The organism is Salinivibrio sp. PR6 (assembly GCF_001995955.1).
GTDB classification, from domain to species: domain Bacteria; phylum Pseudomonadota; class Gammaproteobacteria; order Enterobacterales; family Vibrionaceae; genus Salinivibrio; species Salinivibrio siamensis.
On record NZ_MUFA01000004.1, the window covers coordinates 288357 to 338892 of the forward strand.

At 49.2% G+C, this 50536-nt stretch carries 37 protein-coding genes (1 of these 37 running past the window's edge); 21 read left to right on the forward strand and 16 right to left on the reverse strand.

Annotated elements, in window-relative coordinates; genetic code table 11:
* On the reverse strand, positions 1–2558 hold the 5' portion of the coding sequence (locus tag BZG72_RS04920; protein ID WP_158075448.1) for an ATP-binding protein. 586 nt of this gene lie to the left of the window's left edge; 2558 of the gene's 3144 nt are visible here — the first part of the coding sequence; the start codon lies at positions 2556–2558; its stop codon lies off the left edge, out of view.
* Between the two features lie 349 nt (positions 2559–2907).
* Here BZG72_RS04920 and BZG72_RS04925 point away from each other — a divergent pair, with 349 nt between their 5' ends.
* The 3 genes from BZG72_RS04925 to nagK all read left to right on the forward strand — a co-directional run bounded on the left by BZG72_RS04925 (position 2908) and on the right by nagK (position 5139).
* Positions 2908–3252 (forward strand): DUF3802 family protein, encoded by a 345-nt coding sequence (locus BZG72_RS04925; RefSeq protein ID WP_046073196.1) that lies wholly within the window; start codon positions 2908–2910, stop codon positions 3250–3252.
* 127 nt (positions 3253–3379) lie between these two features.
* On the forward strand, positions 3380–4129 hold the full coding sequence (locus BZG72_RS04930) for a tRNA-uridine aminocarboxypropyltransferase (RefSeq protein ID WP_077666240.1): 750 nt from the start codon (positions 3380–3382) through the stop codon (positions 4127–4129).
* Between the two features lie 107 nt (positions 4130–4236).
* Positions 4237–5139: an N-acetylglucosamine kinase gene (nagK, locus tag BZG72_RS04935; protein ID WP_046073198.1), complete on the forward strand. Its 903-nt coding sequence runs from the start codon at positions 4237–4239 to the stop codon at positions 5137–5139.
* Positions 5140–5184: 45 nt separating this feature from the next.
* Here nagK and BZG72_RS04940 read toward each other — a convergent pair whose 3' ends face one another.
* The 4 genes from BZG72_RS04940 to BZG72_RS04955 form a co-directional block, all read right to left on the reverse strand.
* Positions 5185–6273, reverse strand: a complete 1089-nt coding sequence (locus tag BZG72_RS04940; RefSeq protein WP_172969973.1) for a ketoacyl-ACP synthase III — start codon at positions 6271–6273, stop codon at positions 5185–5187.
* Between the two features lie 117 nt (positions 6274–6390).
* Positions 6391–7761, reverse strand: a complete 1371-nt coding sequence (locus BZG72_RS04945) for an SLC13 family permease (RefSeq protein WP_077666241.1) — start codon at positions 7759–7761, stop codon at positions 6391–6393.
* A gap of 229 nt (positions 7762–7990) precedes the next feature.
* Complete coding sequence (locus BZG72_RS04950; RefSeq protein WP_077606177.1) at positions 7991–8662, reverse strand: SanA/YdcF family protein; 672 nt, start codon at positions 8660–8662, stop codon at positions 7991–7993.
* Between the two features lie 119 nt (positions 8663–8781).
* Positions 8782–10473, reverse strand: coding sequence for an NAD-dependent malic enzyme (locus BZG72_RS04955; RefSeq protein ID WP_077577796.1), 1692 nt, complete (start codon positions 10471–10473; stop codon positions 8782–8784).
* Between the two features lie 480 nt (positions 10474–10953).
* On the opposite strand from BZG72_RS04955, the gene BZG72_RS04960 reads away from it, so the two are divergent.
* Entirely contained in the window at positions 10954–11691 is a 738-nt protein-coding gene (locus BZG72_RS04960; RefSeq protein WP_077577797.1) for a substrate-binding periplasmic protein, read from the forward strand.
* 116 nt (positions 11692–11807) lie between these two features.
* On the opposite strand, the gene BZG72_RS04965 is transcribed toward BZG72_RS04960, so the two are convergent.
* The 3 genes from BZG72_RS04965 to BZG72_RS04975 form a co-directional block, all read right to left on the reverse strand.
* On the reverse strand, positions 11808–12290 hold the full coding sequence (locus BZG72_RS04965; RefSeq protein ID WP_046073201.1) for a YajQ family cyclic di-GMP-binding protein: 483 nt from the start codon (positions 12288–12290) through the stop codon (positions 11808–11810).
* 52 nt (positions 12291–12342) lie between these two features.
* Positions 12343–13398 carry a 3-deoxy-7-phosphoheptulonate synthase gene (locus tag BZG72_RS04970; RefSeq protein WP_077577798.1) on the reverse strand — a complete coding sequence of 352 codons (1056 nt, stop codon included), beginning with the start codon at positions 13396–13398 and terminating at the stop codon, positions 12343–12345.
* Positions 13399–13583: 185 nt separating this feature from the next.
* On the reverse strand, positions 13584–15053 hold the full coding sequence (locus BZG72_RS04975; protein ID WP_077577799.1) for a protein adenylyltransferase SelO: 1470 nt from the start codon (positions 15051–15053) through the stop codon (positions 13584–13586).
* Positions 15054–15235: 182 nt separating this feature from the next.
* Here BZG72_RS04975 and BZG72_RS04980 point away from each other — a divergent pair, with 182 nt between their 5' ends.
* Positions 15236–16069 carry a CvfB family protein gene (locus BZG72_RS04980; RefSeq protein ID WP_046073204.1) on the forward strand — a complete coding sequence of 278 codons (834 nt, stop codon included), beginning with the start codon at positions 15236–15238 and terminating at the stop codon, positions 16067–16069.
* A 241-nt stretch (positions 16070–16310) separates the two neighbouring features.
* Here the strand turns inward: BZG72_RS04980 and BZG72_RS04985 are convergent, their stop codons facing one another.
* The 3 genes from BZG72_RS04985 to BZG72_RS04995 are packed head-to-tail and all read right to left on the reverse strand — an operon-like array spanning position 16311 to position 21966.
* Positions 16311–18947: a PqiB family protein gene (locus tag BZG72_RS04985; RefSeq protein WP_077666242.1), complete on the reverse strand. Its 2637-nt coding sequence runs from the start codon at positions 18945–18947 to the stop codon at positions 16311–16313.
* Complete coding sequence (locus BZG72_RS04990) at positions 18910–20163, reverse strand: paraquat-inducible protein A (RefSeq protein WP_077666243.1); 1254 nt, start codon at positions 20161–20163, stop codon at positions 18910–18912. Before BZG72_RS04990 ends, BZG72_RS04985 begins: the two co-directional genes overlap by 38 nt.
* Before the next feature lie 3 nt (positions 20164–20166).
* Complete coding sequence (locus BZG72_RS04995) at positions 20167–21966, reverse strand: ABC transporter ATP-binding protein (RefSeq protein ID WP_077666244.1); 1800 nt, start codon at positions 21964–21966, stop codon at positions 20167–20169.
* Between the two features lie 76 nt (positions 21967–22042).
* Here BZG72_RS04995 and BZG72_RS05000 point away from each other — a divergent pair, with 76 nt between their 5' ends.
* The 4 genes from BZG72_RS05000 to BZG72_RS05015 all read left to right on the forward strand — a co-directional run bounded on the left by BZG72_RS05000 (position 22043) and on the right by BZG72_RS05015 (position 26152).
* Positions 22043–22501, forward strand: coding sequence for a GAF domain-containing protein (locus BZG72_RS05000; RefSeq protein WP_077666245.1), 459 nt, complete (start codon positions 22043–22045; stop codon positions 22499–22501).
* Between the two features lie 114 nt (positions 22502–22615).
* On the forward strand, positions 22616–23272 hold the full coding sequence (gene proQ, locus BZG72_RS05005) for an RNA chaperone ProQ (protein WP_046073209.1): 657 nt from the start codon (positions 22616–22618) through the stop codon (positions 23270–23272).
* Positions 23273–23289: 17 nt separating this feature from the next.
* Positions 23290–25299, forward strand: coding sequence for a carboxy terminal-processing peptidase (prc, locus tag BZG72_RS05010; RefSeq protein ID WP_077666246.1), 2010 nt, complete (start codon positions 23290–23292; stop codon positions 25297–25299).
* A gap of 202 nt (positions 25300–25501) precedes the next feature.
* Entirely contained in the window at positions 25502–26152 is a 651-nt protein-coding gene (locus BZG72_RS05015; RefSeq protein WP_046073211.1) for a hypothetical protein, read from the forward strand.
* Positions 26153–26249: 97 nt separating this feature from the next.
* Here the strand turns inward: BZG72_RS05015 and pncB are convergent, their stop codons facing one another.
* Positions 26250–27422, reverse strand: a complete 1173-nt coding sequence (pncB, locus tag BZG72_RS05020; protein ID WP_077666247.1) for a nicotinate phosphoribosyltransferase — start codon at positions 27420–27422, stop codon at positions 26250–26252.
* A 278-nt stretch (positions 27423–27700) separates the two neighbouring features.
* Between pncB and pepN the strand changes: the two genes are divergently transcribed.
* The 9 genes from pepN to rmf all read left to right on the forward strand — a co-directional run bounded on the left by pepN (position 27701) and on the right by rmf (position 42736).
* Positions 27701–30310 (forward strand): aminopeptidase N, encoded by a 2610-nt coding sequence (gene pepN, locus BZG72_RS05025; RefSeq protein ID WP_077666248.1) that lies wholly within the window; start codon positions 27701–27703, stop codon positions 30308–30310.
* Positions 30311–30434: 124 nt separating this feature from the next.
* Positions 30435–30653 carry a DUF2835 domain-containing protein gene (locus tag BZG72_RS05030; protein ID WP_046073214.1) on the forward strand — a complete coding sequence of 73 codons (219 nt, stop codon included), beginning with the start codon at positions 30435–30437 and terminating at the stop codon, positions 30651–30653.
* Positions 30654–30856: 203 nt separating this feature from the next.
* Positions 30857–35677: an NAD-glutamate dehydrogenase gene (locus BZG72_RS05035; RefSeq protein WP_077666249.1), complete on the forward strand. Its 4821-nt coding sequence runs from the start codon at positions 30857–30859 to the stop codon at positions 35675–35677.
* 65 nt (positions 35678–35742) lie between these two features.
* Positions 35743–36756, forward strand: a complete 1014-nt coding sequence (gene pyrD / locus BZG72_RS05040) for a quinone-dependent dihydroorotate dehydrogenase (protein WP_046073216.1) — start codon at positions 35743–35745, stop codon at positions 36754–36756.
* Between the two features lie 139 nt (positions 36757–36895).
* Positions 36896–37450 (forward strand): cell division protein ZapC, encoded by a 555-nt coding sequence (locus tag BZG72_RS05045; RefSeq protein WP_046073217.1) that lies wholly within the window; start codon positions 36896–36898, stop codon positions 37448–37450.
* Positions 37451–38097: 647 nt separating this feature from the next.
* Complete coding sequence (gene rlmKL, locus BZG72_RS05050; protein ID WP_077666250.1) at positions 38098–40227, forward strand: bifunctional 23S rRNA (guanine(2069)-N(7))-methyltransferase RlmK/23S rRNA (guanine(2445)-N(2))-methyltransferase RlmL; 2130 nt, start codon at positions 38098–38100, stop codon at positions 40225–40227.
* Positions 40224–40478 (forward strand): glutaredoxin family protein, encoded by a 255-nt coding sequence (locus BZG72_RS05055; RefSeq protein ID WP_077606192.1) that lies wholly within the window; start codon positions 40224–40226, stop codon positions 40476–40478. The genes rlmKL and BZG72_RS05055 overlap by 4 nt, the downstream gene beginning before the upstream one ends.
* Positions 40465–42375, forward strand: a complete 1911-nt coding sequence (gene uup, locus BZG72_RS05060) for an ATP-binding cassette ATPase Uup (protein WP_077666251.1) — start codon at positions 40465–40467, stop codon at positions 42373–42375. Before BZG72_RS05055 ends, uup begins: the two co-directional genes overlap by 14 nt.
* 190 nt (positions 42376–42565) lie before the next feature.
* Complete coding sequence (gene rmf, locus BZG72_RS05065; protein WP_077458712.1) at positions 42566–42736, forward strand: ribosome modulation factor; 171 nt, start codon at positions 42566–42568, stop codon at positions 42734–42736.
* A 232-nt stretch (positions 42737–42968) separates the two neighbouring features.
* On the opposite strand, the gene fabA is transcribed toward rmf, so the two are convergent.
* Both fabA and BZG72_RS05075 read right to left on the reverse strand, forming a co-directional pair.
* A complete protein-coding gene (gene fabA / locus BZG72_RS05070) occupies positions 42969–43484 on the reverse strand; it encodes a bifunctional 3-hydroxydecanoyl-ACP dehydratase/trans-2-decenoyl-ACP isomerase (RefSeq protein ID WP_046073221.1) in 516 nt (171 codons plus the stop codon).
* Positions 43485–43552: 68 nt separating this feature from the next.
* A complete protein-coding gene (locus BZG72_RS05075) occupies positions 43553–45208 on the reverse strand; it encodes an AAA family ATPase (RefSeq protein WP_077666252.1) in 1656 nt (551 codons plus the stop codon).
* A gap of 183 nt (positions 45209–45391) precedes the next feature.
* On the opposite strand from BZG72_RS05075, the gene matP reads away from it, so the two are divergent.
* Together matP and BZG72_RS05085 are read left to right on the forward strand one after the other, a co-directional pair.
* Positions 45392–45841: a macrodomain Ter protein MatP gene (gene matP, locus BZG72_RS05080; protein WP_046073223.1), complete on the forward strand. Its 450-nt coding sequence runs from the start codon at positions 45392–45394 to the stop codon at positions 45839–45841.
* 31 nt (positions 45842–45872) lie between these two features.
* Positions 45873–46163 (forward strand): DUF3634 family protein, encoded by a 291-nt coding sequence (locus BZG72_RS05085; protein ID WP_046073224.1) that lies wholly within the window; start codon positions 45873–45875, stop codon positions 46161–46163.
* A gap of 269 nt (positions 46164–46432) precedes the next feature.
* Here BZG72_RS05085 and BZG72_RS05090 read toward each other — a convergent pair whose 3' ends face one another.
* Complete coding sequence (locus tag BZG72_RS05090; protein WP_077577811.1) at positions 46433–48553, reverse strand: ATP-binding protein; 2121 nt, start codon at positions 48551–48553, stop codon at positions 46433–46435.
* A gap of 2 nt (positions 48554–48555) precedes the next feature.
* On the reverse strand, positions 48556–49746 hold the full coding sequence (locus BZG72_RS05095) for an FIST signal transduction protein (RefSeq protein ID WP_077606195.1): 1191 nt from the start codon (positions 49744–49746) through the stop codon (positions 48556–48558).
* Between the two features lie 142 nt (positions 49747–49888).
* Between BZG72_RS05095 and BZG72_RS05100 the strand changes: the two genes are divergently transcribed.
* Complete coding sequence (locus BZG72_RS05100; protein WP_077666253.1) at positions 49889–50452, forward strand: hypothetical protein; 564 nt, start codon at positions 49889–49891, stop codon at positions 50450–50452.
* Positions 50453–50536: the final 84 nt, after the last annotated feature.

Sequence of the window (50536 nt, forward strand, 5' to 3'; positions counted from 1 at the left end):
TTGTTGGGCATATGGCAGTCGGTCAGGACAAGATCCACCTGATGGTGTTGATACGCTGTGAGTGCCTGGTCACCATCATCCGCCATCACCACCTCATAGCCAAGATAATGGAGTTGCTGGGTGAGTACCTGTTGGTTCGTGGGGTTATCCTCTGCGACTAAAATACACCCGCGAGTGCGTTCGGGATCGCGTGCTTTGGCTTCTGCCTCGTCGGGAAGAGGCAACATAGCGTCAGATTCCGCCAACATACTGATATCGGGACTTTCAAGCCCAAGGCATACACGTAGACCGTGGACCAGACGACGATAGGTTAATGGTGAGGCAAACAGCTCTACGATGCGTTTATCAGGGTGGGTTGCCAGCGATAAGGTATGTTTGAGCGCAATCACATGATCGACCGCGCGTTCAGCGATTAATGTACTTGGCTCGGCGTGGGTGGTAATCAATAACCGGTGTGTGGCCAGTTGCTTGTCCACTTTCGACGGCGATGAATCATGGTGATAAGCGATATGCAAGTGCTCCAGATAGCGGCACACCGCGTGATTGAGTGCGTCTTGAGGAATATCCACTGCAACCGATAATTGTTGCGCATGCTCGCGACTAATCGGTCGCTCTGCAGGTTCTGCCAATGGGTTTACCGTATAATCGATACGCACGGTAAATCGTGTGCCGTTTCCCTGCTCACTCTCAATGTCAATCTCACCGCCGAGGAGATCGATAATATTCTTACAAATGGCTAAGCCGAGCCCTGAGCCTCCAAACTCTCGGGTGGTAGACGACTCCGCTTGGCTGAATGGCTGGAAGATAGTGTCGAGTTTATCTGGTGCAATGCCGATCCCGTTATCGGTGATGGTAAACACCAGCTGTGCTTTTTGCGCCTGTGGGTTATCTATCGCGTCAATATTAACTGTTACAAAACCAGGCTGACGGTGCTGGCCACCAGAGAACTTAATCGCATTACCAACCAGATTAAACAGCACCTGTTTTAATCGGTTGGGATCGCCCACCAGTTGATCGGGGAGGTGAGGGTTAATAAATAGTGACAGTGTCACCTTTCGCTTGTTAGCTTGATGGCTGAGGGTGTCCATCACTTGCTCTACGGTATCGGACAAAGAAAAGGTGACACGTTCAAATTGCAGCTTTCCGGCCTCGGCGCGTGAAAAGTCGAGGATATCGTTAATGATGGAGAGCAAAGAAAGAGCGGATTCGCGTACCGTGCTAATCAGGCTTTGCTGAGAGGGCGTTAACGACGAGCGACGGAGCATATCGAGCATCCCAATCACACCATTCATTGGCGTGCGGATTTCATGACTCATGGTGGCGAGAAATTGCGCTTTGGCGCGAGAGGCACTTTCTGCGCGCTCTTTTTCGGCCATTAATTGCTCTCGAGCCTGATTACGAGAAATGATATGCGCACGAAATATCACTAGACCATGGGCGATCTTACCGACTTCATCCGTCCGATCTTGAAAATTACTGGCCGGTGGGGTCATATCGCCAGCCACCAGGCGCTGCATGGAATCGGCGAGTTTGGCAATCGGCTGAGTGAATGTGCGGTAAATATAAAAGTACATCGCGCCACTGACGAACAAGATAAAAATCAGCAAATAGCCAAGGTTGAGCTGATTTGAGTGGAGTATTGAACGCAAATCAACCATTGAGCGGGTAACCACTTTTCCTGTCTGTTGCGCGAACGTTGAGAGCGCATCCTCAAGCGCTTGGTATTCTTGATCACTCAAGGTTCGCACTGCGGTCATGGCGCCGACTTTGGCACTGGGCTGATAGTTATTAAAAATGGCGATACCACTGCGCTTTAAACTGGTGAAATGGTGGCGGATGTTGGACAGTTTTTTCAGTGAGGCAGGGTCGTTGAGCTCGAACTGCGCCAAGGAAAGATAGCGCTCGAATGTCGCCATATCTTCCATAAAGCGTTGTCGGCTACTTTCTCGCCCATCTAGATATTGGTTAAGCTCAGTCAGCATATCGCCATTTTCATCGACCAGCTCATCAAGGTATTGCAACACGGCAAGGTTATCGGGCTGTGTGAGCGATTGTGAGGCCTTTAATTCGGCAATCAAGTTATCAATCGGTCGCACCACATCAATGGATAGTCGCATTACCTGTTTACGTGCCCATTGCTCAGCGACCGGATCAAACTCTGTTAAGACTTTTTGATGAGCGATACGTTGAAAGCGCTCATAAAGCTGGCTGATCAATGAAAGTCGCTGCTCTGCGTCGGGTTTTACCTCACGTAGGCGAGCCAGTAATTGTTCAAAATCTTGCTGACTTTCTAGAAAAACCGCGAGCGATTCATGACGGCCCATGACATATTTGAGCATGCTGGCATTCATATCACTGGCGGCACGCTGCATGCGCATGGTGATAATTGCACTCGGGATTTCTTGATGAGTAGCGCGGCCAACATCGCGGTTGACGCGCTCCTGCATGATGTAGCTCGAGACTGACAGGCCCAGCACCATCAAGGTGATGAAGGTCATGATCAACCCAATCTTGCTGACGATACTCTTACCAAATGGGCGAGGGTGATTTACCTTCATGACGATTCCTACATCCTTGTCAACGATTGATTTGGGCGTGATCCGTGTTAAATTGCGCGTTGTGTTGTTTGCTTTCATCACAGTGAAGCCAGACTATACTGCAAGGAGACTGGCGTCAGTCGTTTGTATGATTTGACGTTGCCACTCGGCCCCTTTATTCGAGCCAGACTGAAAGGGAAGAGGACGATGTGAGCAGACACCATGTCATAGAACGATGATCAGTTTATAGTATACAGTGCGCTAAGCACTGCGAAGCGTGACTCGCTTTCTAATTTCGCCTTCAATAGGCGCAAATAGCCGACGGGCACGGTACAATAGCGATAGTTGAATAGTCTAAGGACAAGTAATCATGGTAGTAGACTCAGACGGGTATCAAGCACTGATCGAACATTTTGCGTTTAATCTCTCTGTGTTTGAAAAACCGGGTGAAGCCATTGGCGATGATACCATTGCCGATATTGTGCACGATCTGGTCGCCTCTAATATTATGACCATTTGCGAGCAAAATCCTGGGCTTTCGTCTGCATTGCGCTTCACCATATTACGAGAGGCTGACCGTGTGGTTGAAGATATGGAAGAAGTGCTGGCGGGTCGGTGGGAGCAACCAGTGACCGCAGAGCAGGTAGGCTTTCTCGAAGAGTACGTTGCCTTGGTAAAAAACCTTTTTGATGGTGCCATGGTCGAGCTGCGCTAGTGACAAGCCCTGGCGGTTACCGTTTAATGCCTGTCTTCCTCTGCTTTTGTGATCTTGGCCGCGCGATACTGACAGCAAACCTCAGTTCGGTATACTAGGCGGTCCATTTACAACCTCAGATTTTACCATGTGCCAATCCGCCCCGCGTCACGCTATTCATGCGCTTTATTCCGCCCGTTTGGCTCGTGCAACGCGTCCCTATCTCGCACGTGGCGCCGGTGTAGACCGCTGCCCATCATGCATGTTAGTTCGTCATTTCTGTGTGTGTGAGTACCGAGCAGCGTGCCAGACCCATGCCGCGTTCATGTTACTCATGTACGATGATGAGGTGCTAAAACCCAGTAATACAGGGCGTTTGATTGCTGACTGCGTCGCGGATACCTACGCGTTTATCTGGTCACGTACGCAACCTGATCCTGATATGTTGGCGTTGTTATCCCGCTCAGCGTTTCAACCCTATGTTGTCTTTCCTGCTCAGTACACAACCCCGACGCGTATGACGGCGCCAGCACGTATCCATGACAGCGCGAAGCGGCCGTTATTTATCATCATTGACGGCACTTGGCGGGAGGCGAAAAAAATCTTTCGTAAAAGCCCTTGGCTTGATCACTTTCCGGTTTTAAGTATTGAACCTCAGGCATTATCTCGGTATCGCGTGCGCGATGCTCACGGTGAAAACCAACTGGCGACAGCAGAAGTGGCTGCTGAGGTGCTTGCTGTCAATCAAGAGCACAAGGCGGCAGATTACTTAAACCAATGGTTCGATGTCTTTCGTGAGCGATACCTCGCAGGCAAACGACAAAAACACCTTGCGGAAGACAATGCGTTGACGCGCTTTCTTGATGACCGACCCTTTGTGAGTGATGCCGACACCTGAGTGAAAAGTCTGGTTGGAAAACAACGAAACTTGGGGCTAATCACGGACTTTTGCCTTGGTTTGCTGAATAATCTGGTTAAATAACGACAATTTAAGGTGGCTTAGCCATGTATTACGGCTTTGATGTGGGCGGCACAAAAATTGAATTTGGCGCCTTCGATAAACAACTCAATCGTGTTGCGACCGAGCGTCACCCAACACCAACGCAAGATTACCCCGCATTAATCGACACATTGGTGCGGTTGGTGGAAAAGTATGATGCGGAGTTAGGGCAAAAAGGAACCATTGGTATTGGTATTCCAGGCTCTCAAGCAGAAGATGGAACGGTGCTGACCGTCAATGTGCCCGCGGCAAATGGACAGTCGTTACGGGCTGATCTACAAGCACGCGTCGGGCGCGAAGTGCGTATTAGCAATGACGCCAATTGTTTTGCGTTGTCAGAAGCATGGGATGCGCAAGCGCAATCGGCGAAAACCGTGTTAGGGCTAATCTTGGGCACAGGCTTTGGTGGTGGCTTGGTGATCAATGGCAAAGTCATTAATGGCAAAAACCAAATGGCGGGCGAAGTCGGGCATATGCGTATGCCGATTGATGCCTGGCTAAGGTTGGGTGATAACCCGCCGATGTTTGCGTGTGGTTGTGGGAATAAAGGTTGCCTAGACAATTATTTATCTGGGCGTGGGTTTGAACAGCTTTATGCTCACTTTTATCAGCCGTTGTCAGCGATCGAAATCATCGAACAGTATCGCCAAGGTGAACCGGATGCGGTGGCATTTGTTGACTGCTTCTTTGATGTGTTAGCCATGGCTCTGGGGGGCGTATTAACCGCGTTTGATCCAGACATGGTCGTGCTTGGTGGCGGCCTATCTAACTTTGATGAGCTGTATCAAGCGATTCCTGAACGCTTACCGGCACACCTACTGTCTGCGGCTAACGCCCCTGATATTGTCAAAGCGCAGCACGGTGATGCGGGAGGGGTGCGTGGCGCTGCCTTCCTACACCTAACTTGATGCCAATAACAAAGCCGACGCAAGTCGGCTTTGTGGTGAGACATTTTATTCTGGTTTTTTATGCTGACAATGGCGGATGGCGTTGTCGAGTAATTCAAGTGCCGTTTTATCGGTTGGCGGTAACGCTGCGTCAGACTCAGCGATTGGCGTTGTACGCTCGCCCCAACGGATTAAGCCTGCGCCCCAAGTCAGGCCAGCGCCAAATGCCGCGGTGAGTAGCTGGCTATGTGGCTTGACCGCCCCTTGCTCAACTGCTTCGCACAAAGCGATGGGGATCGTGGCTGCTGAGGTATTGCCATAGCGCTGGATATTAATAAACGCCTTATCTAACTCGATGCCAGCGTGCTCACATAAGGTTTCGATAATCCGTTTGTTGGCTTGGTGTGGCACGACCAGATCAATACCGTCAGCATTGAGCTGATTCCGTGTTAACACCTGATTCGCCGCTGATCCCATGCCTTTAACCGCGCGTTTAAAAATGTCACGGCCGATAAAATCAAACGCAAAATAGCCATTGTCCGGGTCGAAGCGATCCATTGCGGTACCAAAGGCAGGGATCGCGAGTACATCACGGCCTGCTGGATCACAACCAAGTTGCGCGTCAAGTAGCCCCACTTCCTGTTCGCTTTTGCTCACCACGACCGCGCCGGCACCATCACCAAATAGCACGGCGGTATCGCGTTTGCTCCAATCCAAATACCAGGTTAAATGCTCTGCGCCGATAATGAGTGCATGCTGATAGTGGCCAGCTTGGAGCATCTTGGTTGCGGTTTCTAATCCGTATAAAAACCCGGTACAAGCGGCATTCATATCAAATGCAGCGGCACGAAGTGCACCTAAGTTGCCTTGCACTTTGGAGGCAATATTGGGGATCAGCGTGTCTGGTGAGCAGGTCGCTACAATCAACAGATCAAGCTGGCTTGCCTCAATGCCTGCCGCCGCTAATGCGCGTTGAGCGGCAACGGTGGCGAGCTCTGAGGTTTCTACATGACTCACTCGGCGCGCTTCAATACCTGTGCGTGAGCGAATCCATTCATCATTGGTCTCTAAAATTGTGCTGAGATCGTCATTGCTCAACACCGCGGGCGGAAGGCACTTCCCCCAGCCTGTAATTTCTGCAAATGCCATAGTTATTTACGGGTTGTTTAGCGTTGCGCTAGTGTAAACCTGAAACTCGGATGAAACAATTTTGATGGTTGATAAGGCGTGAAAAACACTACCTGGCGCAAACACCAGGTAGTGGGAGAGTGATTACCAGAACAGGCGAGTGAAAATCGCCAAGACAGCAATACAAACAATGTTGAGATATAAGCCAACACGCATCATATCACGTTGTTCGATATGGCCTGAACCAAACACAATGGCGTTTGGTGGCGTGGCGACCGGCAGCATAAAGGCACATGACGCGGCAATAGCGATCAGCGCAGAGAGTGCAACGGGTGACACACCCAATGCTTCGGCGATGGTAGCAAAAACCGGTACTAGGAGTGCAGCGCTGGCGGTATTACTCGCAAACTCAGTCAAGAAAATGACGAATGCCACCACGCCTAGCATAGTGAAAAACATCCCAGATCCTGTCAGTGCATTGCTCAGGTGGTTGGCGAGAAACAAACTCGTGCCGGTTGCTTTGAGGACATTGCTCAAACAAATTCCCCCACCGAAGAGTAGCAGCACGCCCCAGTCAGCGGTTTTTTCGACTTCTTTCCATTTCACAACTCGCGTTGCCCCCAGCAAGACAATCGCGGATAACGCCACAATAGAGTCAAACTTGCTAAGGCCACCAAGCATGGCATTCAATGGTTTACTGAATATCCAGGCACTGACGGTCAGTGCGAAAATCACAAGCGTGATCACGCGAGGTTTGCTCCAGGTGAAGTCACGCTGATCCGCTTTAAAACTATGGTTAAGGTTCGGCTTGGTGAGCACATACAAGACGGCAACGGCGATGGGGAGCAATATCAGAGTGACAGGCAGGCCTAATTTCATCCAATCTGCAAAGCTAAGCCCAGCTTCAGCCGCCGCAATCGCATTTGGGGGACTACCGACAATGGTCGCTATGCCGCCGATGCTCGCGCAATAGGCAATACCCAACAGCACAAACACATAGGTGCCATGATCTTTTTGATTATTTACCTTGTGCAAAATGCCTAACACCAGTGGCAGCATCATAGCGGTTGTCGCGGTGTTACTGATCCACATGGATAGAGCGGCCGTGACCCCAAATAACATCATGACGGCCACCGACATTTTGCCTTGGGCAATGGTGAGCACTTTATTGGCGATGGCTTGATCGAGGCCTTGTGCTTGCAGCGCGGCTGCCAAGGCAAAACCACCGAGAAAGAGAAAAATGATGGGATTGGCGAAATTTGACATCGCTGCCGGTGTTTCAAACACGCCAAGCGCGACGGCCATAATGGGCACCAGGATCGCGGTGATGCTGACATGAATCGCTTCAGTAAGCCATAACACGGCAATGAATATCAGTAAGCTTAGGCCGGTTGTGACATCTGTTTCAAACGGCAGGGTGTTATACAAGATGAAAAACAGGGCAATGTCAGCAAACAAGATCCACGCTTTTCTATCCAGCCCCGACGCACGGGAGGAAAGGGTTTGCACATCCATAGGGCGTCCTTTTTTAAACGTTATTGAGTTTTTTTATAATGTTTTGCTTTGAGTTTTTAGGTGCTTGATAGGGGTAGGGTTACTGCCATTTGGGCGACAGTGGGCCTCCAAGCGACGGCTAATATACGCCTAAATAGTCCGCGTGTTAATCGATTGCAGGCAGGTTTTTAAACAAATGATTAAAGTAATGTGAAAATTGTGATTGGGTCGGCACTGGTCGATATTGGAGTTAGTCGTTCGACGTTGAGACGCCACTGATTGGCTCTTTTGGGCCGGTAAACTTGGGTTTGACGTTGAGAATAAAGCTATCAAGTACCGCTTTGGTTCTTGCTAATACTTCACGTGCGCGAATTTTGACGCCTGCCCAGCCTTGCGGACTCGGTACAGCGTAACAAATAGCATCAATATTGTTTACATCGGCGAGAAATAACGCACGCTCGCAATGAAACTGTTGGCTGATCACGGTGTAGCGCGCCAAACTGAAAACGGTTTTCGCGCGGACAACGGAGTCCAGCGTTCGAAAACCCGCATAGTCAAGGTGAATCGTCTCTTCCGGGATCCCTGCTTGACGTAAATCTCGCTTCATCGTCCAGGGCTCATTATACGAGCGGTGCGCGTTGTCGCCACTGAGTAAAAGGTGCTGAATCTTACCCGCATGATATAACGACTCCGCGGCTTCAATCCGGTAGGTATAATAGGGGTTGGGTGTTTTACCAATATACTTACTGGTTCCCAGAACCAAGCCGACTTGCCGAGCGGGTAGCGTCTCAGCTTGTTGATAAACACGGCCTTTGGCATTAAGCGTGATCGCGATATCACTGGCGGCCATCACGATAGCGGTGACCACAGTAAAACCAATCAATGTGAAAATCGCCCGACGAAAAAGGCGCTGGAGAGCCATGGTGCGTTTTATTACCTTTGCGCGAATTAAGCCGCACTCGGGGTCACGTGTGCGGGCAAGTAGATGGAATAATAGCAAAAAAAGCGCCGGGGTAGACGCTTTTTTCTGTTAGGCTCGCGTTAAAAAGAGGTCCGTTTGTAAGCACGATATTGTGGTGACCAGAAGCTCTCTTCAATACGCTTTTTAAGGGCCTCGTCAGACAGTTCTGAGGCAACCCCCTCAGCAATAGCCTCTTTCGCAACCGCAAACGCGATGCGTTTTGATACCTGCGTGATATCTTCCAACGACGGTAGCAGGGCGCCTGTGCCACGCTTGGCTAATGGCGAGCACTCAGCTAAAGCGCGCGATGAGGCCATCAGCATGCCATCTGTCACCCGGGATGCAGCAACCGCTAACACGCCCAGCCCAATGCCTGGGAAAATATAGCTGTTATTACACTGTGCAATAGGAAAGGTCTTACCATTGTCTAAACGCACAGGTTCGAACGGACTCCCTGTGGCAACCAGCGCTTGGCCGTCAGTCCAGCGCAAAATATCAAAGGGCGTCGCCTCCACACGGCTGGTAGGGTTAGAGAGAGGGAAAACGATAGGACGTGGGCAATTGGCATGCATTTCTTTCACCACATCCTCGGTAAATAATCCAGGTGCGCCAGAGACGCCGACCAATACGGTCGGTTTCGCATTCCGCACGACATCGAGCAACGAAATGTTACTGTCTTCTAACTGCCAGTGGTTGAGCGCCTCGCTCTTTTGCACCAGCCGTTGCTGAAAGTCGAGTAAGTTAGGCATGGCATCGATTAATAGCCCCCAACGGTCGACCATGTAGACACGTGCGCGCGCCTCTTGATCGGAGATACCTTCAGATACCATTTGCGCGATGATCGCTTCGGCAATACCACAACCGGCTGACCCAGCGCCCAAAAATGTGATGCGTTGCTCGGAGAGCTTAGTACCTGCGGCTTTACACGCTGCAATCAAAGAGCCAACAGTCACCGCGGCAGTACCTTGAATATCGTCATTAAAGCAGCAGACTCTATCCTTATATCGCTCCAGGATCGGCATAGCATTTTTTTGTGCAAAGTCTTCAAATTGAATCAAGGCATCTGGCCAGCGGCGTTGAACCGCTTGGATAAACTCTTCAATAAAGGCATCGTATTCTTGTCCGCTGATGCGGGTGTGACGCCAGCCCATGTACATGGGATCAGAAAGGCGTTGTGGGTTATTGGTACCGACATCCAACACAATAGGGAGTGTGTAGGCTGGACTGATCCCACCACAAGCTGTGTAAAGCGACAGCTTACCAATCGGGATGCCCATGCCGCCAATTCCCTGATCGCCGAGTCCGAGAATACGCTCCCCATCGGTGACAACAATCACTTTGACGTTATGACGAGAGGCGTTATTAAGTACATCATCAATGCGATCGCGGTTAGGATAAGAAATGAAAAGCCCGCGGCCTCGGCGATAGATATTGGAGAAGTTCTCACAGGCTGCGCCTACCGTCGGAGTATAGATGATGGGCATCATTTCGGTAATATGGTTGGAAACTAACCGGTAAAAAAGCGTTTCATTGGTATCTTGGATGTTGCGTAGATAAATATGCTTGTCGATATCGTTCTCGAAGCGCTGATACTGTTGGTAGGCACGCTCAGTTTGTTCTTCAATCGTTTCGATGGCGTCAGGCAATAAGCCCTCGAGGTTAAAAAACTTACGCTCTTCGACGCTGAATGCGCTTCCTTTATTCAACAATGGCGTTTCTAGCAAGGCTGGTCCCGCATAGGGAATATAGAGAGGACGTTTTTGGTTATTCATGAATGATCAGACTCGATGTTGTCTTTTAATTAGGTCGATGATGAGTACTGGGCGTTATCTGGTGCCTTCGTGGCAAAAATGATCCCTTGCGAAACGCTTTAAAGGCGTCAGTCTGCGATAGCCCATAATTACGCTGTAATTGGGGACAAAGTTTAGGCATGAATGGTGACCTAATTCAACTTTTTTACTTGATTGTGCGGGATCGGCAGAGGTATATGAGAGAGCGTTTAAATTTGTTATCAGCGCTGGACGGCTCATTTTTGTCTGATTATTCAAACGTTTGTACATAGAAAAAACGGAAGTTAGATCACAACCTCCGGCAAAACTGCGCACGGGACATGGAAGCTGACTACACTAGAGGTGGTGAGCGAATAGTGACAAGGCCACGCCTTATCCTATTCAGCTTCCCCAATTTGGTATGAGCTAATAATAATAATGTTGGCTGAGCACATTTAATGGAAGGTTAAAAGAGGTAGTCCAATGAAGTCACTCATTGCCGCCAGCTTGCTGGTTTTCTCAACCACCACAGTCGCTGCAAACTTAGGCGATCTTGATTATATCACTGAGGTGTATCCGCCGTTTAACTATGAAGAGCGCGGTGAGTTAAAGGGAATTGCGGTTGATTTTCTCGAAGCTGCAACAGAAGCAGCAGGGGATCCGGTAAGCCGAGATCAAGTGAAGATTCAGCCATGGGCACGTGGCTATGCCACGGCACTGTCTGAGCCCAATACCGTATTGTTTTCAACCACACGGACGGATGAACGGGAAGATAAGTTTAAATGGGTAGGGCCGATTACAGACACAAAAATTGTTGTCTGGGCCCCTAAAAGCAAAGGGATCACTATCGACAATGCGAGTGACTTTGCCAACTATAAAGTCGGCGTTGTACGCGATGACGTCGGTGAGCATTTGTTACGCTCAATGGGTGTCGATGAAGGCGCGCTACGCCTCTCGCCAAAAGCGGATTTACTCGCCAAACAATTGGCGGCGGGCCGTGTTGATATGTGGGCGTACGAGGAAAACGTCAGTGCCTTCATTATGAGCCAAAACAATATTGACACTAGCCAGTTTGAAGTGGTTCATGTCTTGGATGAGTCTCAGCTCTACTATAGCTTTAGTAACAACACGCCAGATAGCTATGTTGAAAAGCTACAAGCGGGCATTGATCAAGCGACCGCCGATGGCACGCTTGAGGAAATCAAAAGCAAGTACAAGTAGTATGACGCGAGTGTTGTCACGAAAAAGCGCTTAGCGACTGACAGGCGCTGCCGAATAAAACGGGCCTAAGTCTAACAGGCCCGTTTTTTTATGCTATTGATAACAAGTGCTCGGGGTTAGTCGCGAAAGTTTTCAAATTGGAAAGGCTGCTCAAAGTCACTTTCCTTGATTAATTGAATCACTGCCTGCAAATCATCCCGTTTCTTTCCGGTGACACGTACTTGCTCGCCCTGAATCTGGGTTTGCACTTTCATCTTGGCATCTTTAATCGCTTTGGTGATCTTCTTCGCGACAGGCGTTTCAATACCGTTTTTAAATTTCACCTGTTGATAAAAGGTTTTGCCAGAGTGAACCATGTCTTGGATATCCATTGCGCGTGCATCAACACCACGCTTGGCGAGATTACTGCGCAGCATGTCCATCATTTGGTTAACCTGAAAATCCGCTTCAGCCGTTACTTTCACGGTTTCTTTATCGAGTTCGAAGCTGGCCTCAACACCACGAAAATCAAAGCGAGTTGCAAGCTCTCGGTTGGCGTTGTCCACTGCGTTTTTTAGCTCAACGTTGTCAATTTCAGAGACAATATCAAATGAAGGCATAGTCTTTTCCTAATTGGGGCGTGAGCCAGTCACGCCGATAAATCGTCAGTCATTATGGAGTGTTGCGCGCCGCGACGGCATCAGCCAGTTGCTCGAGCAAGCGCTCGGTATCGGCCCATCCCAGACAGGGGTCAGTGATCGACTGGCCATAAACGCGTGATTGCTCGTCACCCATGGTTTGATTGCCTTCTTGTAAGAAGCTCTCAGCCATGATACCGGCAATCGCTTGCTCGCCATGGCGGATCTGATCAGCAATATTCGCGCATACATCAAGCTGGCGGCGATGCTGCTTTTGGCAATTACCGTGGCTGAAGTCTACCACAAGCTTACCAGGCAATTTGAAATCGCTTAGCGTTTGCGCGGCGGCTTTCACATCGTCGGCGTAATAGTTCGGCTGATGACCGCCGCGTAAAATGACATGCCCATCTGGGTTGCCTGCGGTTCGATAAATGGTCATGCTGCCATTTTTGTCGGGGGAGCAGAAAAGGTGAGACTCTCTGCTGGCGCGAATGGCATCGACGGCAATACGGATATTGCCGTCTGTGCCATTTTTAAAGCCGACAGGGCTGGAGAGTGCAGAGGCCATTTCACGATGAATTTGTGATTCTGTCGTGCGGGCGCCAATCGCTCCCCAGCTGATCAAGTCAGCGATATACTGACCCGTGATCATGTCGAGAAACTCGGTAGCGGTCGGCAGTCCCATTTTGTTGATATCGAGTAGGAGCTCACGCGCCGTAAACAGGCCTGCACGAATATCACCGCTTCCGTCAAGGTGCGGGTCATTGATAAGGCCTTTCCAACCGACAACCGTACGTGGCTTTTCAAAATACGTGCGCATCACCACCAATAATTGGTCGCTGTACTTATCGGCGAGCGGTTTAAGCTTGGCTGCGTAATCACGGGCCGCGTCGGGATCATGAACAGAGCAGGGACCAACAATCGCTAGCAGCCTCGTATCGTCGCCATTGAGAATACGACTGATCGCCTGTCGTGCGGCGGTAATATGGTGAGCAACATTGTCGTTGATGGGGTGGGCAGCTTCCACCTCTGCAGGCGTAGGCATGGTATCCACCACACGTGTTCGAAGCTCATCGGTTTTCAGTGGCATAGAGGACAGCCTTCCTCACATCTTATTCTGTTGCGAAGCCAGTAAGATAGCAAAAAACGCCGCCTATGAAAGCATCAATGTGACATCTGTTGGATTTTTCTTGTCAGAGCGGTGATCACCGAGGCGTATTTTAGTGAATTGATGATGAGCGCCTCAGTGGCAAATGACTCAGGCGCACGTTTAGGCTACGAGGAGCAGCTAAGGGTCATATCTTTCTCTTCATCGGCGGGACGCCGAGCAAGGGAGTCAAGCGCGGAATGTGACGCAAACGGGGAAGCCAGTACTGTCATCAAATTGTGAGTTGGCTGCATGTCACCTTGTTCTGCCGCCTCTATCGCCTGCTGGGCCAAATAATTACGTAAAATAAACTTAGGATTGGTTGCCTGCATGCCAGCGAGGCGAGTGTTGTCGTCATGATCTGCCACCCGTTGGTGGTATTCGCTTAACCAAGCCGTTAAGGCATCGGCATCTGATACGAGGTCGTTAAACTGGCTGAGTGTCTTTGCACTTAATAGCGCCTCTTGCTTGATGTCACTGAGCCTGCGAAAGAAAAGGGTGTAGTCGACTTGTTGAGATTCGAGCAATGAAAAAAGCGCGTTGAACAAATCACTGTCCCCTTGCTGTGCATCGGACAACCCTAGTTTGTCGCGCATGGCTTTGCTGTAAGCTACCTGGAGATGGTGTTCATAACCGCCGAGAATGTCGTTAATCACGTCACTTTCAAGCAGTGGGGTAAAGGCGTAGCCAAGCGCAGAGAGGTTCCATAGCGCGATAGCAGGCTGCTGATTAAAGGCATATCGCCCCGTGTAATCAGTGTGGTTACAAATATTGCTCGGGTTGAAATCATCCAAAAAAGCATAGGGGCCATAATCGAAGGTCTGGCCTAAAATCGACATATTGTCGGTATTCATGACACCATGGTTAAAACCAACCGCTTGCCACTTGGCAATCATTTCTGCCGTGCGCTCGACAATTTCTTGTAGCAAGGCGGCATAAGGTTTCTCGGCCTCGGCAAGCTCAGGAAAATGGCGTGCAATGACATAGTCGGCCAGCGTACCCAGTGCATCGTGCTGTTGGCTGTAAAACAAGTACTCAAAATGGCCGAAACGCACGTGGCTTTCCGAGACCCGAAGTAAGGTTGCGGCCGTCTCGATGCGCTCGCGCATCACCGGGGTATCGCTGGTGGCCATGGCTAATGCCTGCGTGGTAGGGATGTTGAGTCCCTTCATAGCCGCGCTCGCGAGATACTCACGGAGGGTGGAACGTAAAACCGCACGCCCGTCGCCGTGGCGGCTATAGGGAGTTTTTCCCGCCCCTTTTAAATGCCAATCCCAGAGTGTGCCATTATCATCACGCCACTCTCCCAATAACACCCCACGACCATCACCGAGCTCAGGGTTGTATTGGCCGAATTGGTGCCCTGTGTATTTCATTGCAAAGGGTTTGCGGCCCGCAAGCGGCGCCTCCGCAGACAGAATTGCACGAAAGCGTTCACTGTGAATGTCTGCCGTCGTTAAGCCGAGTTCATCAGCTAGCGCGGCGTTGTATGTTAGAAGCCGGCCGTTGTCCAAAGGCGTAGGGGTCACGGCTTTACCCAATGCGCTCCCTAATTGGCTAAAGCTAAACCGAATATGTTCACCATCAAATACTGCCATGCATCCCCCTTTAGGTTAATCATTTAAGCCTAACAGCCTGTCAGCCGCTAACAAGGGATAGAATGTAGGGGTATTGGTTGACATGGGTTGGTGTTTTTTTCCTCACCCGAACCGTATTTCTTCCACATCTCAAGGACAAATTGCGTATACTCACGGGCATTATTTTCTACAGCGCTGAGACAATGATTAAACTAGGGCAATACAACAAACTATCAGTGGTGAAACAGGCAGACTTTGGCGTGTTCCTTGATGGCGATGACTTTGGCAATATTTTGCTGCCGACCCGTTACGTCCCTGAGAATACCCGTGTTGGTGATACGCTCAATGTGTTCATCTACTTTGACTCCGAAGATGAGATTATTGCCACGACTGAAACGCCCTATGCGCAAGTGGGTGAGTTTGCATCATTGCGCTGTGTTGGCGTCAATACGGTCGGGGCGTTTGTCGACTGGGGGTTAAGCAAAGATTTGTTGGTGCCCTTTAGCGAGCAACGTACGCGCATGGAGGAGGGAAAACCCTATGTGGTGCGGGTTTATACCGACAAGGCATCCGGGCGTATTGTTGCGAGCCGCAAGTTCAATAAGTTTATCAGTGAGGAGCCGCCTCAGGTAAAAGTCGGCGATAAGGTCTCGGTGATCATTACTGACATCACCGACCTTGGCTTTAAGTGCGTGGTGAATAACCAGCATTGGGGGCTTATCTATCGCGCTGAAGCGTTCGGTAAGCTGTTTATCGGCAAAAAACTCAGTGCCTATGTAAAAACCGTTCGTGAGGATGGCAAAGTTGATCTGGCATTACAAAAACATGGTAAAGCGCGGGTTGACGATCTCAGTGACAAAGTGATTAAGATGCTAGAGAGCAAAGGGGGCTTTTTACCACTTAATGATAAAAGCTCACCTGACGCTATTTTTTCTCTCTTTCGTACCAGCAAGGCGACCTTTAAGAAAACACTGGGTGGGCTTTATAAGCAACGTAAAATTCGTATTGAACAGGACGGCATTTACCTGAACAAGTGACGGTGTCACAAATTCCCGATAAAAAAAGACCCGGAACGTCCTGTTCCGGGTTCAGGGAAAAGGCTCAAGGAGCCATATGCCAATATTTAGGTTGTGATTACTAAAGTGTAGTCTATCAATAACGACATGCCAGTTTGTGACACAATTTTGTTAAAGGATAAGTATTATCAGGGACCTAGCGAGCGCGTCGAGGTCCCTGATTTTTTAGCGAGCGTATCGAGGGTCGCTTAGTACAAGCAGCTTAGGGTGTTGGAATAGCCGTTCGCCATTCTTGCCATACTTTTTTACTCTCACTGTGCAGCAAGAAGTGACGATGATCATTGGCCACTGGCTGCAAAGGTTGATCGTCTGGGGTTGAGAAAGCAATACCGCCTTTCAGCAAACTATCAATCGTGCCGCTTTTGAGATCTGCCCCCGTTAGCCCAATGGAGACATCGACCCCGGACTCGTTCCAAAAGACCGTGTTTTCACGAACCAGGTGTGCATATTGCGGCGCGATTTGTAGTTCGAAAATGACTCGGTCAGACAGTTCGCCTAATCTAACGCTAGAGACAATACCCACTTCGATATCGCGATGTAATACCGGTGTGCCAGGGGCGATAGAGTGGCGAGCGTCGCTCTCCAGGATGAGTGTCAGCCCTTTTGGGTATTTGGGCGAGTCATGGAGGGTGAACTGTTGGGTGAAGTCACCCTCGCCGGGGACCACCGAGATATAGGTGCCAAATAGTGAGTCCAAGTTCTCTGTTTTGGTCAGGCTGAGGACGGGTTGAGTGAGCCAGAAATAGCTGCCGGTGCGCGCAAGCGCATTTTTGTATTCAGGGTAGAGACGAGCCTGAATGGTCACGTTTTCGTGGTCGAAGTCGGGGCTTAGGGTGATCACTTCGCCAACATCGACTCCTTGATAACGGATCGCGCTGCCCACTTTTACCCCGTTGGCCTGGTCAACCGTTAGCCTAATATCTACGCCGTATTGAGCGGCTTCTTGCTTTGAGGGGTAAAGCTTCCAATCTCCGTTTCGTTTATTACTAATACCAGGCATGGTGCCGAAGGCGATACCGCCGTTAACCAGTGAACGCAACGAGCCTGTATTAATTTCGACGCCGCTGAGGTTGGCTTTGATATCCAGCCCAGATTCATTCCAAAATACGGTTTGTGGATTAATCAGATGCTTATAGCGATTACTCACCGCAATGGCGATGGAGACAGTGTTGCCGTTAAGCTGATATCCTTCCACTTGGCCGACCACAAAATTGCGGTACATCACGGGACTGCCTTCACTCACACCAGGCATACGACTCGCCACTAAGGTAAAGCGTGTTTCACCGCGTGCATCTTGCTTGGCGTGCTTCGCTTGAATAGGGGAGGTGTAAAGTGGATACGTCTCATTGACGCCTTTCGCCCCTTCGCTGGTAAAGCTTAAAGCCGGGTCGGCGATTTGTTCCATCGCTGGCACGACCACATTGAGACCGTCACCACTGAGCTCGCCCGTGATCCCACCGAGAATAAAAAACTGCGATTGTTGTTTCACCAAGTGGCGGTATTCTGGATAAATCAATAGCTTTAAAGTGACGGTGTCACTTTCATTGAGCGCGACACGGTCGATAAAGCCCACTTGAATGCCGCGATGCAATACTTTGGTGTGGGGGGTTAAGCCGTATGCATCGTCTGCGGTTAAGGTTACTGTGAGGGCACCGGTCAGTTGCTTTTGCTGTTGGTGCCAGGTTCGGGCGGTAAACACTTTGTCGGGCATCGCGGGATCAGCATCTGCCGAGCCAGGTTGGATCGTCAAGTAGTTGCCGAGGACTAAATTACCCAGGTTCTTTAGTCCATCAAAACCAATTTGGGGCTGCTCTATCTGAAAGTAGGTGTCTTGGTTGAGCAGCCAGGTCATGCTCGGGTCAATGTGTGCGGTTGCGACTGGGCGTTGTTGCTGTGCCGCGACGTCTATGTGGGTAATTTCACCGACTTCTAATCCTTGATAGGTGATCTTCGTCCCCGCGCCGGGCAGCCCATGTTGTTCAGGGAGCGCTATTTGTATCGATTGACCGCGTGCGGCCTGCGAAAGGCTTTGGTAAAGCTGAAAAGGGCGATTGTCCTCAAGTGTTGGGCTTGCTTTCGGGGAGTCGAATGCAATGCCACCGGCAATCAAGCTCGCCACACTCTCGAGCTGCACATCAACACCCGACACATCAACATTGGCTTTTACACCGCTGATCGACCAAAAGCGTGAGTCTTGTTTGAGTAAATGCGAGAATTGCGGCTCAATTAACGCGGAGAGCGTCACCCCTTGCGAATCTTGATCAAGCCGGTAACTGTAAATTTCGCCGACACGAATTTTCCGATAGTAAATCGGCGAACCGACATTCAGTGAGCCTAATGTCGGTGCGTGTAGCTTGACGGTTGTGCCGGCTTTTTCTGCGATATCTGTCGGTGGTTCGTCACGCGCGACGAAGGATAGGCTGGGGTCGCCGCTACCCGGTTGTAAGGCAATATAGTTGCCTGAGACCAAGGTTTCGAGGCCGCTGATCCCAGTGATCGAGGCGCGTGGTTTCACAAGCCAAAACTCGGTGCCACTTGTGAGCAGTTGCGTCGCCTCTGGATAGATATTGGCGTCAACATAAATGCCGTCCAAGTCATCCGCGAGTGTAATATTTCGCACCTTACCCACTTCCAACCCTTGGTAACGGATCGTGGTTTGGCCAGCCTCCAAGCCTTGCGCATCGCTAAACACAATTTGAATCCGTTGCCCCGCTTCACTGATGGATTGAAACAGGAGCCAAGCGGCCATCAGCAAGGCCAATACAGGCAGTATCCATAGGGGAGACAAGCCATAGCTGCTTTTAACGATCGGTGAGGGTATGTCTTGTTTGTCGCTCATGATGATCCCATATCAAACGCGTATCAAGAAATTCAGTGGCAAGCATGGTTAATACCACGACCAAGCCGAATGCAATGGCACCCGGTCCAGGCATAAAGTCCATAATGCGACCACGATCGACTAAGGCGACCATAAACGCAATCACAAATAAGTCCATCATCGACCACTTTCCAATCCATTTCACCCCTCGGTATAGCCACATATGCTGACGTGGTGTGATGGCGGTGGTGCACCGTAAGCTTATTAATATCAAACCTAGCCCTAGTATCTTTGCTACGGGCACGACGATGCTGGCAGTAAAAATGATCGCAGCGATGCCTAGCATCCCATTATTAATCAGACTCGCGACGCCCGAAAAAATGGTGTCTTCAAGTCGAATGCCGTTGGAGAACAAAATGGAGATTGGGAACAGGTTGGCCGGAAACAGAAAAATGGTAGCGGTAATTAAACAGGCCCAAGTCTTTTGCTCGCTTCGAATCATTCGGCGGTGAAGCGGTAAATGACACCGACGACAGTGAGCGCTTTTCTGGTGCCCTTGTGTTAAGCCGCAGTGGCTGCACCGGATAAGAGGGGACGGCTCGGATTGTGGTGCTGGGCGAGTAAAGGCATCCCAGTATCTTTGCGTGTTTACCCGCACCAGTAAAATCGATAGTAGGATTTGTATCGTCGCATAGCAGGCAAGCCCCACGGAAAAGTGTAAGGTGGCGTAGTCTTGAATTTTAAAACAGGCGATGGCTAAGCTGACCATTAAAACATCCGCCATCACCCAGTGGCGGCTGTGCGCAATCACGCGTACCGCTGGGCGAAACCAGCGGATGGATTGTTGGCGTCGAGACAGGTGCATCACCAATAACGCACAGGTGAACAAAAGCGGCGCAAATGAAGCACAGAATACGACGAGGCTGACGACAAACGGGAATGAAGACCAGAGAATCTTGGCGCCGGTAAGCACGGATGTGGTGATGGTTTTTCCCAACAAATCGATGGAAAGGAGCGGCAGAAGGTGAGCGGGAAGAAACAGCACCAAAATCGTGAGTGCCAAGGCTATCTCTCCATTAAAAGACAGCCGTCGTCCGTGCGCGAGCTTGGTCGCGCAACGTGGGCAGATAGCAAGGTGATCGGAGTCAGTTTGGCACGGTTGTAACACCAGATCGCACCCCGAGCACCTCGTTAAAGGTGGGGACGCCGCAAACGGTTTGTCTGGTGACTGTGTCATGGTCTACTTTCCCGCCGCCTGTTGTATTTGCCCATACAAGGTTTGATATACCCCGGGCGCATTGACTAACTCTGTGTGCGTGCCTTGTTGGGTCACTTGTCCTTCATCCAACACATAAATCACATCGGCTTCTTTAACCGCAGAGAGGCGGTGAGCCACGATAAGGGTCGTCCGTCCCGCCAAAAATGTTTGCATTGCTTGATGTAGCGCGCGCTCAGTGGCCGTGTCTAGGGCGGACGTGGCTTCATCCAAAATAACCAGTTTAGGGTCACTCAGGAGCATTCGTGCAATCGCCACACGTTGTCGCTGACCGCCAGATAAACGGATCCCTTGTCGTCCAAGCGGTGTATCTAGCCCGTCGGTGAGTTGTGTCACCACATCCCCCAATTGGGCGTGCTCGATAGCTTGCCAAAGCGCGGTGTCGGCAAGGTGACGGCCTAAGCATAAGTTATTTCTCAACGTATCATTAAACAGCACTGGCTGTTGCAATACCACGGCAATTTGATGACGGAGAGCATCCATGTCGACATGGTTAATTGAGTGGCCGTTAAAGCGTATATCACCTTGTTCTACCGGATACAGTCCTAACAGCAACTGAATAAGGGTTGATTTTCCGCCGCCACTGGCACCAACCAATGCCACACGCTGGCCGGCAGGGATATGCATGCTTAAACCATTGAGTACCGACTTATCCTCATCGTAGGAGAAACATAGATTATCAATCTCGACCGTTAAGCCCGAGGCCTGTGTGTGGGCGGCGATACGACTTGGGTCAATGCCCGCGGGTCGACGCGGCTCTTCGGCCAGTTGTAAAACCTCATTAATACGCGTCATCGCGGCTTTAGCACTATACCAAGCAAATTGAATCCCGAGCAGCTCTTGGACTGGGCCTAGCATAAACCACAGATAACCAAACACCGCGAACATCAGACCAATCGACAAATCACTGAAAAAGACCATTCCCATTGCTACAGCGCGAAAGAGCTCGAAGCCGATCAAGAACATTAAAAATGATAAGCGTCCCGCGGCTTCTGACTGCCAGGCATACTTGTCAGCACTGTCTTTAATCTCACTGGCACTGTGGTCAAGCTGACGCAAATACTCACGTTCACGATTGGCAGCACGAAGTTGATACAAACCGTCTAACGTATCCACGAGACGTTGCTGGAAGCGCTCAAAAGATTGGTTCTCTTGTGTTTTAAGGTGCTTAACTCGTTGGCCAAGGGTGCGGCTTAACGCCACGACAATAGGGTTAATCAGTAAGATGAACAAGCCGAGTCGCCAATCAATCCAAAGTAAGACGACCGCGGTGCCGGTGACCGTCAACAGACCAATAATAAACTTGCTTAGTGTGGTACCAATAAACTTATCGATGGTTTCGACATCGGTGACAAGGTGAGAGGTGAGGCCGCCACTCCCACGTAATTCGTACTCACGCATACTGATCCGCCCAAGTTTGGCGATCAAGTGTTGGCGGATTTTGTAGGTGATTGCCTTACCAACCAGAGTAAATTGGCGGCTTTGTAGAATGTTAAGTCCTTGGCTGACGATACGCATGATAACGACAATGATCAGCACAGCGGCAATGTAAATGCCCGCCTGTTGCCAGCTTATAGGCAGGAGGGTGTTGAGTACCGCAAGTCCCCAGTCTGGCTTATCCAATAGCACCTCATCGACCAATAACGGCATGAGTAATGGGATAGGCACACTGACCAAGGTGGCGGCAATGGCTACCACGTTAGCCCAAATGAGCCGGGTGCGATGGGGTCGAGCTTGGTCAAGAAGCCAGCGCCAGGTGATCATAAATAGTGATACTCAATTGAAAAGTCTTTGGATTATTTCTATTGTAATGGTCTTGTTGTTTGAGATGCAGTGATTTATGGAAAACAAAGCTGATTTTTACCGCTTGTTAACCCAACAGGCGGTTGCGTTGTGCGAAGGGGAACCCAACCTTATTGCAAAACTGGCCAATATAAGTGCGTTACTCAATAGCCAGCTTGAAGATATTAACTGGGTGGGTTTCTATCTCGACGAGGGAGAAGAGTTAGTGCTTGGCCCGTTTCAAGGTCAACCAGCCTGTGTACGCATCCCCTATGATAAAGGGGTATGTGGGGCCGCCTATCGTCAAGATACCGTAATGCGAGTAGAGGATGTGCACGCCTTTGAAGGACATATTGCGTGTGATGCGGCGAGTAACTCGGAAATTGTGGTGCCTGTTCGGGTCAATAATAAATTGCAGGCAGTACTGGATATTGATAGTCCAAGTATCGGTCGCTTTGACCAAGAAGATGAACATGGACTCGCTACCTTGGTCAAAGAAATGCAAAAACACTTGTGATTTCGCCAATCTTGGTAGTTTTTTCATATCAGGTATCTATAATACGCACCACTTTCATACTTAAATACACGTAGATACGCTGCTGTGGTTTCTCGCAGCAGGCCAGGAAAAAACATGGAAAATACTGAAAAGCTCGCGAACAGCAAAGAAGTCATTGCCTACATTGCTGAACGTTTCCCTAAATGTTTTACTGTTGAAGGCGAAGCCAAGCCATTAAAAATTGGTATTTTTCAAGATCTTGCGACACGTCTTGAAGGCGATCCCAAGGTAAGCAAGACCCAATTGCGCGCCGCGCTTCGTCAGTACACGTCTTCCTGGCGTTATCTGCACAGCGTGAAACCAGGGGCGTCACGCGTTGACCTTGATGGCAATGCGTGTGGCGAGCTTGAGCAAGAGCATATCGACCATGCTGCGCAGACCTTGTCAGAAAGCAAAGCGCGTGCGGCAGAGCGTCGTAAGCAGCAACAAGCGAAAAAGTCAGAAGGCCAGGCGAAAAGTGCGGGTAAGACTGCACCAAAAGGCAAGAAGGCGGCCGCGCAATCAGCGAAAGGCCGTACGAGTAAACCAAAGCCCGCTAAAATGACTAAGAAAGAGAGTGAGCCACGTCGCGAACTCAACGCCAACGATGTTGTCGTAGGTAAAGACGTGAATGTGAACATGGGCAACGGTAATCTGCCAGCGACCATTGTTGAAATTAATAAGGATGAGGTGCGTGTTCGCCTGACTAACGGGTTAACCATGTTAGTAAAAGCGGAGCACCTCAGCGCCTAAAGGAGACTCCTCGACGCATGTTTTGTCGACGCCGCGTTTCGGCTATCGCTGCCAGCTTGATGCTGGCAGCCTCTGCCCAGGCCGTAGAAGCCAATTTTCAACTCAGTGAACTACCTTCACTGTCCGCTGAACCCCAACACGAAACCGCTTCCAAGCGTGTAACTTCTCGTTTCACTCGATCCCACTATAAGCAGTTCGCGCTCGACGATGCCTTCTCGGCGGCGATTTTTGATCGTTACTTGGAAACACTGGATTATAATCGTGTGTTTTTAACCCAAGATGATGTCGAACGTCTATCTCGTTGGAAAACGCGTTTAGATGATCAGCTCAAAGAAGGTGAGACACAAGCGGCCTATGCGATTTACAACCGTGTGCTGAAAAAACGCTTTGAGCGTTATCAGTACGCGCTGCACGTGTTGGATAAACCCTTTGATTTCTCTGCTGACGAAAGCATGGTGCTGGATCGTACTGAGCTGCCATGGGCGGCTAACGAGGCTGAACTGGATGCTATCTGGGACAAGCGGGTAAAAAATGATGCCTTGAACCTGCGCTTAACGGGGAAAGAGGATGAAGAAATCCGAGAGACTTTGGGCAAGCGTTATAACAGCGCGTTAAAGCGTTTAACGCAAAGCCATAGCGAAGATGTGTTCCAGGTCTACATGAACGCCTTCGCGCGTGAAGTTGACCCACATACTAGCTACCTATCACCACGCAATGCTGAGCAATTCCAGTCGGAAATGAATTTATCCCTCGAAGGGATAGGGGCGGTATTGCAGATAAAAAATGAATACACAGTGATTCGCTCTCTCGTCGCGGGTGGCCCTGCATCCAAGTCCAAACAGTTGTCACCCGGTGATCGAATTATTGGTGTGGGCCAAGAAGACGAAGCGATTGTCGATGTGATTGGCTGGCGACTGGACGATGTGGTCGAGCTGATCAAAGGTCCGAAAGGCAGTGAAGTTAAACTGAAAATCTTACCCGAAGGGGCGAATGCTAAAAGTTACAATGTCACGCTAACCCGTGACAAGATTCGCTTGGAAGATCGCGCAGTAAAATCTGAAGTGATTGAGCGCGGTGACGAAAAAGTTGGCGTACTGACGGTCCCCGGATTCTATGTTGGGCTGGCCGATGACACCAAAAAAGAGATCGCGAGTCTGAAAGAAAAGGGCATTAGCGGTATCGTCGTGGACTTGCGAAATAACGGAGGGGGGGCACTGAGTGAAGCAACCGCGCTCAGTGGGTTGTTTATTGACCAAGGCCCCATTGTACAAGTCAGAGACAGCTATGGGCGAGTGAAAGTCAACAGTGATACGGACGGTAAACGTTTCTATGATGGCCCGATGACGGTGTTGATTAATCGCTACAGTGCCTCCGCTTCGGAGATTTTCGCCGCCGCCATGCAAGATTATGAGCGTGCGGTGGTGATTGGCGAACAATCTTTTGGTAAAGGGACCGTACAGCAGCACCGCTCTTTGAATCATATCTACGATTTATTTGATAAGCCGTTAGGTTATGTGCAGTACACGATCCAAAAGTTTTATCGGATTAGCGGTGGCAGTACCCAAAATAAGGGTGTGGTGCCAGATATTGTCTTCCCTTCTCCCGTTTCACCGGATGAAACAGGTGAGAGTGTGGAAGAAAATGCCTTGCCATGGGATCGAATTGAGAAAGCGGATTATCAGCCTAGATCCATGCCTGATTCGGTGCTTAATACGATAGGTGAAAAGCACAAAGCGCGGATCAAAGATGATCGAGAGTTTGATTTCATTCGTCAAGACATTGCGCGCTATCAAGAAGAGAAAGATAAAAACACAATCTCCTTGAATGAAGACGCACGGCGCAATGAAATGGAGCGAGAAGATCAAGAGCGCTTGGCGCGATTAAATGTACGTCAGAAGGCGTTGGGTGAACCGCCCTTCAAAACGCTCGATGATGTGCCTAAAGACTATGAAGAGCCAGATGCATACTTAGATGAAGCCGCGAGCATCACAAAAGATTTGGCTAACCTTCTTTCAGCCAACCGTTAAATGTCAGGTCGGCATACGGTCTTTTAGCACGTTAGCGCACCCCCAAGCCTAGGCAATTCGCCTAGGCTTTTTTTATGACGTTATGGTGACGACTAGGCGGATTCAACCTACATGAAACGAGATCTTGCTCAAAAAACTGCATAAAACTGATAAGTCAGTCTAACCTTATCGTTAAGGCATCACTGCCAATGAGGGGGAAGGTATGCGTTGCTTATTGGGTGTTTTTCTGGCCTTAGTGATGGCCTTGCCAGTGCGCGGTGACGATTTAGCACGATTTGATGTCCCGTTACTGCTTGGTCAATGGTATTGGTTTAGTGCTGAGGAAGAGTCAGAGGCGAGCCATCCGTATAAAGCGATTAATCTTTCGTTTAACTCTCACTATGAGTTCCGTATTGATATGCTACGTCGTGATGGGCAGCTCGAGACGGCTGCAGGCAGTTATGCGGTGAATCATCAAGCATTGCGGTTGTACGATGGGCAGGGGGCGGATCAAGTGCATGCCTACCAGTTAAATCATAATCAATTGCAGCTTCAGGGAGCCGTGTTTACTAAACTGCTACCTGACGATCTCTCCGGGGTGTGGCGTTCAAACAGCATAGAAGGGGAAGATGTGAGTGAAGAGGTGGATGGTGTCTCGCTGAAACTTCGCCCAGACTTTCTTTTTGCGATGCAAGTTCGCGGCAACAACGGCCGTTCAATTACTCACCGAGGCGTTTACTTGGTGGAAGGTGACAACCTGATGCTTATTTATGAAGAAGGACGCCATTCATCCCAGTACCAACTTGCCTCAGATACCTTGCGCTTGACCAATGAGGTGTTTGGTATGGAGGCGGTGTTACAACGGCAACGGTGAGCAATGACAGAGCGTGTTATCATAAAAACGCATCAATAAAACATTGATGAAAAGGGCCGGTGATAAATAAACTGGCCCTTTTCTATTGGGGAAGCGTTTAGTCTGACAACTTGAACGCGGCTTTTAGTGCAGAGAGGTGCGCTTCATCTTTACAAATGGCTTTGTTAGGCTCATCAGAAATTTTGGCAACAGGTTTCCCTTGGCAGCTGGTTAATTTGATCACCACATTGAGGGTTTTCACATTAGGGAGATCACAGGTTAGCTGCGTGCCAATACCGAATGAGGTCGTGGCTTTGTCGGCAAAGTATTGATAGATGTGCACGGCTTTCGCCAGCGTGAGGCTATCGGAAAAGACAAGTGTCTTATCTTTGGGGTCAATACCATGATACCGATAATGCGCGATCGCCTTCTCACCCCATGCAATCGGGTCACCACTGTCATGACGCAATCCGCTAAAGGCGTGACAGAGCGAACGATCAAAATCCTGTAAAAAGGCATCCATGTTGATACAGTCGGTTAACGCTATCCCTAGGCTATCGGGATACTCTTGCAACCACATTTGTAACGCAAGCTGCTGGGAGTCAGCAAGCTGACCTGCAAGCTGCTGATGGGCTTGAAACCACTCATGCGCTTGGGTGCCGACAGGCACAAGCCCTAACTGTTTGGCTAGCCATACGTTAGAGGTGCCTTTTAAAGGCGGATAGACCGCGTGCAGACGTGTCACTATCGCCTGATGGACCTCACGAGAAAAACGACGCCGCGTGCCAAAGTCAACGAGCTGGAACCCATCGGCAAATCCCTCTTTAGGGAGGTGGGCTAACTTATCGTCAAGACGTGCAATCGCGTCATCGACACTTAGTTGAGTATAACAAGCGCGGTTTCTCAGCTCACAAATAATCGCCAGTAGTGGCACTTCCCATAGAATCACCTCTTGCCAAGGGCCGGCGATATGAATCGCCAATTGACCGTCTTCGACACCGACAGTGACTTGGTCAGGATCGAACTGAAAACCTGACAAAAAGGCGAGAAAGTCCGCTTGATAAAGGCCGAGTGAGTCGAGGTAGTTGAGCTCGTCTGCACGAAACCGCAACGTCGCGAGATGATTGACATGCTCCACCACCTGTTCACGTAGGTAGGAGAGGTTTTCATCACTGCGGCAGTAAAAGTCAGCGGTAACATGGACATCAGGATAATGATGAAATACGGCCTGCTGCATGTTGATTTTATAAGCATCAGTATCCAAGAGTGATGTAATGATCGGATTGTGCATGCGTGGTGAACGCCTTACGGGTTACAAAACGAAATGAGCGTCATAGTACCGCAATTTTTAGAAAATTTAACCGTCGTCACATTATATTTCAGTCGGGATTGGCAGGCTGCGTTGACATTATACTGCGCTTACTGGATGTAAACGCAAACATATGATAACAAACTGTTAAATCTATAGTCATTAATGCCGAGCCGCGGTATGGTATGGCATGCAAAATCGCCCTTGGGCGAATGAATACAGTTCGTTGGCTGAGGTACACTCGATAAAAAGGAAACGACATGTCTCAACAACCCACCGCCAAATACCGTGATGATTACCGTGCGCCGGACTTTACCATTACGGATATCAACCTTGAATTTGATCTTGATCCGAACAACACCCTAGTCACGGCGGTTAGCCAGGTGAAACGCCTGAATGATCACGCCACCGATCTGGTGTTAGACGGGGACGCGCTCACGTTAGTGCGCCTAGATATCAACGGCGACCCCTGGACAGCCTATAGTGAAGAGGCGGGCAAATTGATTGTCCGAGACGTCCCAGCCGCATTTACTTTAACCATCCAAACTCAGCTCGATCCTGAAAACAATACCGCTCTCGAGGGGTTATATATTTCGGGCGGGGCTTATTGTACTCAGTGTGAGGCGGAAGGATTTCGCCGGATCACTTATTATCTCGACCGTCCCGATGTGTTAGCTCGCTTTACCACCAAGGTGATTGCGGATAAATCTACATACCCATACTTACTCAGTAACGGCAATAAGATTGCGTCGGGTGAGTTGGAAGGTGGCCGCCACTGGGTAGAATGGCATGACCCGTACGCGAAACCCAGTTACCTATTTGCACTGGTCGGCGGCGATTTTGATGTGTTACGTGATACGTTTGTGACCCGCTCTGGGCGTGATGTGGCACTGGAAATCTTTGTTGATAAAGGGAATTTAGATCGTGCCGATCATGCGATGACTTCATTGAAGAACGCAATGAAATGGGATGAAGAGCGGTTTGATCTTGAATATGATCTAGATATTTACATGATCGTCGCCGTTGACTTCTTCAACATGGGCGCCATGGAGAATAAAGGCTTAAACATCTTTAACTCCAAGTATGTATTAGCAAACTCAGAAACCGCCACCGACACCGATTATCTCGGTATCGAAGCGGTCATTGGGCATGAGTACTTCCATAACTGGACGGGGAACCGAGTGACATGCCGTGATTGGTTCCAACTTAGCCTGAAAGAAGGGTTAACTGTTTTTCGTGATCAAGAGTTCTCCTCCGACTTAGGCTCGCGCTCTGTCAACCGTATCAGCAATGCGCGTATTATGCGTGGCCCCCAGTTTGCTGAAGATGCCAGCCCTATGTCTCATCCGATCCGGCCAGAAAAAGTGATCGAAATGAATAACTTTTACACCCTGACGGTGTATGAAAAGGGCAGTGAAGTTATTCGTATGATGCATACCATTTTGGGTGAAACCGAGTTTCAAAAAGGGGTCAAACTCTACTTTGAACGTCATGACGGTACAGCAGCCACTTGTGATGATTTTGTTCAAGCAATGGAAGATGCCTCTGGGGTCGATCTGACTCAGTTCCGCCGTTGGTACAGCCAATCTGGGACGCCGGTATTGAATGTATCATCGACCTACGACCCCGATAGCAAACAGTTGGCGTTACATGTCACGCAGCACACGCCGCCAACAGCGGATCAGCAAGAGAAGTTGCCGCTATATATTCCACTGGATATTGCACTCTATCGTCGCGACGGCAGTGTGATTGAGTTACAACGTCACGGTGAGTCGGTCTCAAACGTCCTGGCGGTGACAGATGCTGAGCAGACCTTTATTTTCGATGGGGTGGATGAGCAACCTGTGCTTTCCCTGCTCAGGGAGTTCTCCGCGCCAGTGAAGCTTGAACATGACTATCAAGACGATGAGTTGGCATTCTTACTGCAACATGCGCGCAATGATTTCGCGCGGTGGGATGCGGGTCAGAGTCTACTGGCCAAGCATATTAAGGAGAACGTCGCACGGGTACAAAACGAACAGCCTATTGATGTGCCTTTGTCAGTGATTGATGCATTTCGTGGCGTATTGCTCAGCGACAACACGGATCCGGCATTGATTGCGGAAGTGATCAACTTACCGACCGAGACGGAAGTGGCTGGCTGGTTTGATATTGTCGACGTTGATGCGATTCATCAAGTCATGGCGGCGTTCAAGCAACAATTTGCCGATCATATGGTTGATGAGTTTGACGCGGTATACCGTCAGTATGCGCAACCTGAATATCAGATCACCCACAAAGCGATCGGTGAACGCGCTTTACGTAATGCCTGTTTGAGCTATCTCGCGCACACGGAAAACGGCAACACGCATGTAGAGCGTCATTACCAAGCCGCGAACAATATGACTGACACCATGGCAGCATTGAATGCCGCTAACAATGCGCAATTACCGTGTCGTGAACCACTGATGAAAGATTTCAGTGATAAATGGCAGCATGATGGACTGGTGATGGACAAATGGTTCATGCTCCAAGGTGCGAACCCTTCCGAGACTGCCTTAGAGCAGGTGAAAGCGCAGATGGCGCACCCTGCCTTTACGCTCAAAAACCCCAACCGTGTACGCAGTTTGGTCGGGGCATTTTGTAATCGTAATCCGGCTCGTTTTCATGCCCAAGATGGTAGCGGCTACCGCTTTTTAAAAGAGATCTTGGTGACCTTGAATCAGTCGAATCCACAGGTGGCATCACGATTGATTGATCCTATGCTCAAACTGGCCTATTACGATCACCATCGCCAGCAGCAAATGCGACAGGTACTGCAAGAGTTGGCAGATATGGATAACTTAGCTGCGGATCTCTATGAAAAAGTAGAAAAAACACTTGAGCAGTAAGAAACGATTTGGGATAAAATCAGCCAAGCGTTAACAAGTGTGAAAAGCCGTCCACCTTGGGCGGCTTTTTGTTTTCGGTGGTTGATTGGTTTGCGGTGTCACGGTGATAGGTTGAGTGGAAGAGATGGAGTACTATTTTAACGTTTACATTGCTTACTCAGAGTATCAACACTACTACAGTGGTGCCGCGGCCAATGTGGTGGTGACGACCGATCAGGGTCTGCGTCTTCAGATCCCGGCTTCGCGTTTTCGTCCTTTCCTATCGCAACTCGGTATACGCGGGCGTTTTAAACTGGTGACCGACGCCAACCATAAGTTCCAGTCGCTAATGCGGGTTGCCTAGTGGGGCGCGAGTGATGCCTCGCCAATTCTTCTGTTTAAATAGCCACACCAGTCACATTCTGGCGAAATTCGCGTAAATCCAGCCGTTTACCTATAACGTTTTTACCTGCCAAGCCTTACACTAGACAGTGCGTTTGTTAACGCAATGTTTACCTCTGAATACTCACAACGATAATGTTCTAAAAAGGACAACGGAGCTCCAGAATGACCTCGCGTGACCCTATAGTACCTGTGTTACTTGAGAAGGTTTATCAGCTGATTGCCGATAAACTGGATGATACTCAACAACCACTTGTCGATGCATTAGCCAAAAGGATATTGGGTCAAATCTCTGATGATGACTTGCAGGAACGCAATGAGTCAGATCTCTATGGTGCTGTGATGAGTTTGTGGCACCATCTAAACACCTTCGAACAAGACAAAGTGTTTGTAAAAGTCTTTAACCCGAGCCTAAGTGGCAATGGCTGGCAGTCCACCCACACCATTGTCGAGATCTTAGCACCAGATGCCCCCTTCCTGGTCGACTCGGTGCGCATGGCCCTCAACCGTTTGGGGATCACGACCCACCTAATGCTTAATACCCCGATAAAATCACAAAAAAATGATCAGGGTAACGTGATTGCGATTGGCGGTGACAACGGGCAGTTCCAAAGTACGTTCCACATCGAAATCGACAAAATGTCCGATGAGTCAGAGATGGCTGCATTAGAGGCGGAATTGTCTGAAACCTTGATGGATGTGGTGATGGTGGTAAACGACTGGAAGCCGATGCGTGAGCAAATGCTTGCGCTGGTATCGGAGCTGAAAGATACACCGTTACCCATTGATGATGAACGTCGCCAAGAAGCGATCGAGTTTTTGAGCTGGATTACCGATAACAACTTTACCTTTATGGGGTATAAGTGTTTTGACTTAGTCGCGGTGGAAGGGGATTACGAGCTTCGTGCTAGCGCAGATTGTAATGCACTCGGCTTAGCCAAAAAGCATAAATCGCCCGCTGTCCTCAGCCTATCAGACATGCCAGAGTCAGCGCGCGCCGAGGCGCTGAAAAAAGAATTACTGGTGTTGACGAAAAGCAATGCCAAATCTCGTGTCCATCGTCCGGCTTATGTGGATTACATCGGGATCAAAAAATTTGATCAAGATGGCAATGTGATTGGTGAGCACCGTTTCACCGGTCTTTATGCATCTTCAGCGTATAACCAATCCACCGCCAGTATTCCCGTCTTGCGTAACAAAGTGCGTCGCATTCTTGATAACAGTGGCTTTTATCGTGAATCACACTCGTGGAAAGCACTGGCGAATATTTTGGAAAACTATCCCCGTGATGAGCTTTTTCAGGCGACCGAAGAAGAAATGCGCGACGTTGGGATGGGCGTGGTGCAAATGCAAGATCGTGACATGCTGCGCGTGTTTGTTCGTCGCGATCCATTCGGGCGGTTTTTCTCGTGCATGGTGTATATCACCCGTGAGCGCTATAACACCGAGTTCCGTCGTCAAACCCAACGTATTCTTCAGCAGTACTTTGGCTCTGATCAGACGGTAGAATTTACCACTTTCTTCTCGGAAAGCCCCTTGGCGCGGACGCACTATATCGTCCGAGTAGAAAACAACAATTTCGATATTGATGTGAAGAAGATCGAACACAATCTAACAGAAGCGGCTTCGTCTTGGGACGATCGTCTGCAAGAGGCTGTGATCGCAAACTTTGGTGAAAACCGAGGCACACCGATCGCCAAGCGTTACCTGCGGGCGTTCCCACGTTCGTACAAAGAGGCCATGCTGCCTGGATCAGCGGTGGCGGATATTGAGCGCCTTGAGGGACTCAGTGATGATAACAAGCTCGATATGCTGCTTTATCGCCCCCAAGAGGTAAGCCATCAATCGAACGCGATCAGCCTGAAACTCTTCCAAAAAGGCGAACCTATTCACTTGTCTGATGTGATGCCAATGCTAGAAAACCTTGGCTTACGCGTGATTGGTGAATCACCTTATGAAGTAGAAACCAGTCAAGGGGATGTATACTGGATCCTCGACTTTTCGATGTTGCACAGTGCTGGATCGGCGTTTGATCTTGGTAATGCCCGGGATCGTTTTCAGCATGCCTTTGCGGATATCTGGCATGGCCGCCTGGATAACGATGGCTTCAACCGCTTGGTGCTTAATGCCGGTTTGTCGGGGCGCGAAGTGACGATTTTACGTGCGTATGCGCGTTATATGCGTCAAATTGGCTTTCCATTTAGCCAGGCCTATATTGAAGAGACGCTAGCGTCACACTCTCAACTTGCCAGTTTCTTGGTAAAACTATTCAATACGCGTTTTGACCCGGTTGGTAAACAAACGAAGCGGGCACAAGACATCATTATCAATGATATAGAAGAAGCCCTCGATAATGTCGAGAGTCTTGATGATGACCGTATTATTCGCCGCTACATGGAAATCATGTTGGCGACCACGCGAACGAACTTTTTCCAAAAAGATCCGGACAATGGCCAAGACAAGCCTTACTTGTCGCTAAAACTCGAGGCCTCTGAGATCCCGGATATGCCTAAACCTGTTCCGGCGTTCGAGATCTTCGTGTATTCACCGGATGTAGAAGGGGTGCATTTACGCGGCGGCAAAGTCGCACGTGGTGGCTTACGGTGGTCCGATCGGCAAGAAGACTTCCGCACCGAAGTGCTGGGGTTGGTTAAAGCGCAGCAAGTGAAAAACACGGTGATTGTGCCCGTCGGAGCCAAAGGTGGGTTTGTATGCAAGCGACAGCACCAGCTCTCGGGCCGAGATGCAATTTTTGCAGAAGGGAAGCGCTGCTATCGGATCTTCATCCAAGGGTTGCTCGATATTACCGATAATATCGTGGAAGGCACCCTGACACCGCCGCAACACGTTGTGCCTCATGACGAAGATGATGCCTATCTCGTGGTGGCTGCAGATAAAGGTACCGCGACCTTCTCCGACCTTGCTAACAGTGTCTCAGCGCAATATAACTTCTGGCTGGGCGATGCTTTCGCGTCTGGTGGCTCCAACGGTTATGACCACAAAAAAATGGGGATCACCGCAGCGGGTGCTTGGGAATCGGTGAAGCGTCATTTCCGCGAAGTGGATATCAATTGTCAAACCACAGACTTTACCTGTGTGGGGATTGGCGATATGGGAGGCGACGTGTTTGGTAATGGCATGTTGCTCTCTAAACATATTCGCTTAGTGGCAGCTTTTAACCACATGCATATCTTCATTGACCCTGAACCTGATGCCGCGAAAAGCTGGAAAGAGCGTCAACGCCTTTTCAACCTGCCGCGCTCAAGTTGGGAAGATTATGACAGCGAGTTGATTTCCAAAGGCGGGGGGATATTCTCCCGTCGAGCGAAGTCGATTAACTTAACGCCAGAAATACAAAAACTGCTTGGTACACGCAAGCAATCCATGGCGCCGAACGATCTGATCAAACAGATCTTAAAAGCCAAAGTCGATCTGCTATGGAATGGTGGGATTGGCACCTATGTTAAATCGTCCGATGAAACCCATACCTCTGTTGGCGATCGCGCCAATGATGGGTTACGTGTTAACGGCAATGAAGTCGGTGCGCGCATTATCGGTGAAGGCGGTAACTTAGGGATGACACAACTGGGGCGTATTGAGTATGCGCTCAAAGGTGGCCGCGTCAATACCGACTTCATTGACAATGTCGGCGGGGTAGATTGCTCAGATAACGAAGTTAATATCAAGATCTTGCTCAATGGGCTGGTCGCTGCCGGTGACTTGACCATGAAAAAACGCAACGAGCTTTTGGAGCGGATGGAAGATGAAGTGTCTGATATCGTGCTTGAAGATGCGTACAGTCAGAGCGAGTCAATTTCCGTAACCCACAATCAGCAAGCGGCGTTATTAAAAGAGCAGATCCGCTTTATTCATTATCTTGAAAAAGAGGGCAAGCTGGATCGTGCACTTGAATATTTGCCGGATGATGAGACCTTGTCTGAGCGTAACTTACGTGGCACGGGCCTAACTCGCCCAGAAATTGCTGTGCTGGTGGCGTACGGGAAGATGGTGCTCAAAGAGCAACTGGTGGTTGATGAAGTGACGCAAGATGCACACTTTGGCCAGCTACTCCCCAGTTATTTCCCGAAAGAGTTACAGCGTCACTATCGCAAAGAAATGGAATCCCATCCATTGAGAGGCGAGATCATTGCTACCGCCTTGGCGAACCAGATGTCGAACGACATGGGCTTCAATTTCATTACGCGTATGCAAGATGAAACGGGAGCAAGTGTCAGTGATATTGCCAAATCGTATGCGATTGCCCGTGATGTGTTTGGTTTTGAACAACTGTTTGACGATGTGCGAGCGCTAGATAATCAGGTCAGCGCCAAGGTGCAATACGATATCTTGTTCCGTTGTCGCCGGATGCTACGCCGAGCAACCCGATGGATGCTACGTAACAAACGCAAAGGGGAAAGTATCGAGGCACAAGTGGCCTTTTATCGTCCGGCGCTGCAAAACTTGGTCGAGCACTTGGATGACTATCTGGTTGAGAGTGAAATCAAAGAGCATGATCAACAAGCGGAGACGCTACGACAAGCTGGGGTGCCGGATGCACTGGCGAATAGAGTATGTCGTCTAACCAGCGTGTTCTCTGGACTGGACTTAGCACAGGTGTCAGAGCAGCTGAATAAACCGTTCGAGCTGGTGGCACGCTTGTACTATGTGCTAGGGGATAGCTTGTCACTGCACTGGTTCTTGAAACAGATCAACAACCAGCCGGTGGATAACCACTGGCAAGCGCTGGCGCGAGCGTCTTTCCGCGAAGATCTGGATTGGCAGCAACGATTACTCACCGCCCGTATCGTGTCCGAAATGGCAACCGATCAAGATGCTGAGACGGGATTAGCCCAGTGGATGGATGAGCACGTAGTCATTCTCGGGCGTTGGCAGAGCATTGTTGATGAGTTCAAAGTGGGCTCAGTACATGAGTTTGCCAAGTTCTCCGTCGCGTTACGCGAATTGTCGCTGTTAAATTTAAATTGAATTAAAGCGCCAATAACGCAATAATCTAGCCCCGTTTATACGGGGCTTTTTTATTAGGAGGGATAATGCTTTACCGCCTCGCCAGACCGGCTATCTTTCAGTTAGATCCAGAAAAAGCACATGATCTAACCATCAACACCCTTTCTCGATTCCATCACACCCCGCTTCGTTTTCTCTATTCCCAACAGCTTCCTCCTCGTCCAGTTACCGTAATGGGACTCAACTTTAATAATCCCGTTGGTCTAGCGGCAGGATTGGACAAAAACGGCGAGTGCATAGAAGCCTTTGGTGCGATGGGTTTTGGTTTTGTGGAAGTGGGGACAGTGACACCCCGGCCACAACCGGGAAACGACAAACCTCGACTTTTTCGTATTAAAGCCGCCGAGGGGATCATCAACCGTATGGGGTTCAATAACCTGGGGGTTGATGCGTTGGTAGAAAACGTCAAGCGTGCGAAAAACTTCGACGGTGTGTTGGGTATTAATATTGGCAAGAACAAAGATACACCCATCGAGCAGGGCACCGATGACTATGTCGTCTGTATGCGAAAAGTGTACCCATATGCCGACTATATCGCCGTTAATATCTCGTCGCCCAATACGCCAGGATTACGGACGTTGCAATATGGCGAGATGTTCGACGAACTCCTGAGCACACTGAAAGCCGAACAGGCACAGTTGGCAGACACTCACGATAAATACGTGCCTCTGACGGTTAAGATTGCCCCAGATTTGAGTGAAGAAGAAATTCAACAAGTGGCGCAAGCACTGATTCGTCACCAGATCGATGGTGTGATTGCGACCAACACCACGCTTGAGCGCTCATTGGTAGATGGTATGCCTCATTATCGTGAAGCGGGTGGGCTAAGTGGCCGTCCTGTTCAACTAAAAAGCACCGAGGTTATTCGTCAACTACATCGTGCGCTCGATGGGGCGATGCCCATCATCGGTGTAGGGGGAATTGATTCAGTCACGGCGGCGCGTGAAAAGTTGGAGGCAGGGGCGGATTTGGTGCAAGTCTACTCTGGGTTGATTTACCAAGGCCCTGGGCTCATAAAACAAATCGTGCGTCATATTTAAGTTAGGAAATAAAGTCTTAAGGTATAAAAGGGGGCGTTTTCTTCCCCTTTTTTTTTCGCTTCAGCCCATTACACTTCAGGCAATGGCAGTTTTGGTATCGCCAGACACCCAGTTAGTGAGTCATCGCGGGAGCTGAAGTATGTTAAAACCTAACAATGCATGGAGATGGTATTTCGATAATACGTCGAATTCACTAATGCTGGATTTAGGCGACGACATGGTTTTTCGCGTGGCGGTCAACGCCAAACATCTCATCCCCGATGCGTTCTCATCATCCCCATTTTCTGTTGAGGATGCATCACTCTTTCAACGTTTGACCGATCCCCTGTCAAACCTCTCTCTTTCCGGCCCTCGTCAGGCCGAACTCGCTTTGAACGCAGTGGCAGCCTATCGCTTCCACAAACCTGTCTTACCTAAAAGCTGGTTTTTCGAGCCACAACAAGACACTATCGCCACCCCTGAGTGGGGGCAAATAGTCGAGCTCACCAGCCAAACAGGGGATAGGGCGCCGTTTATTATCATAGAGAACGCCGGTTCTGCCTCGCTCTGCATGCTCGCACGTGAGGCTGATTTTGAACTGAGCGCGAATAAAACAATGGCGTTTTGTGGTGCGATTAAAGTAATGAACGACCGGCTATCGCAACCAATACTTCAAACAAATAGCCAAAAAGGTCGCTTTGCGTTAGTGGGCTGAGTGGTTTTCACTCAGCCCACGCCTCCTTTCTTCCCTCACTTTTCGTGTTTCTTGTACAGACTACAGCGCTATAGCTGTATCTTGACGTTTCTTATACCAAACAGATGTGCATAAAAAATGTGATATCAGTTCATTTTATGAGCGAAAAGTGTGCACATGCCTGCGCATTTTTTCATTGATTTTGGGGTGTTTTCACCCTTATAAGGCCAATGAATGACGTCTTTCTTCCTATTTTAGCCGTTAAAATGCTTGAATAAACCCATCCTGGTCTAGTCCAGTTTGCGCAATTTGCGATTCGTTCCCAAAGGGAAAGATAAGCCATTTTCGTTTTAATACTATCAGACATAATGTGCGTAATAGTCACAGTGAATGCTTACACGCGTTCAGCTCAAAACGGATTTGGCGAGGTGAGATGAGTGACAAAGCAAGGTGGTTTCCTGAGGGAAACAGGTATGCGCATCTAGTTGGGGTGATTGATTCTCATTGGAAACAAAGGCATCTAGATATCTGTTTCTTAGTGGAAACAACAATCCGGCGATTTATTCATCACTCAATGAGATTGTCGCCGCTTGGGTCAACGATAGGCGTAAGATTGATGTATAATCGCCGCCATGATGACAACGACGCCCAAAGGGTGTAGAGACTGAATGAAACACTATCTCGCAATAACCGCTCGAGGTCTCGAGCACATGCTAGCTCAAGAGCTTGAACAACTTGGCGTATCTAGCCTCAAACAAGTCCATGCAGGGGTTAAATTTAAAGCCGACGATTCAACACTGTATCAATGCTGTTTATGGAGTCGGATTGCGTCACGGTTCGTCTTGGTGCTGGGCGAGTTTGCGGTGCGCGATGATATGGATCTCTACCTCGGTGCAACGGCCATTAACTGGCCAGATTATTTTCACGCCAGTCAGCGGATTGCGGTGGACTTTAATGGTACCAATCGCGAGATACGTAACAGCCAGTACGGGGCGTTGAAAGTCAAAGATGCGATTGTAGACAAATTTGAAAAGTCGAATTTGCCCCGTCCAAGTGTCGACCGCGAGCAGCCTGATTTACGTATCCATATGCGGTTATCGAAAGATCAAGGCCTGCTTGGGATTGATATGGTGGGGAGCGGCCTACATCAGCGTGGCTATCGCACCCAGGCTGGCGCGGCACCATTACGAGAAACCCATGCTGCGGCTTTGGTGGCACGGAGTGGCTGGAAGCCCGATCAGCCTTTGATGGACATCATGTGTGGCTCGGGCACCTTGCTGATAGAAGCGGCGATGATGGCAGCGAAAATTGCGCCTGGATTAAAGCGCAAGCGTTGGGGCTTTGAATCATTGTTGGGCTTTGATGATGAAGCCTTTAAAGCGATCAAAGCTGAAGCGAGTGTCAAGGCGAAACGAGGTGTAAGTCAGTGCCAGACACGTTTTTATGGTACTGATAACGATGCCCGTATTATTGAGACAGCACGTGCGAATGCACGACGTGCTGGCGTTGGTGAATTGATTGACTTTGAAACGGGTGATGCCACGCAAGTGACGCCGCCTGAGGGATTCTCAGGGGGACATATTCTTTCTAATCCGCCGTATGGGGAGCGCTTGGGAACCACGCCTGGCTTGATAGCCCTCTACACGCAGCTCGGTGATCACCTTAAAGAGGCATTTGCGGGGAACACGGTTTCTTTGTATTCAGGTTCGGAAGAGTTGCTTAGTTGCTTGCGGATGCGTGCGGATGACAAATTTAATCTACGCAACGGTGCGTTAGATTGTGTGATGAAAACCTATGCGATCACCGCGCGTGGTGAAAAATCGGAGAGTGAGGCGGCAAAGGCGGACGTCGCCCCAGATTTTGCTAATCGCTTGCGCAAGAACATGACCAAACTGGATAAATGGGCAAAGAAACAAGGGCTAGAGTGTTATCGACTCTATGATGCTGACTTACCGGACTATAAAGCCGCGATTGATCGGTATCGCGACTTTTTGGTCATCCAAGAATATGCGGCACCGAAAACCATTGAGCCAGAAAAAGCACGTCGTCGCTTGCTGGATATGGTGCGCGCAGCCATTGCGGTGACCGGTGTGGATGCCAATAAAGTGGTGCTAAAAACGCGCGAAAAGCAAAAGGGCAATAACCAATATCAAAAACTCGCCGGCGCATCTAGAACGATGACGGTCGATGAATATGGCGTGGCGCTTGAAGTTAATCTCTATGATTACCTGGATACAGGGTTATTTCTCGACCATCGCTATACCCGTCGTCTAATTGGTGAGAAAGCACAAGGGAAAGATTTCCTTAATCTCTTTGCCTACACGGGCAGCGCGTCCGTTCATGCTGCGGCAGGTGGTGCACGGTCTACAACGACTGTCGACATGTCAAAAACCTATATAGCGTGGGCTGAACGCAATATGGCGCTCAATGGCATTGTCGGGCGTCAGCACCGTTTTGAGCAGGCAGACTGTCTACAATGGATTCGCCAGTCTAACCAGCAATTTGATTTGATCTTTATCGATCCGCCGACATTCTCTAACTCGAAAAGAATGCAGAGCACTTTTGATGTTCAACGTGATCACCTTGATGTGCTTTTAGCGCTGAAAGATCGTTTGCGTCCCGATGGGGAAATTATTTTTTCCAACAACAAACGGCACTTTAAGATGGATAGTGAGGGGTTAGCCGCGGCCGGCTTACGTGCGGAGAATATTAGCAAGCGTTCGATTCCTGAAGATTTTGCCCGCAACCCACATATCCATAATTGCTGGATAATCCGTCATCAGGCAGTATCAGCATGACACTCGTATTGTTTAGCACGGAAGGGTGCCACCTTTGTGAACAAGCGTGGGCACTCTATCAATCTCTCGGTTATCAAACGCCACTCAACAGTCAAGACATTGCCTTTGACGATGCGCTCTTTGAGCGTTACGGCGTCACAATCCCTGTGATTGCAATCCGCGATCAGTCTGGAAAGGTGAGGGCTGAATTAGGATGGCCGTTTGATCACACACAATTACAAGCTTGGTTAACGCAACATGGCATTGATTAAAATAACCTCCGCCCAGTTGGCGTATGGCGACAACCCATTACTGGACAAAACAGACTTTATTCTTCAGCCAGGTGAGCGCGTGTGTCTTGTTGGACGCAATGGTGCGGGCAAGTCGACGCTGATGAAAGTCCTTGATGGTCAGGTACAGCTCGATGATGGCAGTATTCAAAGCCAATCTGAACTTAAAGTCTCTCGGCTTGAGCAAGATCCACCACGAGATAGTCAAGGAAGTGTGTTTGACTATGTGGCCGAAGGTCTCGCTGAAGCAGGGGACAAGCTAAAGCAGTATCACCAACTGATCGCGAAGATCGAAGCAGATCCTAGCGATCGCAACATAGCCGAGTTGGCCAAAGTGCAAGAAGCACTGGACCATGCTGACGCTTGGCGCTTTGACAATCAAATAATGGTGGTATTAGGGGCATTAGGACTGGAAGGTAACACCGCGCTTAAAGCCCTATCGGGTGGCTGGCAACGCAAAGCCGCCTTAGCGCGGGCACTTGTCTGCGAGCCGGATGTGTTGCTTCTTGATGAGCCAACTAACCATCTGGATGTTTCGACGATTCTGTGGTTGGAGCAGTTCTTGAAAGACTTTAAAGGCGCGATCGTCTTTATCTCGCATGACCGTTCGTTTATCGGGGCAATGGCCACGCGTATCGTGGATCTTGACCGCGGCAAGTTGACCTCATGGCCAGGTGATTATCAAACCTATCTGGACGGTAAAGAAGAAGCTCTGCGTGTAGAAGCGGAGCAAAATGCCGAGTTTGATAAAAAACTTGCCCAAGAAGAGGCCTGGATTCGTCAAGGTATCAAAGCGCGTCGCACCCGCAATGAAGGACGTGTACGCGCATTGAAAGCGCTACGGCAAGAGCGTGCGAGTCGTGTTGAGTTACAGGGTAACGCAAACCTGCAGCTCGATGACGCCAACCGTTCGGGGAAAATTGTGTTTGAAGCCGAAAACGTTGCCTTTACCTATCAAGATCAGCCACTGATTAAGCCATTTAGCTTTACGGTGATGCGCGGCGATCGCATTGCACTAATTGGCCCCAACGGATGCGGTAAGAGTACACTGTTGAAGCTGATGCTTGAAAAACTCACCCCAGACAGCGGGCACTTGCACGTGGGGACCAAGCTCGACGTGGCCTATTTTGACCAATATCGTGAGAAATTGGACCCAGAAAAAACGGTGATCGACAACCTGGCAGGGGGCAAAACAGAAGTTGAAGTAGGTGGCCGAAAACGTCATGTCATGGGTTATCTGCAAGACTTCTTGTTTCATCCACGCCGTGCGCAAACCCCGGTGAAAGCGCTATCAGGAGGAGAGAAAAACCGCCTATTGCTGGCCAAGCTTTTCCTCAAGCCTGCCAACTTACTGGTACTTGACGAGCCGACCAACGATCTTGATATCGAAACGCTCGAGTTGTTGGAAGACTTACTTTCACAGTTCCAGGGAACCTTGTTATTGGTCAGCCACGACCGTCAGTTTGTCGACAACACAGTGACGCACAGCTGGATATTTGAAGGCGACGGCACCATTAATAAATTTGTTGGGGGGTATCACGATGCCCAACAACAGCGTGAGCAGTATCTCAAAGCCATCACACCCAATAGCCGTAACCATTCAATGAGAGGTGAGGCTGATACGGAACAAAAGACGGCAAAACCTAAGAGTAAGCCACGCAAGCTATCTTATAAACTGCAACGTGAGCTAGAAGCCCTGCCGGCGCGGCTTGAGGCGTTAGAAGAAGAGATTGAAGCGTTACAATCAGAAATGAACGATCCTGATTTTTTCTCGAAAAGTCAGGACATTACTCAACCTAAACTGACCCGATTAGCTGAGGCTGAACAGGCATTAGAGCAAGCCTTTGAACGCTGGGAAGAATTAGAGGCTATGCAATAATTTCGTTAGTGACGTTGTCACATATAGAGGGATATGACTCACATTTTGTTTAGTCGTTGCTCGATAGTGCTTGCTTAAAAAATAATCATGATCGAAGCTGTAGAGGATGCTTCATAAAAACGTCATAGACGGAAGTATCCTTGCAAATGGCAAGCAGCATTGAACAAAATGGAATAAAGAGGGCGACCCTATGAAAAGACAGAAGCGAGATCGTTTGGAACGCGCACAGTCAAAGGGCTTTCAAGCTGGGATAAACGGTCGATCGTCTGAACTATGTCCTTACCAACAAACGGATGCGAGAAGTAGCTGGCTTGGCGGATGGCGCGAAGGCAGAACCAGTAAATCGGAAATGATGAAGTAACCTCTTTTTATATTTCACGGCCTTATCGTTTTGGTAAGGCCTTTTTAAATACATCGTAATGCACTATAACTTTATATAACTACCTCTAAACAAACATAAGTACAGCAATCAATTTATCCAATCACTAACAATTTCCTTCTTAGTTGTCCAAAAGCGGAGAAGTACTTGATAAGTAGGAAGGGAGGGGTAATAGAAGCCGGCGATGGTCATCTCACCGGCTCGACAGAGAGGATTAGAATGCGGATGTGTCTTGGAAAAGACCCACTTTCAGATCTTTAGCGACGTAAATCTCTTTATCATCAACGTAGACGCGGCCATCACCGACACCCATAACGAGTTTACGGTTAATCACGCGTTTCATGTGAATTTCATAACGAACACGCTTAGCCGTTGGCAATACTTGTCCGGTAAACTTCACTTCACCAACACCCAGGGCACGGCCTTTGCCTTCGCCGCCAACCCAGCCGAGGAAAAAGCCAACTAGCTGCCACATAGCATCTAAGCCAAGGCAACCTGGCATCACTGGATCACCTGGGAAATGGCAGTCGAAAAACCATAAATCTGGGTTGATATCCAACTCAGCGACAATCACGCCTTTATCAAAGTCACCACCTTGATCGGTAATGTTGGTGATACGGTCCATCATCAGCATGTTTGGTGCCGGAAGCTGTGGACGTCCCGGGCCAAAGAGCTCACCTTGGCTAGATGCGAGTAAATCGTCGCGGTTATAGGAATTTTGGCGTTTCATTATATCTAAACTGCTCCTTATTCAATTGCGAGCAGGTTAGCGTACACGTGTACGCCAAACAACTCGGATCAGTACTGGCCAAACCAGTTTTTTAAGCGTTTAAACAAACTGTTGCAGCTTTGTTTTTCATCAGTATGAAAATGATTTATTCGATTAGATATTTTTCTTAGCAATGTCTCCTCATCGTCTCCGGAGAATGGGAGACCTGTCACAAGCGGCAAGGCTTGTTCGACATCATCCACCGCCCAAATATGAAATTGACCGGCTTTAATCGCTTCAACAACGTCGTTCCGTAGACACAAGGATGAGAGGTTCGTTTTAGGTAACACGACACCTTGTTGACCCGTTAACCCTCGATGCGCGCAAACTTGATAATAACCTTCAATTTTTTCATTAATCCCGCCTACCGCTTGTACGCGACCAAATTGGTCAACTGCACCAGTGATGGCAATGGCTTGATTAATCGGTTGTTGAGATAGCGCGCTCACAAAGGCACACAACTCGGCCAAGGATGCACTGTCACCATCCACTTCACTATACGATTGTTCGAATACAATGGAAGCCGAATAGGGTAAAGGGTCATCAAGATTTAGCGCCACGCTCACAAAGGCTTGCATAATCATCATGCCTTTGGCGTGAATGTTACCTGCAAGCTCGGCTTTGCGCTCCACATCAGCAATATCGCCATCACCAGAGTGAACAACACAAGAAATTCTCGCTGGCTCACCGTAACTCATCGGATGGCCAGGCACTTCGATCACAGTTAAACCGTTGATTTGGCCGATATGCTCGCCACGGGTATCAATAAAAACCTGTCCTTTGTGGATATCTTCAATCGCACGCTCGGGGAGATAGGCAGCACGTTGGTAACGCTGAGAGATAGCGGCATCAATGGCGGCTTTGTCGAGCGCATCCGACGCCGTTATGACAGACTCAGCCAGTAGTTGCTGATACCAAACCGGACACAAGGGCATCCGCCATTGATCTTCGCTTTCTCGTGCCCCTGCTTGTAATAAACGCACTAAGCCTGATTCTGTCATGGGTAAGTGCGTTTGAGCGGTGATCAAGCCTTTAAGCCAAGCAAAGTAGGGCACAATGGTGGTCGAGTCGAGCGCAATGTCTTGCTCATACTCGGCATAAGCTGACAGGCCTTCGTAGAGATCAGGCTCATTGGTTTCAAAGTCGGCCAGCCACTGTCTGTCGCCGACTAACACCAAACGTACGTTCAGTGCCTCATCGGGCAAATCAGTTACTTGATCGGCACGGGCGGTTTGCCAGGCGAGTTTGCCTGATGATAAAAACTGCTTGAGGCGCACCCAGACGCGTGGCTGCTGCAGTACATCCGCCACTTTTAAAATCAATACGCCATCGTGAGCTTGATGCAGTAAACCGTACTTCCTTTGTGACGCTGTCACATTTCTATTCGCATCATAAGCAAAGCCAAACAGTGTTGATTCGGTAAATGCGTCACCGATCACAACCGGCATCTCTGGGTACTGTGCAACTAATTCTGCTTGATAGGCATTAAGATATTGAGGCAAGTCAGCTGACATCACGGTAAGACAAGCCGTTGGACACGAAGGTGACATTAACCAAGTCAGTGCCTTTTTTAAGCGCGATTGCAGTGATAACAGTGAGGCCGCCTCTAAATGCGCGAATTGTGCAATGTCGAGAGAAAACTGAGAATAATGTGGTTTGGCATCACGCCAATCAACTTCATGCATGTCTATGACTACTGACTAAGATTAGAATGGACAGAGTATAAAGGATAACACACTGTGGTAATAGGATAGTGCGGCCATTGGATCGTCCACTGGCGTACGCGGTATCTTTGAGGTGTGCGATAATTGAACAGACAGCGAGTTAGTGTTACGCTGTCACCACTTGGCGTGACTGAAGCTTGGCATATGAAATATCAACAACTCGAGAACCTTGAGGCAGGCTGGAAATGGGCCTACCTAGTGAAAAAGTGGAAAGACGGTGACGCTGTCACAAAATACATTGATAGCGATGAGGCTCAGACGGCCGTTGACGCCTTGTTAGCGCTGGAGCATGAACCAACGCGTGTACATCAATGGATTGAAAAGCACATGTCACCTTCATTGGAGAAGAAACTAAAACAAGCGATTCGTGCCAAGCGCAAGCGTCACTTTAACGCCGAGCAAGAGCAAACGCGGAAAAAATCTATCGATTTGGATTATCGTGTGTGGGAGAAGCTCTCGCAAAAAGCACACGAGCTTGACGCGACCTTGTCAGATACCATTGAATATTTACTTTCTGAGGCTAATCGCTCAGAGAGTGCTAATAAGCAGGTAGACACCTTAAAGCAAGATCTGAGTAACTTGCTGGGTATGTAGAACCGTTTGACCGATAAGCGAGCATCGCAGTATGGGCTATTTTTTACTTATCTCTTTTGCCATCTTTCTCGCATTTATGTTGATTGACCGGCCACTGATCGTGATTGCGTTTAAAGATGGCCAGCTAGTGCGTCACAAAGGGAAAGTGCCGAAAGGTTTCTTACATGACTGCCAAGACATTGCGAAGCGTCATCCGTTCACGGGCACAGTGAAAGTGTATAGCAACCGCTTTAAACCCGCGAAGGTGGTGATGTCGCGCAGCATTGATAACCGCATTCAGCAACGCATCAAAAACGTATTCCCACATCAGTCATTCAAATAGCATCAGATTACAAGCCATGCTGGACAAGGAGCGATATGATAAGCGAGAAAAGCGATATCGCTCCTATATTGACTCGCACCCATCAGTGCGCATTATATAGATTATGTTAAATGCAGGTTTGAGGTCTGATGTTGGATACTGTTTCTGCTCGCCCAGCACTCTTCCTTTTTTGTCATTAAACGTAATTAGCTATTTACCATAAAATAGCTAATTACTACTTCCTTTAATCGTCATTACCCCAAGAGTCGCTTGGCCTAAGTCGATTCAAATCAGCGGTAATTAGTGGAAAGATCTAATGGCTGATGAGCATGCAGTACGGCGTTAAGGCTTGCCGCCCTAATCGGCTTGGTAACAAAATCATCCATGCCGGCACGGACACAGCGCTGTTTATCCTCATCCATTGCATTGGCGGTCAGCGCAATGATCGGTCGTTTAAACCCTGAAGCACGCAGCGCTTTGGTGGCAGCGATGCCGTCCATGACAGGCATCGACATATCCATCAGCACAAGATCAAATTCTGTTTGTTTAACCTGTGCCAGTGCTTCTTCACCATTGGATGCTAATACGACGGTATGACCTTGTTTTTCCAGCATTAACCTAACCACCATTTGATTAGCACGGCTATCTTCGGCGACCAATATCGACATAGCCTGCACGGCGTCGGCCGAGACGTTTGGTTGTGCTTGGTGTTTTTGTGCATCTTGAGGTGTTTCGACAATCGGCAAACGAACGCAGAAGTCAGTTCCCTGGTAAGGCTCACTTTCCACATGAATACTGCCTCCCATCATCTCTACCAGCTTTTTACAAATGGATAATCCAAGGCCAGTACCGCCAAAGCGGCGAGTAATGCTGCCATCCGCTTGAGTAAAAGGCTCAAAGATTCGACCAATCTGTTTTTCGTCGATGCCGATTCCTGAATCTTTCACCCATAACTCGAGTACATCATCATGAGCGTCAAGTGACACTGTCACCCCGCCGCGTTCCGTGAATTTTAAGGCATTGGCCACCAAGTTAAGGAGTATCTGCGTAAAGCGGTTCTCATCCATAAACAAGGTGTTGGGCACAGAAGAAGAGACACTAACAGAGAGGTTAATGCGCTTTTTATCGGCCCGCTCAATCAATTGTTGATAGACATTCGATACGCTATCGCTGGGCTTCATCAATGAGGGAGATAGCGAAAAACGGTTGGACTCAATTTTAGATAGATCGAGAACATCGCTGATCAATGTTAGCAATAGCTGAGCAGATTTATCCATTTGCCCTACCCACTGCTTTTGTTCTTGCGTTAATGAAGAGTGTTGCAATGCATCGATCAATCCTAAAACAGCATTGAGCGGCGTGCGGATTTCGTGGCTCATCACGGCAAGAAACTGCGATTTGGCATTATTGGCTAACTCAGCTTGCTGACGAGCCTGTTGCAATTCGACAACACGACGCTTGGTCGCAGTGATATCTTTAGCCGTCCCTCGATAACCGGCGAGCTCACCGCGCTTATTATAGCAAGGACGGCCTGAGAGGCTTACCCAGTAGTCATGGTGACGAGATTCTATATGCCATTCAATATCGCTAAAGGCTTCTTCTGTGTATATGTACTCTTCTAATTTCGTTTTTAATTCGGCGTCTGATTTGAGCTTTGCCAGCAGGGCTTCAGCATCGATGTCGGTATCAGTATTGGGTGATGACAGGTAAGTCAGTTGAAATTGGTTGTCGAGCTCCCAAAACCAGTCACTGGCTGTTTGGGCAAAGTCTTGAAAGCGTTGCCGGCTAGCATTAAGTTCCTGAGTGCGACTCCCCACTAATGCATGTAGACGGTGACGGTAGTCGATGTCCATAATGGTGCGTTCAATCAAGGGGCGAAATCGGTCGATGACTTGCTGGGCTTCGTTATTAAATGCATCGCGGCGGTGTGACAGCAAAATAAGCATGACTTCGCTGTCATTTACCGTTAACCCGCTAATCAGCGCAGTACCTTGTAAATAACTGGCGTATTGATGCGTTAAGCAATGCATCTCTTTCACCATGCCAGGTTTATAGATAGCAACCGTTTCACCACTTACACAGCGGCGGAATACATCGCCTGTTTGCCAAGTGACTGTTTCCAGTAAGCGTTCAGTCGATACGAGACAGCGAAACGCATCTTCTGTTTCTCGGTTGCGGCTTAGCGCCACGGCGCTATCAAAGCTGACATACCGGCGGATCACATCAAGTAAGGAAGCAAAAATATCGGTTTTTGACGTCGCTTCCGTCATGGCTGAGATTGCCGACAAAATCGCGTCGTTTTCTTCCCTTAAACGCTTTTCTCTTGCTTCAACACGACTGAGTTCAAATAAGGTTTCTTGTAAAGATTCAGAGTCTGAACGTTCAGAGGCCGATACGCGTTTCGACGTCATGATTAATCCTTATGAAATAACACAGCCGAGATCATTAAATTACCATGGGACAGTTCCCCACCTTTAAACAAGCCTTGTTCACCAAAGGTAAACGGGCAGACAAACGGCGCAGTGTATAAGGCCGTGTTGATATTGTCGGCGACTTGGTCAAGGCGATCTTTGACATGAAGCATACACCCCGCACAATAAATCGCCAGTCCACCGAGAGGTTGAGGCGTTCGCAGCGCATGATCGTTTGCCGATTCCACGACTCGACTTGCACGGGCAATCAACCCTTCACTGGTGCCTGTCATAAAGTGCGCGGTTTGCCCTACGGCTATTTGCGAGAAGAGTTCCATGTGCCCTTCTTGGTTAACAAACATGGGGTGTGACAAAGTGTAATAAGGTAAGCCGTGTATCTTGCCCGTTTGTGTCCCGAGCGGATACAAGGTTGATCGTGCGAACAGCGAGTCGCCTAAATCTAGTGTTTGCCCGGTTTCTTCTTCGTACCAGTCTTTATATACCGCCGATGCGGGTTTATGGTCCAAACTCACTAAGGTGCGACCACGTACCTCTGTGACGACGGCCTTCTTGGTGGTGGCCGCATAACCAGAGTGGAATGAATAACTCACCCGTGCGGTTGGATAAAAAACACTGATTGCGATGCCAGATTGCGCGGTTTGCTCATTATCGAAAATGGCCCATCGTCCGCCGACGGTGTCGGCCGCAGCGGAGCCACCTATCACTGGGACCGACACGCCCAACTCTTCTCGAATGGCGGCTAACGTCGTTTCCTCATCACCCGGTGTACTGTGTAAAGCGATGAGTTTGGGGAGCTCGCCACAACGGCCGCTCTCTTCTATCGCTTGATTAAGCGCAATGCGCGCTGAATCGCGTATAGGACGATGGGCTTGGTGTGGCACGAGGGATGTGCCGTAACTCCCCTTTTCATCACTGCAAGCCCAGACGGCGGCTGTCGGCCCTTCGATATAACCGGCTTGCGTCATGACACCGCAGCAGGTCGTACACCCTATCAATGGTACGCCAGGGAAAAGCGCAACCATTGCTCGCTGAAGTGCATCAACATCGTATTGTTCCGTGCAGTAGAGCATTAAAAGCTTAGGTGCCTTTAGACGGCCCAATAAAGTGCGCGCCAGTGTTTGCGCGGCGTCTACTGCGTCTGGACTTTGTGTGCATGCCGTGGCTATTTTCATCTTAATGTTCGTTATTGTGCTCGCGATTTATCACGATTTTAATGATACCTGCATCAGGCAATCAAATCATTGCGCTAGTCGGCTGAAATAGTGGTTAAAATCACGTATCCTATTTCCCATTTATATCGCTAGAGTGCTCAACATGGATTGTCGACCCGTTGCGTTATTCGGTGGAGCCTGTGCCTTGGGTGCCACTATCGCCTACCAATTGGCCGCGAAAGGCTATACGCCAATTATTATTGATCACAATCAAACGGCAGCGCTCGATATCGTCGCTCATGATCCCAGAGTCAGGTTTAAAGAAGCACCTGTATTCACGCCTGGTACCCTCCAAGCCACGCTTGATCAGTGCACCGCGCAACTCTCCCCTTTTGTCGGTGCTGTTGTCGTGTCTGAGCAGGGGCATGCCTATATACAATCACTAGGGGTTGGTGGGCTGGATGCATTTTGTCAGATGGGGGCTCGTTGTGTCGTTATTCATACGAACAGCCATCTGAGCAACGCCCCCCTACTAAATGACAAGCTGGCTACAAATCGCCTGCAACGGATTARCAGTATAAGTTTCTGGTCGGATCACAATATTAACACTGATGTGGAAACATTACCGTCGCGTAAAAAGAGCGAAGTTTTATCTCCATTGGTATGTTTTCTTTTAAGTGATGAGTCAAATAGCATTAATAATCAAGAATTTAAGATGAAGATATGAAAAGCAAAAAAAAGAAACACTCATAAATAAGCATTTCCTTTTATAATGACTACAAAATAGAATAAATAAGATTTAAACCGCAGT

Coding starts and splice junctions, on each gene's coding strand:
- BZG72_RS04925 (WP_046073196.1), top strand. CDS start 2,908: ATGGTAGTAGACTCAGACGGGTATCAAGCACTGATCGAACATTTTGCG.
- BZG72_RS04930 (WP_077666240.1), top strand. CDS start 3,380: ATGTGCCAATCCGCCCCGCGTCACGCTATTCATGCGCTTTATTCCGCC.
- nagK (WP_046073198.1), top strand. CDS start 4,237: ATGTATTACGGCTTTGATGTGGGCGGCACAAAAATTGAATTTGGCGCC.
- BZG72_RS04945 (WP_077666241.1), bottom strand. CDS start 7,761: ATGGATGTGCAAACCCTTTCCTCCCGTGCGTCGGGGCTGGATAGAAAA.
- BZG72_RS04950 (WP_077606177.1), bottom strand. CDS start 8,662: ATGGCTCTCCAGCGCCTTTTTCGTCGGGCGATTTTCACATTGATTGGT.
- BZG72_RS04955 (WP_077577796.1), bottom strand. CDS start 10,473: ATGAATAACCAAAAACGTCCTCTCTATATTCCCTATGCGGGACCAGCC.
- BZG72_RS04960 (WP_077577797.1), top strand. CDS start 10,954: ATGAAGTCACTCATTGCCGCCAGCTTGCTGGTTTTCTCAACCACCACA.
- BZG72_RS04965 (WP_046073201.1), bottom strand. CDS start 12,290: ATGCCTTCATTTGATATTGTCTCTGAAATTGACAACGTTGAGCTAAAA.
- BZG72_RS04970 (WP_077577798.1), bottom strand. CDS start 13,398: ATGCCACTGAAAACCGATGAGCTTCGAACACGTGTGGTGGATACCATG.
- BZG72_RS04975 (WP_077577799.1), bottom strand. CDS start 15,053: ATGGCAGTATTTGATGGTGAACATATTCGGTTTAGCTTTAGCCAATTA.
- BZG72_RS04980 (WP_046073204.1), top strand. CDS start 15,236: ATGATTAAACTAGGGCAATACAACAAACTATCAGTGGTGAAACAGGCA.
- BZG72_RS04985 (WP_077666242.1), bottom strand. CDS start 18,947: ATGAGCGACAAACAAGACATACCCTCACCGATCGTTAAAAGCAGCTAT.
- BZG72_RS04990 (WP_077666243.1), bottom strand. CDS start 20,163: ATGACACAGTCACCAGACAAACCGTTTGCGGCGTCCCCACCTTTAACG.
- BZG72_RS04995 (WP_077666244.1), bottom strand. CDS start 21,966: ATGATCACCTGGCGCTGGCTTCTTGACCAAGCTCGACCCCATCGCACC.
- BZG72_RS05000 (WP_077666245.1), top strand. CDS start 22,043: ATGGAAAACAAAGCTGATTTTTACCGCTTGTTAACCCAACAGGCGGTT.
- proQ (WP_046073209.1), top strand. CDS start 22,616: ATGGAAAATACTGAAAAGCTCGCGAACAGCAAAGAAGTCATTGCCTAC.
- prc (WP_077666246.1), top strand. CDS start 23,290: ATGTTTTGTCGACGCCGCGTTTCGGCTATCGCTGCCAGCTTGATGCTG.
- BZG72_RS05015 (WP_046073211.1), top strand. CDS start 25,502: ATGCGTTGCTTATTGGGTGTTTTTCTGGCCTTAGTGATGGCCTTGCCA.
- pncB (WP_077666247.1), bottom strand. CDS start 27,422: ATGCACAATCCGATCATTACATCACTCTTGGATACTGATGCTTATAAA.
- pepN (WP_077666248.1), top strand. CDS start 27,701: ATGTCTCAACAACCCACCGCCAAATACCGTGATGATTACCGTGCGCCG.
- BZG72_RS05030 (WP_046073214.1), top strand. CDS start 30,435: ATGGAGTACTATTTTAACGTTTACATTGCTTACTCAGAGTATCAACAC.
- BZG72_RS05035 (WP_077666249.1), top strand. CDS start 30,857: ATGACCTCGCGTGACCCTATAGTACCTGTGTTACTTGAGAAGGTTTAT.
- pyrD (WP_046073216.1), top strand. CDS start 35,743: ATGCTTTACCGCCTCGCCAGACCGGCTATCTTTCAGTTAGATCCAGAA.
- BZG72_RS05045 (WP_046073217.1), top strand. CDS start 36,896: ATGTTAAAACCTAACAATGCATGGAGATGGTATTTCGATAATACGTCG.
- rlmKL (WP_077666250.1), top strand. CDS start 38,098: ATGAAACACTATCTCGCAATAACCGCTCGAGGTCTCGAGCACATGCTA.
- BZG72_RS05055 (WP_077606192.1), top strand. CDS start 40,224: ATGACACTCGTATTGTTTAGCACGGAAGGGTGCCACCTTTGTGAACAA.
- uup (WP_077666251.1), top strand. CDS start 40,465: ATGGCATTGATTAAAATAACCTCCGCCCAGTTGGCGTATGGCGACAAC.
- rmf (WP_077458712.1), top strand. CDS start 42,566: ATGAAAAGACAGAAGCGAGATCGTTTGGAACGCGCACAGTCAAAGGGC.
- fabA (WP_046073221.1), bottom strand. CDS start 43,484: ATGAAACGCCAAAATTCCTATAACCGCGACGATTTACTCGCATCTAGC.
- BZG72_RS05075 (WP_077666252.1), bottom strand. CDS start 45,208: ATGCATGAAGTTGATTGGCGTGATGCCAAACCACATTATTCTCAGTTT.
- matP (WP_046073223.1), top strand. CDS start 45,392: ATGAAATATCAACAACTCGAGAACCTTGAGGCAGGCTGGAAATGGGCC.
- BZG72_RS05085 (WP_046073224.1), top strand. CDS start 45,873: ATGGGCTATTTTTTACTTATCTCTTTTGCCATCTTTCTCGCATTTATG.
- BZG72_RS05090 (WP_077577811.1), bottom strand. CDS start 48,553: ATGACGTCGAAACGCGTATCGGCCTCTGAACGTTCAGACTCTGAATCT.
- BZG72_RS05095 (WP_077606195.1), bottom strand. CDS start 49,746: ATGAAAATAGCCACGGCATGCACACAAAGTCCAGACGCAGTAGACGCC.